Origin of the sequence: Pseudomonas sp. N40(2020) (assembly GCF_014472415.1) — a bacterium.
Classification (GTDB): Bacteria; Pseudomonadota; Gammaproteobacteria; order Pseudomonadales; family Pseudomonadaceae; genus Aquipseudomonas.
This window is the reverse complement of sequence record NZ_JACSZV010000016.1, coordinates 56409-114079: the sequence shown is the minus strand read 5'-3', so window position 1 is coordinate 114079 and position 57671 is coordinate 56409. Positions and strand designations below refer to the sequence as shown.

At 59.7% G+C, this 57671-nt stretch carries 52 protein-coding genes (2 of these 52 cut by a window edge); 26 read left to right on the top strand and 26 right to left on the bottom strand.

Features of this window, described 5'->3' with window-relative positions; translation table 11 throughout:
* Positions 1–2166, bottom strand: partial view of a hybrid sensor histidine kinase/response regulator gene (locus tag IAI51_RS12925; protein WP_187678837.1) — the 5' portion only. Its footprint begins 189 nt before the window's first position; the window shows 2166 of its 2355 coding nt (coding positions 1–2166); the start codon lies at positions 2164–2166; its stop codon lies off the left edge, out of view.
* A gap of 305 nt (positions 2167–2471) precedes the next feature.
* On the opposite strand from IAI51_RS12925, the gene IAI51_RS12920 reads away from it, so the two are divergent.
* The 4 genes from IAI51_RS12920 to IAI51_RS12905 all read left to right on the top strand — a co-directional run bounded on the left by IAI51_RS12920 (position 2472) and on the right by IAI51_RS12905 (position 5990).
* Positions 2472–3269, top strand: coding sequence for a hydroxymethylpyrimidine/phosphomethylpyrimidine kinase (locus IAI51_RS12920; protein ID WP_047303578.1), 798 nt, complete (start codon positions 2472–2474; stop codon positions 3267–3269).
* Positions 3270–3287: 18 nt separating this feature from the next.
* A complete protein-coding gene (gene thiE, locus IAI51_RS12915) occupies positions 3288–3911 on the top strand; it encodes a thiamine phosphate synthase (protein WP_187678836.1) in 624 nt (207 codons plus the stop codon).
* Positions 3912–3926: 15 nt separating this feature from the next.
* A complete protein-coding gene (hemL, locus tag IAI51_RS12910; protein ID WP_187678835.1) occupies positions 3927–5210 on the top strand; it encodes a glutamate-1-semialdehyde 2,1-aminomutase in 1284 nt (427 codons plus the stop codon).
* Positions 5211–5435: 225 nt separating this feature from the next.
* Positions 5436–5990, top strand: coding sequence for a tetratricopeptide repeat protein (locus IAI51_RS12905; protein ID WP_042561233.1), 555 nt, complete (start codon positions 5436–5438; stop codon positions 5988–5990).
* A gap of 54 nt (positions 5991–6044) precedes the next feature.
* Here the strand turns inward: IAI51_RS12905 and IAI51_RS12900 are convergent, their stop codons facing one another.
* Positions 6045–6374: a DUF1820 family protein gene (locus IAI51_RS12900; protein WP_003185742.1), complete on the bottom strand. Its 330-nt coding sequence runs from the start codon at positions 6372–6374 to the stop codon at positions 6045–6047.
* Between the two features lie 133 nt (positions 6375–6507).
* Here IAI51_RS12900 and miaB point away from each other — a divergent pair, with 133 nt between their 5' ends.
* The 5 genes from miaB (at position 6508) to lnt (ending at position 11861) form a co-directional block, all read left to right on the top strand.
* A complete protein-coding gene (miaB, locus tag IAI51_RS12895; protein WP_095190302.1) occupies positions 6508–7836 on the top strand; it encodes a tRNA (N6-isopentenyl adenosine(37)-C2)-methylthiotransferase MiaB in 1329 nt (442 codons plus the stop codon).
* Positions 7837–7991: 155 nt separating this feature from the next.
* Positions 7992–8990 (top strand): PhoH family protein, encoded by a 999-nt coding sequence (locus IAI51_RS12890; protein WP_187678834.1) that lies wholly within the window; start codon positions 7992–7994, stop codon positions 8988–8990.
* Positions 8983–9477, top strand: a complete 495-nt coding sequence (gene ybeY / locus IAI51_RS12885) for an rRNA maturation RNase YbeY (RefSeq protein WP_187678833.1) — start codon at positions 8983–8985, stop codon at positions 9475–9477. The genes IAI51_RS12890 and ybeY overlap by 8 nt, the downstream gene beginning before the upstream one ends.
* A gap of 5 nt (positions 9478–9482) precedes the next feature.
* On the top strand, positions 9483–10322 hold the full coding sequence (locus IAI51_RS12880) for an HlyC/CorC family transporter (RefSeq protein WP_187678832.1): 840 nt from the start codon (positions 9483–9485) through the stop codon (positions 10320–10322).
* 15 nt (positions 10323–10337) lie between these two features.
* A complete protein-coding gene (gene lnt, locus IAI51_RS12875; RefSeq protein WP_187678831.1) occupies positions 10338–11861 on the top strand; it encodes an apolipoprotein N-acyltransferase in 1524 nt (507 codons plus the stop codon).
* An 86-nt stretch (positions 11862–11947) separates the two neighbouring features.
* Here the strand turns inward: lnt and IAI51_RS12870 are convergent, their stop codons facing one another.
* The gene (locus tag IAI51_RS12870) at positions 11948–12709 is read right to left on the bottom strand and encodes a YdcF family protein (protein ID WP_187678830.1); all 762 of its coding nucleotides are present in this window, start codon (positions 12707–12709) and stop codon (positions 11948–11950) included.
* Between the two features lie 105 nt (positions 12710–12814).
* The gene (locus tag IAI51_RS12865; RefSeq protein ID WP_187678829.1) at positions 12815–13138 is read right to left on the bottom strand and encodes a hypothetical protein; all 324 of its coding nucleotides are present in this window, start codon (positions 13136–13138) and stop codon (positions 12815–12817) included.
* 253 nt (positions 13139–13391) lie between these two features.
* Between IAI51_RS12865 and leuS the strand changes: the two genes are divergently transcribed.
* The 5 genes from leuS to IAI51_RS12840 all read left to right on the top strand — a co-directional run bounded on the left by leuS (position 13392) and on the right by IAI51_RS12840 (position 19472).
* Complete coding sequence (leuS, locus tag IAI51_RS12860) at positions 13392–15998, top strand: leucine--tRNA ligase (protein WP_187678828.1); 2607 nt, start codon at positions 13392–13394, stop codon at positions 15996–15998.
* An 87-nt stretch (positions 15999–16085) separates the two neighbouring features.
* Complete coding sequence (gene lptE / locus IAI51_RS12855) at positions 16086–16691, top strand: LPS assembly lipoprotein LptE (RefSeq protein ID WP_187678827.1); 606 nt, start codon at positions 16086–16088, stop codon at positions 16689–16691.
* A 39-nt stretch (positions 16692–16730) separates the two neighbouring features.
* Positions 16731–17768: a DNA polymerase III subunit delta gene (gene holA / locus IAI51_RS12850; protein WP_187678826.1), complete on the top strand. Its 1038-nt coding sequence runs from the start codon at positions 16731–16733 to the stop codon at positions 17766–17768.
* Positions 17769–17923: 155 nt separating this feature from the next.
* Complete coding sequence (arfA, locus tag IAI51_RS12845) at positions 17924–18088, top strand: alternative ribosome rescue factor ArfA (RefSeq protein WP_047602548.1); 165 nt, start codon at positions 17924–17926, stop codon at positions 18086–18088.
* Positions 18089–18149: 61 nt separating this feature from the next.
* Positions 18150–19472, top strand: coding sequence for a lytic murein transglycosylase (locus IAI51_RS12840; RefSeq protein WP_187678825.1), 1323 nt, complete (start codon positions 18150–18152; stop codon positions 19470–19472).
* A gap of 91 nt (positions 19473–19563) precedes the next feature.
* On the opposite strand, the gene IAI51_RS12835 is transcribed toward IAI51_RS12840, so the two are convergent.
* The 13 genes from IAI51_RS12835 to IAI51_RS12775 form a co-directional block, all read right to left on the bottom strand.
* The gene (locus IAI51_RS12835; protein ID WP_187678824.1) at positions 19564–20514 is read right to left on the bottom strand and encodes an LD-carboxypeptidase; all 951 of its coding nucleotides are present in this window, start codon (positions 20512–20514) and stop codon (positions 19564–19566) included.
* A 176-nt stretch (positions 20515–20690) separates the two neighbouring features.
* The gene (gene lipA, locus IAI51_RS12830) at positions 20691–21689 is read right to left on the bottom strand and encodes a lipoyl synthase (RefSeq protein WP_161986515.1); all 999 of its coding nucleotides are present in this window, start codon (positions 21687–21689) and stop codon (positions 20691–20693) included.
* Positions 21690–21714: 25 nt separating this feature from the next.
* Entirely contained in the window at positions 21715–22362 is a 648-nt protein-coding gene (gene lipB, locus IAI51_RS12825) for a lipoyl(octanoyl) transferase LipB (RefSeq protein ID WP_008087909.1), read from the bottom strand.
* Complete coding sequence (locus IAI51_RS12820; RefSeq protein WP_077574665.1) at positions 22362–22637, bottom strand: DUF493 domain-containing protein; 276 nt, start codon at positions 22635–22637, stop codon at positions 22362–22364. The genes lipB and IAI51_RS12820 overlap by 1 nt, the downstream gene beginning before the upstream one ends.
* 79 nt (positions 22638–22716) lie before the next feature.
* Positions 22717–23874 carry a D-alanyl-D-alanine carboxypeptidase family protein gene (locus IAI51_RS12815; RefSeq protein ID WP_187678823.1) on the bottom strand — a complete coding sequence of 386 codons (1158 nt, stop codon included), beginning with the start codon at positions 23872–23874 and terminating at the stop codon, positions 22717–22719.
* 188 nt (positions 23875–24062) lie between these two features.
* Positions 24063–25073, bottom strand: coding sequence for a septal ring lytic transglycosylase RlpA family protein (locus IAI51_RS12810; protein WP_187678822.1), 1011 nt, complete (start codon positions 25071–25073; stop codon positions 24063–24065).
* Entirely contained in the window at positions 25073–26083 is a 1011-nt protein-coding gene (gene mltB, locus IAI51_RS12805) for a lytic murein transglycosylase B (RefSeq protein ID WP_187678821.1), read from the bottom strand. The genes IAI51_RS12810 and mltB overlap by 1 nt, the downstream gene beginning before the upstream one ends.
* A gap of 17 nt (positions 26084–26100) precedes the next feature.
* Entirely contained in the window at positions 26101–27204 is a 1104-nt protein-coding gene (gene rodA, locus IAI51_RS12800) for a rod shape-determining protein RodA (RefSeq protein ID WP_187678843.1), read from the bottom strand.
* A 31-nt stretch (positions 27205–27235) separates the two neighbouring features.
* Positions 27236–29131, bottom strand: coding sequence for a penicillin-binding protein 2 (gene mrdA, locus IAI51_RS12795; protein ID WP_187678820.1), 1896 nt, complete (start codon positions 29129–29131; stop codon positions 27236–27238).
* 10 nt (positions 29132–29141) lie between these two features.
* A complete protein-coding gene (gene rlmH / locus IAI51_RS12790) occupies positions 29142–29609 on the bottom strand; it encodes a 23S rRNA (pseudouridine(1915)-N(3))-methyltransferase RlmH (RefSeq protein ID WP_003185785.1) in 468 nt (155 codons plus the stop codon).
* A gap of 9 nt (positions 29610–29618) precedes the next feature.
* Positions 29619–30113 carry a ribosome silencing factor gene (rsfS, locus tag IAI51_RS12785; protein ID WP_187678819.1) on the bottom strand — a complete coding sequence of 165 codons (495 nt, stop codon included), beginning with the start codon at positions 30111–30113 and terminating at the stop codon, positions 29619–29621.
* Between the two features lie 72 nt (positions 30114–30185).
* Positions 30186–30908, bottom strand: a complete 723-nt coding sequence (gene nadD / locus IAI51_RS12780) for a nicotinate-nucleotide adenylyltransferase (RefSeq protein ID WP_262410337.1) — start codon at positions 30906–30908, stop codon at positions 30186–30188.
* Complete coding sequence (locus tag IAI51_RS12775; protein ID WP_187678818.1) at positions 30877–32148, bottom strand: glutamate-5-semialdehyde dehydrogenase; 1272 nt, start codon at positions 32146–32148, stop codon at positions 30877–30879. The genes nadD and IAI51_RS12775 overlap by 32 nt, the downstream gene beginning before the upstream one ends.
* 178 nt (positions 32149–32326) lie before the next feature.
* Between IAI51_RS12775 and IAI51_RS12770 the strand changes: the two genes are divergently transcribed.
* The 6 genes from IAI51_RS12770 (at position 32327) to IAI51_RS27955 (ending at position 42501) form a co-directional block, all read left to right on the top strand.
* Positions 32327–33022 (top strand): DNA-3-methyladenine glycosylase, encoded by a 696-nt coding sequence (locus IAI51_RS12770; RefSeq protein WP_187678817.1) that lies wholly within the window; start codon positions 32327–32329, stop codon positions 33020–33022.
* 41 nt (positions 33023–33063) lie between these two features.
* Positions 33064–34380 (top strand): bifunctional DedA family/phosphatase PAP2 family protein, encoded by a 1317-nt coding sequence (locus IAI51_RS12765; protein ID WP_187678816.1) that lies wholly within the window; start codon positions 33064–33066, stop codon positions 34378–34380.
* A 541-nt stretch (positions 34381–34921) separates the two neighbouring features.
* Entirely contained in the window at positions 34922–36787 is a 1866-nt protein-coding gene (locus IAI51_RS12760) for a hypothetical protein (protein WP_316249770.1), read from the top strand.
* A gap of 118 nt (positions 36788–36905) precedes the next feature.
* Positions 36906–40406 (top strand): calcium-binding protein, encoded by a 3501-nt coding sequence (locus IAI51_RS12755; RefSeq protein ID WP_316249769.1) that lies wholly within the window; start codon positions 36906–36908, stop codon positions 40404–40406.
* 113 nt (positions 40407–40519) lie between these two features.
* A complete protein-coding gene (locus tag IAI51_RS12750; RefSeq protein WP_262410335.1) occupies positions 40520–42163 on the top strand; it encodes a hypothetical protein in 1644 nt (547 codons plus the stop codon).
* A complete protein-coding gene (locus tag IAI51_RS27955) occupies positions 42154–42501 on the top strand; it encodes a hypothetical protein (protein ID WP_262410334.1) in 348 nt (115 codons plus the stop codon). Before IAI51_RS12750 ends, IAI51_RS27955 begins: the two co-directional genes overlap by 10 nt.
* Before the next feature lie 64 nt (positions 42502–42565).
* Here IAI51_RS27955 and IAI51_RS12745 read toward each other — a convergent pair whose 3' ends face one another.
* The 5 genes from IAI51_RS12745 to IAI51_RS12725 form a co-directional block, all read right to left on the bottom strand.
* Positions 42566–43144 carry a hypothetical protein gene (locus IAI51_RS12745; protein ID WP_187678815.1) on the bottom strand — a complete coding sequence of 193 codons (579 nt, stop codon included), beginning with the start codon at positions 43142–43144 and terminating at the stop codon, positions 42566–42568.
* 87 nt (positions 43145–43231) lie between these two features.
* The gene (locus tag IAI51_RS12740; protein WP_187678814.1) at positions 43232–43447 is read right to left on the bottom strand and encodes a hypothetical protein; all 216 of its coding nucleotides are present in this window, start codon (positions 43445–43447) and stop codon (positions 43232–43234) included.
* 112 nt (positions 43448–43559) lie between these two features.
* On the bottom strand, positions 43560–44150 hold the full coding sequence (locus IAI51_RS12735) for an LON peptidase substrate-binding domain-containing protein (protein ID WP_187678813.1): 591 nt from the start codon (positions 44148–44150) through the stop codon (positions 43560–43562).
* Between the two features lie 10 nt (positions 44151–44160).
* The gene (locus IAI51_RS12730; protein ID WP_187678812.1) at positions 44161–44877 is read right to left on the bottom strand and encodes an LrgB family protein; all 717 of its coding nucleotides are present in this window, start codon (positions 44875–44877) and stop codon (positions 44161–44163) included.
* Positions 44877–45239 carry a CidA/LrgA family protein gene (locus IAI51_RS12725; RefSeq protein WP_187678811.1) on the bottom strand — a complete coding sequence of 121 codons (363 nt, stop codon included), beginning with the start codon at positions 45237–45239 and terminating at the stop codon, positions 44877–44879. The genes IAI51_RS12730 and IAI51_RS12725 overlap by 1 nt, the downstream gene beginning before the upstream one ends.
* 193 nt (positions 45240–45432) lie before the next feature.
* Here IAI51_RS12725 and IAI51_RS12720 point away from each other — a divergent pair, with 193 nt between their 5' ends.
* The 3 genes from IAI51_RS12720 to IAI51_RS12710 all read left to right on the top strand — a co-directional run bounded on the left by IAI51_RS12720 (position 45433) and on the right by IAI51_RS12710 (position 48396).
* On the top strand, positions 45433–45888 hold the full coding sequence (locus IAI51_RS12720; RefSeq protein ID WP_134828222.1) for a MaoC family dehydratase: 456 nt from the start codon (positions 45433–45435) through the stop codon (positions 45886–45888).
* A 111-nt stretch (positions 45889–45999) separates the two neighbouring features.
* A complete protein-coding gene (locus IAI51_RS12715) occupies positions 46000–47727 on the top strand; it encodes a C13 family peptidase (RefSeq protein ID WP_187678810.1) in 1728 nt (575 codons plus the stop codon).
* Between the two features lie 27 nt (positions 47728–47754).
* Positions 47755–48396, top strand: a complete 642-nt coding sequence (locus IAI51_RS12710) for an oxidoreductase (protein WP_187678809.1) — start codon at positions 47755–47757, stop codon at positions 48394–48396.
* A gap of 61 nt (positions 48397–48457) precedes the next feature.
* Here the strand turns inward: IAI51_RS12710 and IAI51_RS12705 are convergent, their stop codons facing one another.
* The 4 genes from IAI51_RS12705 to IAI51_RS12690 all read right to left on the bottom strand — a co-directional run bounded on the left by IAI51_RS12705 (position 48458) and on the right by IAI51_RS12690 (position 52897).
* Positions 48458–48742 (bottom strand): YceK/YidQ family lipoprotein, encoded by a 285-nt coding sequence (locus tag IAI51_RS12705; protein WP_187678808.1) that lies wholly within the window; start codon positions 48740–48742, stop codon positions 48458–48460.
* Positions 48735–49382: a flavin prenyltransferase UbiX gene (gene ubiX / locus IAI51_RS12700; RefSeq protein WP_187678807.1), complete on the bottom strand. Its 648-nt coding sequence runs from the start codon at positions 49380–49382 to the stop codon at positions 48735–48737. Before ubiX ends, IAI51_RS12705 begins: the two co-directional genes overlap by 8 nt.
* Positions 49379–50728, bottom strand: coding sequence for a UDP-N-acetylmuramate:L-alanyl-gamma-D-glutamyl-meso-diaminopimelate ligase (gene mpl / locus IAI51_RS12695; RefSeq protein WP_187678806.1), 1350 nt, complete (start codon positions 50726–50728; stop codon positions 49379–49381). The genes ubiX and mpl overlap by 4 nt, the downstream gene beginning before the upstream one ends.
* 255 nt (positions 50729–50983) lie before the next feature.
* The gene (locus IAI51_RS12690) at positions 50984–52897 is read right to left on the bottom strand and encodes a sigma-54-dependent Fis family transcriptional regulator (RefSeq protein WP_187678805.1); all 1914 of its coding nucleotides are present in this window, start codon (positions 52895–52897) and stop codon (positions 50984–50986) included.
* Between the two features lie 299 nt (positions 52898–53196).
* Here IAI51_RS12690 and IAI51_RS12685 point away from each other — a divergent pair, with 299 nt between their 5' ends.
* The 3 genes from IAI51_RS12685 to IAI51_RS12675 all read left to right on the top strand — a co-directional run.
* The gene (locus tag IAI51_RS12685; RefSeq protein ID WP_187678804.1) at positions 53197–54717 is read left to right on the top strand and encodes an aldehyde dehydrogenase family protein; all 1521 of its coding nucleotides are present in this window, start codon (positions 53197–53199) and stop codon (positions 54715–54717) included.
* 211 nt (positions 54718–54928) lie between these two features.
* Entirely contained in the window at positions 54929–56380 is a 1452-nt protein-coding gene (gene eat, locus IAI51_RS12680) for an ethanolamine permease (protein WP_187678803.1), read from the top strand.
* A 52-nt stretch (positions 56381–56432) separates the two neighbouring features.
* Positions 56433–57671 carry the 5' portion of an ethanolamine ammonia-lyase subunit EutB gene (locus IAI51_RS12675; RefSeq protein ID WP_064392162.1) on the top strand. It continues 156 nt past the right edge of the window, so only the first 1239 of its 1395 coding nucleotides appear in the window; the start codon lies at positions 56433–56435; the stop codon falls past the right edge of the window.

The window sequence follows — 57671 nt, the reverse complement described above, 5'->3', positions numbered from 1 at the left end:
GGCGGGCAACTGGCAATCGATCAAGACCGCATCAACAATTTCGCGCTGCAGGCAATCGAGCGCTGCTGCGCCGTTTTCAGCGGTACGCACGCGGAAGCCGAGTTTGAGCAGCATGCCGCGCATGACCAGTTGATTGACGGTGTTGTTGTCGACCAATAGCACCGTGCAGTCCTGCGGGGCACGGACGCAATCGCGCACATTCGCAGGGGTCGGCGCCGGCTCGACCACCGGCAATTCGAACTCCACGTCCAGCTGAAAGCGACTGCCACTTCCGGGTTCAGAGCGATGGGTGAGCTTGCCGCCAAGCAGTTCGACCAGTTGTCGGCAGATCGCCAGCCCTACTCCCAATCCACCGTACTCACGGGTCATCGAACCGTCGAGCTGGAAGAAGCGCTGGTACATCGTCGCCTCGCCCAGATCGGTAAAACCGATGCCGGTGTCGATCACAGCAAATGACAGCGCCAATCGATTGTCCGTCGACGGCTTGCCGGTGACCCGCAGCGCCAGCCCACCGACACGGGTGAACTTGATCGCGTTATCCAGCAGGCATTCCAGGCATTGCGCCAGTTTCGCGCTGTCGCCGTGCAGGCGATCCGGCAGGATCGGCAACACGTCAACCTTGAAGTCCAGCGACTTGCTTGCCGCGTTGCCTTCGAACTGAGCGCGCAACCCTTCAACCACACCCCGCAGGCTGAAACTGCCCGACGTCGCCTTGAGCCTGCCGGCCTGCAATTCGGTGAGGGTGAGGATGCCGTTGACCATGCGCATCATGTCCCGGGCGGAGCCGGCGGCGGTCTGGTGATATTGCTCAAGCTCGGGATCCAGATCGACGGTCTGCATCAGTTCCAGCGAACCGATCACACCGTTCATCGGCGTGCGCAGTTCGTGGGTCAGGGTCGCGAGAAATTCGTCCTTGAGCTTGTTGCTGTGGGCCAGTTGCTGGTTGAGCACTTCAAGTTTCTGCCCGGCATCAAACAGCGTCTGCGCCTGCTGCTCGCGCATCGCGTTGATGCGGTCAGCCAAGGCCAGCGACAACAAAGCCACTTCGATCGCCGAACCGATCTGGCTGGCGTACATCGTCAGGAACACGTTTGGCAGCAGGCCCAACACCATCAGCGTATTGATGACGCCGCCGAGCAGGAACGCCGACCATGCAATGATGAAATAGCGCGCCACGCGCAAGCCACGCCACCAGGCGAGAATCCCCGCCGCAAAAATCACCACCGTGAAGGTCAGCGCCAGCGTCGTCGCCAGGCGCAGGGCCAGGGCGTAACTGGTCATCAGCGACAAACCGACTACCAACGCACCGAATGCAATCAGGGCGATCAGCAAACGGTCGAGCCAGCGGCTGTGGGTCTTGGTCTGCAAGAAGCTGCGGGCGAACTGGCTACCGAACAGGCCCGCGCAACCGATAAAGAACGGCGTTGCCGCGTTGGCCCACCACGGATTGTCCGGCCAGAAATACTCGACCGCCGCGCCGTTCACCGACAGTTGATAGAGGCCGAACGAGCCAATGTAGAAGATGTAATAGAGGTAGCTGGTGTCGCGCACGCTGAGGAAGATGAACAGGTTGTAAACCAGCATTCCCAGCAGCACGCCATAAATGATGCCCAGCACATACAGGCGCACTGGCTGATCTTCGAGATACGCAGTGCTCGACCACAACGTCACCGGCGCCTGGATCGAGCCTTCACTGGCCAGTCGCAAGTAAAGGGTTTGTTGTTGATCCGGTTTGACGGCCAGGTTGAACAGGTAATTGTTCTGGCGGATCTCGCGACTGGCGAACGGCAAGGCGTCGCCGGTTTGCCGGATCAGGCGATAGTCGCCATTGGCATCGGCCATATAAAGGTCGAGATGATCGAGCGGTGGATAAGCCAGTTCCAGCAGCCAGGAGCGCTGTGCAGCGGGATTGCTCGGGCGGTAATGCAGATCGATCTTCAGCCAGAACGCCGAACGCGAGTACCCGGCATTGAGCGTGGCTTTATCGTGGGCTTTGAAATTGCCGGCGACGGCCTGCGCGCGGACGTCGGCAATGTTCGCCTGACCGCTCGGGTCTTCGAACACTTGCAGCGACCGGCCCAGAGGGAGGCTCTGGGTGAATTCGTCAAATTCGACGGCGCTCGCCATGAGGGGCAAGCAGAACAACAACATCAGCAAATAGCGCATTGAAGCCCCAGCGTGGCTCGTCCGGTTGTGTCAGGAAGCCCCCCCATTCCCTTTGAGTAGACGTAAAACCGGTATTACCTGTTATTGGTTTGGATCCAGACTAGCATAGCCGTTGATGGCCATTGAACACCATCGAAATTTTTCCTACAAAGGCTCTAGAACGGGCGTTTCAGAGCAAAGCACCGAGCTAGAGCTGTTGAGTTGGTCAGGTTGTGACAAACCGGTCAGCATTCTCTGACCGGGTTATCCGCCAGGCACAACGGCACTGAACCGAAAAATCAGGTTTGGTGGTAAGCTCGCGCACCATGAATATCTACAGCTCCCGCCCCGTTGTCCTCTGTCTCTCCGGCCACGACCCCAGTGGTGGCGCCGGCTTGCAGGCAGATATAGAAGCCTTGCTCGCGCAGGGTTGCCATGCGGCTCCGGCCGTCACCGCACTGACCGTGCAAGACACCGTCAACGTCACTGATTTCCGCGTCCTCGACCGTGAGTGGGTATTGGCTCAGGCCAATGCCGTGCTCAACGACTCCGAAGTCGCAGCGGTCAAACTGGGCATGCTCGGTTCGCTGGAAATGGTCGACACCGTTGTCGAACTGCTTTCGGCGCACCCGCATTTGCCGGTGGTCTGCGACCCGGTGCTGCGCGCCGGCGGCGGCGGACGCCTGGGCAAGGACGAAGTCGGCTATGCGATGCGTGAGCGTCTGCTGCCGCTATCAATCATTGCCACCCCCAACCTTCCCGAAGCCCGCATCCTCGCCGAACTGCCCGAAGGCACAGCGGACGAGTGCGCTGAAAAACTTTTGCCGTTCGTCAAAAACCTGCTGATCACCGGCGGTCATGGCGACGAAACTGAAATCCACAACCGCCTGTACAGCCGCGACGGCCTGCGTGAAACCTTCTATTGCCAGCGTTTGCCGGGCAGTTATCACGGCTCCGGTTGCACCTTGGCCAGCGCTTTGGCTGGCCGACTGGCCCAAGGCGAGAATCTCGCCAGCGCGGTACGCAGTGCATTGGATTACACCTGGCGCACCCTGCGCGATGCCGAACAACTGGGCAAAGGCCAGTTTGTACCGCGTCGCCTGCCGCTGGATTTCTGCTCGTAACGTCGTGAGGTCTGCCTGATGAAACTACGTGGCCTGTACGCCATCACCGACAGCCAGTTGCTGGCCGGCAAATTCCTGTCGTACGTGGAGGCGGCGCTGGAAGGCGGCGTCACCCTGCTGCAATACCGCGACAAGAGCAGCGACGAGGCCCGGCGTCTGCGCGAGGCCGAAGCGCTGCGCGATTTGTGTGCGCGCTACAAGACGCAGTTGATCATCAACGATGACGCCGAACTGGCTGCACGCCTGAACGTCGGCGTGCATCTGGGCCAGACCGACGGCCCGCTGTCGCCGACCCGCGCCCTGCTCGGCTCGAAAGCGATCATAGGCTCGACCTGCCACGCGCAGATCGAACTGGCCGAACAAGCTGCCAAAGAAGGTGCGAGCTACGTCGCCTTCGGTCGCTTCTTCAACTCCAACACCAAACCCGGCGCGCCGACCTGCAGCCTCGACCTGCTCGACGAAGCCCGCCGCAAACTGCATTTGCCGATCTGCGCGATCGGCGGCATCACCCTCGACAACGCCGCGCCGTTGGTGGCCCATGGTGTCGACCTGCTGGCCGTCGTCCACGGCCTGTTCGGCGCTGAAACCACCGCCGAAGTGACCCGCCGCGCCCGCGCCTTCAACGAATTACTGAAAGTCTGATTTGAGAGCCCGATCATGTCTCGTTCCGAAACCCTGTTTGCCAATGCCCAGAAACACATCCCCGGTGGCGTGAACTCGCCGGTTCGCGCGTTCAAGAGCGTTGGCGGCACGCCGCTGTTCTTCAAACACGCCGAAGGCGCCTACGTCACCGACGAAGACGACAAGCGTTATGTCGATTACGTGGGTTCGTGGGGGCCGATGATCCTTGGCCACAGCCACCCGGACGTTCTGGACGCAGTGCGCAATCAACTGCAACACGGCTTGTCTTACGGCGCGCCGACCGCGATGGAAACCGAGATGGCCGATCTGGTCTGCTCGCTGGTGCCATCGATGGACATGGTGCGCATGGTCAGCTCCGGCACCGAAGCGACCATGAGCGCGATCCGTCTGGCCCGCGGTTACACCGGTCGTGACAGCATCATCAAGTTCGAAGGCTGCTACCACGGCCACTCCGACAGCCTGCTGGTCAAGGCCGGTTCCGGCGCACTGACCCAAGGCGTACCGAGTTCGGCTGGCGTGCCAGCGGCGTTTGCCAAACACACCCTGACCCTGCCGTTCAACGACATCGACGCGGTGGAAACAATGCTCGCAGAAGTCGGTCGGGACGTCGCCTGCATCATCGTCGAGCCAGTGGCCGGCAACATGAACTGCGTACCGCCGGCACCGGGTTTCCTTGAGGGCCTGCGCACACTCTGCGACAAGCACGGCGTGGTGCTGATTTTCGACGAAGTGATGACCGGTTTCCGCGTCGCCCTCGGCGGCGCTCAGGCCTACTACGGCGTGACCCCGGACCTGACCACGTTCGGCAAAATCATTGGCGGCGGCATGCCGGTCGGCTGCTTCGGTGGCAAGCGTGAAATCATGGAGCGCATCGCGCCGCTGGGCCCGGTGTATCAGGCGGGCACCTTGTCGGGTAACCCGTTGGCCATGGCCGCCGGCCTGACCACTCTGCGCCTGATCAGCCGTCCGGGTTTCCACGACGAACTAACCGACTACACCACACGCCTGCTCGACGGTCTGCAACAGCGCGCCGATGCCGCGGGGATTCCCTTCGTGACCACGCAGGCAGGCGGCATGTTCGGCCTGTACTTCAGCGGCGCTGACGACATCGTCACTTTTGAAGACGTGATGGCCAGCGACGCAGCGCTGTTCGGTCGCTTCTTCCACCTGATGCTGGAAGGTGGCGTGTACCTGGCGCCGAGCGCATTCGAAGCCGGTTTCACCTCGATCGCGCATGGCGAAGCCGAGTTGAAACTGACCCTGGACGCTGCCGAACGCGCCTTCGCTGCACTGAAGTAATCGCCGCACCGCTGACGTTGGCTATCGCCGACGTCAGCTTTCACCTACATCCACCCGGTTTTTCCGACGCACCTGCCAGAATTCACCCGTAAAGTGGGCGATATATTCCCCGCGCAGCAGAAAAACGAGTAAAGACTTTGTAAGGTTGGCCCTGCTTATTTCATAATGCGCGCTTATTGGATCCCTCGATGGGTCCGCGTGCCCTTCAGAGGTAAGTCGATTCCCATGAACCGCACCGGCCGCACCCTTGCCTTGGGCTGCCTGTTGCTCCTTCAGCCCCTGCTCGCGCATGCACAAGCAGGCGGCAACTCGTTGTTGATCCCGGCGATGGGTCGTTGCACCCTCAATACTCAGCCGCAAGACGTCACGCAGGCACTGGCCGCCTGCCAGAAAGCGGCGGACGAAGGGGATGCGCAAGCGCAATACGAGTTGGGTGAGTTCTACTACGACGGCAAGAATGCGCCGCGCGACCTCAATCAAGCCCTGAGCTATTTCGAAAAAGCCTCGTTGCAAGGCCACGCTCAGGCGCAATTCAAGCTCGGCACCATGTTCTTCCACGGTGAAGGCGTACAGGCCAACAATATTCAGGCGTACATCGTGCTGAAGATGGCGGCGGTCAACGGCGCCGAAGAGGCACTGGACACGGCCGACGAAGTCTCCGAAAAAATGTCCCGCGAAGATCTCGAAACCGCTACGCAGGTGCTCGGGCAAATTTTCCGTAAATACCTGATGGAACTGCAGAGCGCCGATGGGCGCACGCCGTTCTCACCACTGCCCTGATCAGCGATAGTTCCCACGCAGAGCGTGGGAACGATCAGCATCCAGAATTAGCTGTTACTTCTCAGGCATCGGCATCGGAAACGGCATCACATTGCCGACCGCGCCGCGGGCTTCGCTGATTTTCGGCGTGCCCAGACGCTCGACTTCGTCGATACGCACGATCGAATGCATCGGCACAAAGCTGCGCACCACGCCTTCAAACTGCGCCTTGAGCTTTTCTTCGCTCGGATCGACGACCACTTGCGTGCGCTCGCCAAAGACGAACTCTTCCACTTCCAGAAAGCCCCACAGATCACTTTGATAGATCTGCTTGGCGTACATTTCGAACACCTGGCCCTGGTTGAGGAAAATCACCTTGTAGATTGGAGCTTCGCGTTTGGTCATGGCGGGCGGACAACATCGGGGATAAAAATGAGGGCGCGAACTATAGCATAGCCACTGGACGCACAGCGGTAGGAACCTGAGGGCATGTTCCCTATAATGCGCGGTTCTTTGAATCACGTGACGACCAAAATCCATGGCCAAGAAGCTTTACATCGAAACCCACGGTTGCCAGATGAACGAGTACGACAGCTCGCGCATGGTCGATCTGCTGGGCGAACATCAGGCCCTGGAAGTCACCGCTCGCGCGGAAGACGCCGACGTGATTCTGCTCAACACCTGCTCAATCCGCGAGCGCGCCCAGGATCGGGTGTACTCGCAGCTCGGCCGTTGGCGCGAACTGAAGCTGGCCAACCCGGAGATGGTGATCGCCGTCGGCGGTTGCGTAGCCAGCCAGGAAGGCGCGGCGATCCGCGATCGCGCCCCGTATGTCGACGTCGTTTTCGGCCCGCAAACGCTGCACCGCCTGCCGGAGATGATCGACGCCGCACGCAGCACCAAGCTGCCGCAAGTCGACGTCTCGTTCCCGGAAATCGAAAAATTCGACCACTTGCCCGAGCCGCGTATCGACGGCCCGAGCGCTTACGTGTCGGTGATGGAAGGCTGCAGCAAGTACTGCACGTTCTGCGTGGTGCCCTACACCCGTGGCGAAGAAGTCAGCCGGCCGTTCGACGACGTGATCGCCGAGATCATCCACCTTGCCGAAAACGGCGTGCGTGAAGTGACCTTGCTGGGGCAGAACGTCAACGGCTATCGCGGCACCACCCATGATGGTCGCCTGGCTGATCTCGCCGAGCTGATCCGTGTGGTCGCCGCCGTCGATGGCATCGACCGCATTCGCTACACCACCTCACACCCGCTGGAGTTCTCCGACAGCCTGATCCAGGCCCACGCCGACGTGCCGGAACTGGTCAAACACCTGCACTTGCCGGTGCAATCGGGTTCGGACCGGATTCTGGCGGCGATGAAGCGTAACCACACGGCGCTGGAGTACAAATCCAAGCTGCGCAAACTGCGTGCGGCGGTACCGGGGATCTGCATCAGCTCGGATTTCATCGTCGGTTTCCCCGGTGAAACCGAGAAAGATTTCGAACAGACCATGAAGCTGATTGCCGACGTTGGTTTCGACTTTTCCTACTCATTCGTCTACAGCCAGCGCCCGGGCACACCGGCCGCTGATCTGGCGGATGACACCCCGGAAGAGCTGAAAAAGGAACGTCTGAACGCGCTGCAACACCGCTTGAATCAGCAAGGTTTCGAGATCAGCCGACAAATGGTCGGTTCGATCCAGCGGATTCTGGTGACCGATTATTCGAAGAAGGACCCGGGCGAGCTGCAAGGGCGCACCGAGAATAATCGTATCGTCAACTTCCGCTGCGACAATCCAACCTTGATCGGCCAGTTCGCCGACGTGCATATCGACGCGGCGCAACCGCATTCGTTGCGTGGCTCGCTGATTCAGTAACACTGCATTTCCCCTGTAGGAGCGAGCCTGCTCGCTCCTACAGGGACAGCGCCAGACCCGGGAATCGCGTTGCGATATTTAAGAGCTTTCGCACCCACGCCTCTGGCGTTATCCTTGATTTCATCTTAATTGCCCCAGGGCGGCTAAATACGACCTTGAACGCACCCATAGAACCACATCGTTTTATTCTCGAGCCCTTTGAGGCTGGCCGCTTCGCCAATCTGTGCGGGCAATTCGACGAGCATTTGCGCTTGATCGAACAGCGCCTGACCATCGAGATCCGCAATCGCGGAAACCAGTTCGAACTGATCGGCGACCCCAAGCACACCACTTCTGCGGAAAACCTGCTGCGCCGCTTGTACCGGGAAACCAAGGGTACCGAGCTGTCGCCTGACATGGTGCACCTGTTCCTCCAGGAATCGGCCGTCGTAGAACTGGACAACCACGCCCCCGCCGAAGCGTCCGTCGCCCTGCGCACCAAGAAAGGCATGATTCGCCCTCGCGGCTTGAATCAACTGCGCTATGTGAAGGAAATCCTCGGCAACGACATCAACTTCGGCATCGGCCCGGCCGGTACCGGCAAGACCTACCTGGCCGTGGCCTGCGCGGTTGATGCACTGGAGCGCGAGCAAATCCGCCGCATCCTGCTGGTGCGTCCGGCAGTTGAGGCGGGCGAAAAACTCGGCTTCCTGCCCGGCGACCTGTCGCAGAAGATCGACCCGTACCTGCGCCCGCTCTACGACGCGCTCTACGAGATGCTCGGCTTCGAATACGTGGCCAAGCTGATCGAGCGTCAGGTGATCGAAGTCGCGCCGCTGGCTTACATGCGTGGCCGTACACTGAACAACAGCTTCATCATCCTCGACGAAAGCCAGAACACCACCGTCGAACAGATGAAGATGTTCCTGACCCGGATCGGCTTCGGCTCAACTGCGGTCATCACCGGCGACATTACTCAGGTCGACTTGCCGAAAGGCACCAAGTCCGGTCTGCACCATGTGATCGAGGTGCTGAAAGACGTGCCGGGCATCAGCTTCACTCACTTCCAGCCTAAAGACGTCGTGCGCCATCCTTTGGTACAGCGGATCGTCGAAGCCTACGAGCGCTTCGAAAACCGTGACGAAGCACCCAAGGAAACCTCGCGAAATGCTTGAGCTAGACCTGCAAATCGCGACTGACGCGAGCGCGCCGAGTGAGGTCGACTTCCGCCTGTGGTGCGAACTGGCCCTGCGCCAGCGCACCGCTGACTCGGAAATGACCATTCGTCTGGTCGACGAGGAAGAAGGCCGCGAACTCAATCACACCTGGCGCCAAAAGGACTACGCGACCAACGTCCTGTCGTTCCCCGCCGAAGTGCCCGACGAGTTTCTCGATATCCCGCTGCTGGGCGATCTGGTGATCTGCGTGGCCGTGGTCGAGCGCGAAGCTGCTGAACAAGGCAAGGAACTAAAGGCCCACTGGGCACATCTGGTCATTCACGGCTGCTTGCATCTGCTCGGTTACGACCATATAGATGACGAAGAAGCCGAAGAAATGGAAGCACTGGAACGCGAGTTGCTTGCTGAACTGGGCTATCCCGATCCGTACGCGGACGACGAAACCGAACCATCCCCTATCGTTACAACAAAGGATTCAGAGTAATCGCTATGAGCGAAGATCGATCGAGCAACGGGCAGAAGTCTTGGCTGGGTAAACTGACCCAGGCTTTTGCCCACGAGCCGAAGAACCGTCAGGAGCTGCTTGAGCTGCTGCGCGATGCACATCAAAACAAGCTGCTGGACAGCGAAGCGCTGGCCATCGTCGAAGGCGCCATTCAGGTAGCTGACCTGCAAGTACGCGACATCATGGTGCCGCGCTCGCAGATGATCAGCATCAAGGCGACCCAGACACCCCGTGAATTCCTCCCCGCCGTGGTCGACTCGGCCCACTCGCGCTACCCGGTCATCGGCGAAAGCCATGACGACGTGATGGGCGTGCTGCTGGCCAAGGATCTGCTGCCGCTGATCCTCAAGGAGAACGGCGACAGCTTCAACATCAAGGACCTGCTGCGCCCGGCCACGTTCGTGCCGGAGTCCAAGCGTCTGAACGTGTTGCTGCGTGAATTCCGCGCCAACCACAACCACATGGCCATCGTCATTGACGAATACGGCGGCGTGGCCGGTCTGGTGACCATCGAAGACGTGCTGGAACAAATCGTCGGCGACATCGAAGACGAGCACGACGTCGAAGAAGACAGCTACATCAAGCCGCTGCCCAGCGGTGACTTCCTGATCAAGGCCCTGACGCCGATCGAGAACTTCAACGAGTTCTTCGACAGCGAGTTCTCCGATGATGAATTCGACACCGTCGGCGGCCTGGTGATGAGCGCGTTCGGGCACTTGCCAAAACGTAACGAAATCACTGAAATCGGCGCCTATCGTTTCCGCATTCTGAACGCCGACAGCCGTCGGATTCACTTGCTGCGACTCTCGCCAATCGCTCGGTAATCATTAAGGATAGAAATGCGCTGGACAACCCGCCCCGGCTGGCCCGGTAACCTGCTGGCCGTGGCGGCCGGTGCAATCACCACCCTCGCTCTGGCACCGTTCGATATCTGGCCGCTGGCCTTGCTGGCGGTCGGCCTGTTCTATGCCGGGTTGCGCGAGCTGAGCCCGCGTCAGGCGGTGGGCCGTGGCTGGTGCTTCGGTTTCGGCCTGTTCGGCGCTGGCACCAGTTGGATTTACTACAGCATCCACCACTTCGGCGGCGCTTCGGTGTTGCTGGCCGGTTTCCTGATGCTGCTGTTTACCGCAGCGATTGCGTTCTTCTTCGCCCTGCCCGCCTGGATTTGGGCGCGCTGGTTGCGTCGCAACGAAGCGCCGCTGGCCGATGCGCTGGCATTCGCTGCGTTGTGGGTGGGTCAGGAGGCGTTTCGCGGCTGGTTCCTTACCGGTTTTCCGTGGCTGTATTCCGGATACAGTCAGCTCGATGGGCCGCTGTCCGGCCTGGCGCCGGTCGGTGGCATGTGGCTGGTGTCGTTCGTTCTGGCGCTGACTGGCGCGCTGATCTACAACGCGCCGCGCCTGCTGCAAACCGGTCGCAAGGCTTTTGTTGCCGTTGGCCTGCTGTTGCTGGTCGGGCCGTGGGTGGCGGGCATTGCGCTCAAGGGTCACGCCTGGACCAGTCCGTCCGGCGCGCCGCTGACCGTCGCAGCGATTCAGGGCAACGTCGCACAAAGCATGAAATGGGATCCGGCAGAACTTAACGCACAGCTGGCGTTGTACCGCGATCTGAGTTTGCGCTCCAAACCAGTGGATCTGCTGATCTGGCCGGAAACCGCCGTGCCGGTGCTCAAGGAATCCGCCGAGGGTTACCTGAGCATGATGGGGACCTTCGCCGCCGAGCGTAAATCGGCCTTGATTACCGGTGTACCCATTCGCCAAACGGTGCATCACGAGAGACGCTTCTACAACGGTATTACCGTGGTTGGCGAAGGTGATGGCACTTACTTGAAGCAAAAACTCGTGCCGTTCGGTGAATACGTGCCATTGCAGGACATCCTGCGTGGACTGATCGCGTTCTTCGACCTGCCGATGTCCGACTTTGCCCGTGGCCCCGCGGACCAACCTCTGTTGCAAGCCAAGGGGTATCAGATCGCACCGTTCATTTGCTACGAAGTGGTCTATCCGGAGTTCGCCGCCAGTCTGTCGGCGCGTAGTGATCTGCTACTGACAATCAGTAACGACACTTGGTTCGGCACCTCGATCGGCCCACTGCAACACTTGCAGATGGCGCAAATGCGCGCCCTTGAGGCGGGTCGCTGGATGATCCGCGCGACCAACAATGGCGTGACCGGTTTGATCAACCCGTTCGGGCAGATCACCGAGCAGATTCCGCAGTTCGAGCAAGGCATTTTGTACGGCGAAGTGGTACCGATGCATAACCTGACGCCGTATCTGCAATGGCGTTCGTGGCCGTTGATCATCCTGTGCGTATTGCTGTTTGGCTGGGCGCTGATGGCCAGCCGGATGTCCAAAACCCTCTAAAGCAAAAGATCGCAGCCTGCGGCAGCTCCTACACGGTATATGTGTTCACCGTGTAGGAGCTGCCGCAGGCTGCGATCCTTTGATCTTCAGCGATAGAAAAACGAATACCCCACCTGCCCCACCGCTTCATTGAGCAACTGCCCGCTCTGCCAGATCGACTTGAACTCCGGCAGCCAGCCACCAAATGGCCTGGCGTTATCGGTGCCGAGAAACCCGACTGGCGCCGGCACCACTTCAAATCCCGCCTTCTCGAAACTCCAGACCGAGCGCGGCATATGCCAGGCCTGTGTCACCACGACCACGCGCTTGATCCCCTGCGGCAACAACATATCAGCACTGAATTTGGCGTTTTCCCATGTGGTACGGCTCTCACCCTCTTGCCAGCGCACAGTCACGCCGAAGTCATCCAGTAACGAGTCAGCCATCAATTTCGCCTCGGTCGGCGGCGTGCCGTAATGCAAGCCGCCACTGGTCAGAATCGGCAATCCCGACGCCTTGGCCAGCCGTGCCGCATAGCGCTGACGCTCCAGCCCCACGCCGGTCGGCTGATCCTCGCCCCAGGCCAGATCACCGCGCTCACGCCCGGAACCCAGCACTACAATCGCATCGGCCCGTTGCGCGAGCGTCGCCCACTCTTCGCGAGCCAGCGGCGGCTCGCGCTCAAGGGCCTTGGCGCCCCACTGCACGACCACCGGCAGACTCATCAGCCAGAGCCCTCCAAAACCAATGGCAAAACACAATCCAGCGAGGCGCGGCCGTGAGCGTCGCAGCCACCAGGCAGCCAGCAACAGCAGTAAAAGAATGCCGGGCGGCAGCAAAAGTTGTTTGATGAAGTAACGAAAAGGCATCGGGCATCTCCAAAGATGCCCGAAGCCTAAGTGGGTTAAACCAACGCGACAACCGATAGGGTGGGATCCTGTTGAAAAAGATCCGTTTCTTGACCTGCCATGCGCTTACTTGGCCTGCAAAGCACGCACCTTGACGGTGTCTTTGCGGGGCGCCTTGTCCTTGAGCCAGATGACCTTGGCCGAATGTGCTGCATCGAGCTGCTTCACTGCTTGCGACAAGCATCCGTGCGTTTCACGTTCACTGCGATCCAGATAGGCCTTGACCAGTTTGAACTCGGCGGGGCTCAAGCCACGCAATTCCAGTTCCAAGGGGCGCTCATCGCGCAGCCGATCAGCGGTTTTTGCAGCATCCAGGGCCATCCCCAGACGATCCATCAACCGTTCGTACAACTCAGGTTTCGTGACGCTTCTTTGCTGTTGCTCCACCATCCCTCACCTCATTGAAGATAAGACTCACTCCCCAGTTAGAGCTTAGCTTCGCTGCACAAACCGGCTACACGCCGCGACCAACGGCCCTCGCCAAGGATTTACCGGTCCAAACAGCTGTAATCAGGGTTTCCCTAGGCCAAGCGCGGTCATGTATGCTACGGCGCTTCCTGTCATTCCACTTCCAGCTCGTCCGGGCCATCCCGATGCCGCGTTGAAGAGGATTAGGCCACCCATATCCAGTACAAAAGTAGCCATGCACGAACAATATCAGCCCCGTGAAATCGAAGCCGCCGCCCAGTCGTTCTGGGACGAGCAAAAGTCCTTTGAAGTCAGTGAACAGCCAGGCAAGGAGACTTTCTACTGCCTGTCGATGTTCCCTTACCCCAGCGGCAAGCTACACATGGGGCACGTGCGCAACTACACCATCGGCGACGTGATCTCCCGCTATCAGCGCATGCAAGGCAAGAACGTTCTGCAACCGATGGGTTGGGACGCCTTCGGCATGCCGGCAGAAAACGCCGCGATGAAAAACAACGTCGCGCCGGCCAAGTGGACCTACGAAAACATCGCCTACATGAAAACCCAGCTGCGCAGCCTGGGCCTGGCGGTGGACTGGTCGCGCGAAGTCACCACCTGCAAGCCGGATTACTACCGTTGGGAACAATGGCTGTTCACTCGCCTGTTCGAAAAAGGCGTGATCTACCGTAAAAACGGCACCGTGAACTGGGACCCGATCGATCAGACCGTTCTGGCCAACGAACAGGTGATCGACGGTCGCGGCTGGCGTTCCGGCGCGCTGATCGAAAAGCGCGAAATCCCGATGTACTACTTCAAGATCACCGCTTACGCGGATGAGCTGCTGGAGAGCCTCGATGAACTGACTGGCTGGCCTGAACAGGTCAAGACCATGCAGCGCAACTGGATCGGCAAATCCCGCGGCATGGAAGTGCAGTTCCCGTACAACGTCGACTCCATCGGCGAAGCCGGCACCCTGAAAGTCTTCACTACCCGTCCGGACACCCTGATGGGCGCGACCTACGTCGCCGTGGCCGCCGAACACCCGCTGGCCACCCAGGCTGCGCAGAACAACCCTGAGCTGCAAGCGTTCATCGCTGAATGCAAGGGCGGCAGCGTTGCCGAAGCCGACGTGGCCACTCAAGAGAAAAAAGGCCTGCCGACCGGCCTGTTCGTCGAGCACCCGCTGACCGGTGAAAAACTCCCGGTATGGGTCGCCAACTATGTATTGATGCATTACGGCGATGGCGCAGTAATGGCTGTGCCGGCTCACGACGAGCGCGACTTCGAATTCGCCCACAAGTACAACCTGCCGGTGAAATCGGTGGTGCGTACCAGCTCCGGCGACACCAACCCGGCCCCGTGGCAAGACGCCTACGGCGAGCACGGCACGCTGATCAACTCCGCTGAGTTCGACGGTCTGGACTTCGCCGGCGCGTTCGACGCCATCGAAGTCGCACTGATCAAGAAAGAACTGGGCGCTTCGCGCACTCAGTTCCGTCTGCGCGACTGGGGCATCAGCCGTCAGCGCTACTGGGGCTGCCCGATTCCGATCATCCACTGCGATGCGTGCGGTGACGTGCCGGTGCCGGAAGACCAATTGCCAGTCGTACTGCCGGAAGACGTGGTGCCGGACGGCGCCGGTTCGCCGCTGGCACGCATGCCCGAGTTTTACGAGTGCAGCTGCCCGAAATGCGGCCAGCCTGCCAAGCGTGAAACCGACACCATGGACACCTTCGTCGAGTCCTCGTGGTACTACGCCCGCTACGCCTCGCCGCACTTTGAAGGTGGCCTGGTGGAAAAATCCGCGGCCGACCACTGGCTGCCGGTTGATCAGTACATTGGCGGTATCGAACACGCGATCCTGCACCTGCTCTACGCGCGCTTCTTCCACAAGCTGATGCGTGACGAAGGTCTGGTGAGCTCCAACGAGCCGTTCAAGAATCTGCTGACCCAGGGCATGGTGATCGCCGAGACTTACTATCGTCGCGAAGCCAACGGTGCCTACACCTGGTTCAACCCGGCGGACGTCGAACTGGAACGTGACAGCAAGGCCAAAGTCATCAGCGCCAAGCTGATTGCCGACGGTCTGCCGGTGGAAATCGGCGGCACCGAGAAGATGGCCAAGTCGAAGAACAACGGCGTTGACCCACAGTCGATGATCGACCAGTTCGGTGCCGACACCTGCCGCCTGTTCATGATGTTCGCCTCGCCACCTGACATGAGCGCGGAATGGTCCGACTCCGGCGTCGAGGGTTCGCACCGTTTCCTCAAGCGTGTCTGGCGTCTGGCGCAGGCCCACGTATCTCAGGGCCTGCCGGGCAAACTGGATGTTGCGGGCCTGAACGACGAGCAGAAAGCCGTTCGCCGTGCGATCCACCTGGCCATCAAGCAGGCCAGCCACGACGTCGGCCAGAACCACAAATTCAACACCGCCATCGCTCAGGTGATGACGCTGATGAACGTGCTGGAAAAAGCCGCGCAAGGCACCGAACAGGATCGCGCACTGGTGCAGGAAGGTCTGGAAGCCGTGACGTTGCTGCTGGCGCCGATCACACCGCACATCAGCCATGAGCTGTGGAGCCGACTGGGCCACGCCGATCCGGTGATCGACGCTGGCTGGCCAGCAGTGGACGAGACTGCGCTGGTGCAGGACAGCCTGACCCTGGTCATCCAGGTCAACGGCAAGCTGCGCGGTCAGATCGAAATGCCGGCCAGCGCGACTCGCGAAGAAGTCGAAGCCGCTGCTCGTGCCAACGACAACGTGCTGCGGTTCGTCGATGGCCTGACTATTCGTAAAGTGATCGTAGTGCCCGGGAAACTGGTCAATATCGTCGCCAGCTAATTGGATCGGGCGTCAGGTGTGCCTGGCGCCCAGTAAAACCTTTCGGGCCGCATGAACGGCCCACATGGTTTCAAGGGGAGCAACACAATGATCAAACGCAATCTGCTGGTGATGGGCCTCGCCGTCCTGTTGAGCGCCTGCGGTTTCCAGCTGCGCGGCACTGGCACCACCGAACTGACCATCAAGGAACTCGACCTGAGTGCGCGTAACGCCTACGGCGAGACCGTCACCCAACTGCGTCAGGTACTGGAATCCAGCGGCGTCAAGATTTACAGCGGCGCGCCTTACAAGCTGTACCTGGCTGACGAACAGGAAAGCCAGCGCATCCTCAGCTATGCCGGTGCCGGTCGTACGGGCGAGTATCAGGTCAACACCGTCCTGAGCTACGACATCCGTGGCAACAAAAACCTTTCGCTGCTGAGCGACAAGCTTGAAGTGCAGAAAGTGTTTATCCACGACGGCAACAACCTCGTCGGCTCCGATCAGGAAGCCAACGACGCCCGTCGCGATATTCGTCGCGAGCTGGTTCAGCGCATGATGCTGCGTCTGCAACAGCTGACCCCGGGTCAACTGGAGCAACTGCAACAGGCTGCCAATAACCGCGCCAAGGCAGAAGCCGACGCGCTGGAAGCGGCGCAAAAGGCTGAAGCGGAAACCCCGCGTCAGTCGCCGCTCGAAGTTCCGCAGCAGTAAGACGTTCGGGGCGCTCAGGCGCCCCGTTCGATTGCTCTTATGAAGCTCGCTCCCGCTCAACTCGGCAAACACCTGCAAGGCGCCCTTGCGCCGGTCTACATCATCAGCGGCGATGACCCGCTGCTATGTCAGGAAGCCGCCGATGCCATCCGCCTTGCTGCCCGCCAGCAAGGTTTCGACGAACGCCAAGTCTTCGCCGCCGACGCCAGTTTCGATTGGGGCACGTTGTTGCAGGCCGGCGCGAGCATGTCGTTGTTTGCTGAAAAGCGCTTGCTGGAACTGCGTCTTCCGTCGGGAAAACCCGGTGACAAGGGCGCTGCCGCCTTCATCGAATACTGCTCGCGTCCTGCCGAAGACACCGTCCTGCTGATCAGCCTGCCCAAGCTCGACGGCAGCGCGCAGAAGACCAAGTGGGGCAAGGCACTGGTTGAAGGCCAGCAAACCCAGTTCATCCAGATCTGGCCGGTGGATGCCAATCAACTGCCAAGCTGGATTCGTCAGCGCTTGTCTCAGGCCGGGTTGTCGGCCAGCCAGGACGCCGTGGAACTGATTGCTGCGCGTGTCGAGGGCAACCTGCTCGCCGCTGCGCAAGAAATCGAAAAGCTCAAGCTGATGGCCGAAGGCGGCCAGATCACCGTCGAAACCGTGCAGGCCGCTGTGGCGGACAGTGCGCGCTTCGATGTGTTTGGCCTGACCGATGCCGTACTCAACGGCGAACCGGCTCACGCCCTGCGCATGCTCGAAGGGCTGCGCGGTGAAGGTGTCGAACCGCCGGTGATTCTCTGGGCGCTGGCGCGGGAGTTGCGCCTGCTGGCCAATATCTCGCTGCAGTACAGCCAGGGCACGCCGCTGGACAAGGCCTTCAGCCAGTCCAAACCGCCGATCTGGGACAAGCGCAAACCGTTGATGAGCAAAGCCCTGCAACGCTACTCGGCGCAACGCTGGGCGCAGTTGTTGCTGGAGGCCCAGCGCATCGACGCACAGATCAAGGGCCAGGCGGCCGGGTCACCGTGGATGAGTCTGAGTCGGTTGGCACTGTTGATGGCTGGCCAACGTTTGTCATTGCCTGCCGAATAAAAATCAGACGATCGCAGCCTTCTGTAGGAGCTACGGCACGCTTCGATCTTTTGATCTTGTTTTCCTACAAAACGACCTGCATTTGCCCTATAGACAGACGCCCGACATCGGCAGATTATTTCCCCCGCAAAACCTACTCACCCAAGAGAACCCTCATGAGCAAAAAGCCATCGAAACATGGCCCGAACAAGGCCAAATCCATCATCGCCCAACCCCTGTTCCGCAGTCGCCAGGAACGACCAACCAAGGGTAAAGGCAGCTACCGCCGCGAAGCCTTCCAGTCTGACAACTGGGAGGCTTCTTACTTTCTGGCTGCCTGAAGCACAGTACCCCCCGGTCATGTTAAGGTCTGCACCTGATTCGTATCCTCTGGACCTGTGCATGCCCTTTTGTCTTTCCCATCGTTGGCCTGTTCGCCAATTGGTTGCTGCCACAAGTTTCATCCTGCTTGTTGCCTGTGCGGAAAAACCTACCGCCGCCGACGCGCAACCTCTTCAAGCGGCCCCTGTCGCCACGGCCCCAGCGATCATTCCGCCGGTAGTGCCGTCCGCCGACCCTCTCGACCTTCAACCGACCCAGTCCTTTGCCGAATGGCAGGCGGGTTTTCGCAAGGATGCGCTCGCCGCCGGGATCCGCGCCGATCTGTTCGATCGTGCGTTTGCCAGTGTCAGCTTCGACGCCAGCGTGATTCGCGCCGATCGCAGCCAGCCAGAGTTCTCCCGCCCGGTCTGGGAATACCTCGATGGCGCGCTATCGCCGCTGCGAGTACGCAAAGGCCAGGCGCTGATCAACCAGTACGCCGACATTCTGCAAAGCATCGAACAGCGTTATGGCGTTGATCGTCAGGCACTGGTGTCGGTGTGGGGCATGGAAAGTAACTTCGGTCAATTCCAGGGCAGCAAATCGGTGATCAACTCGCTGGCCACCCTCGCCTACGAAGGCCGCCGTCCGGGCTTTGCACACGCGCAATTGATCGCCGCGCTACAAATTCTGCAACAAGGCGATATCACACCCGAGAAGATGCTCGGTTCCTGGGCCGGCGCCATGGGCCAGACCCAGTTCATTCCGACCACCTACAACACCCACGCTGTGGATTTCGACGGTGACGGTCGCCGCGACATCTGGGGCAGCCCGGCCGACGCCCTGGCCTCGACTGCGCACTACCTGCAAAGCTCTGGCTGGCAGCGCGGCCAGCCTTGGGGTTTCGAGGTGCAACTGCCGAGCAGCTTCAACTACACGCTGGCGGACGGTGCGATTCGTAAAAGCGTCGCCGAATGGCGTCAGTTGGGTGTGACCCTGCCCAATGGCGGTCAGGTACCCGCAGGTTCCGAACAGCTGTCCGCCGCCCTGTTGCTGCCGGCCGGTTATCGTGGCCCGGCCTTCCTGATCCTTGACAACTTCCGGGCGATCCTCAAATACAACAACTCTTCGTCGTACGCCTTGGCCGTGAGTTTGTTGTCCGAGCGCTTCGATGGCGGTGGTCTGATCAATGGCACCTGGCCGAAAGATGATTTGCCGCTGAGCCGCACCGAGCGGATCGAATTGCAAACCTTGCTGAGTGCCCGCAACTACGATGCCGGCGCGGCGGACGGGATTATCGGCGCGAATACGCGCAAGGCGATCCGCAGTGCCCAGCAGTCGTTTGGCTGGCCAGCGGACGGGTATCCGACGCACAAGCTGCTCGAGAGCCTGCGTACGCAGTAAAGCAGAATCAAAAGATCGCAGCCTGCGGCAGCTCCTACACCGATTTCTGTAGAAGCTACCGCAGGCTGCGATCTTTTTTGCATCACCCGGACTACCGTCGAACCACTACATCCTGCTCCAGCATCAACTCTTTCTTCCCCGCATCCAGCCGCACCAGCGCACCCAGTGGCAACGTCAGGTTCGGGTCACAATGCCCACTGCGCCATCCTGACAGCACCGGAATCCGCAACGGTTCAAAGGTCTGCTTGAGCAAGCGATTCAACGCCTCGACATCAACTCCCGCGATATCCCCGACCAACACCCCGCGCAACTTGGCCAACTTGCCGGCCAGACGCATCTGGGTCAGCAAGCGGTCGATGCGATACAACGGCTCGTTGATATCCTCGATGAACAGAATCACCCCCTCGACGTCGATTTCGTAAGGTGTACCCAACGTCGCTGCGATCATCGCCAGATTGCCGCCGAGCAAGCGCCCGTGGGCAATACCTGGCTCGACCGTGGTCAACGGATAGGCCACGGGATGGCTGAGCAAACTGCCCGCTTTCAGTTGACCGCGCAGCATGGCAAAGAATGAAGTGACAGTCGGCGGCTCCTTGTCACCCAACAGGTCGGCATTGAGCAACGGCCCGTGAAAGGTGACGAAACCCGCGTAACGACTGATGGCCAGATGCAACGCGGTGATGTCGCTGTAGCCGACAAACGGCTTGGCATTGCGACTCAACAGATCGAAGTCGATCCGATCCAGCAGTCGCGGTGTACCGTAGCCACCGCGCAAGCAGATGATCGCGTCGACCTCGGGATCGGCGAACGCGGCATGCAGATCGTTAAGCCGCACGTCATCACTGCCAGCCAGATAGCCGTCTTTTTCATAGACTCCGGGAAACACACGCAGTCCATAACCCCGGGCGCGCATCCACTGCACAGCCTTGTCGGTGTCGAGGACGCCGGGGCCGGCGGGTGCGATAAGGCCAATCAGTCCCTCGGACGGCAGCGCTGGCACGGCACGATAAGGACAAAGTGTGTGGGTCGGTCGAACAGTCATCCATGAGTCTCCGCGTATAAAGTCATGGGCACACAGTAGTCAGGAACCGCGATAAACAGAAGAGGCTTTGCTCCTCCACGACTCGCAGGAAAAGTGGCTGCGTGTTGTAGGACAGGCAAAAAAATGCCCGCCGGGCGTTGAGGCCTCGGCGGGCATTTTTCAGTTCAGCGCAGAAATCAGGAACCCAGCAGCTCAGCCTTGACCAGCTTCGCCTGCTCGTCGGCGTGGTACGAAGAACGCACCAACGGACCGGACGCAACGTTCTTGAAGCCCATCTTGTAACCTTCCTCGGCGAACCAGGCGAAGGTGTCCGGGTGCACGAAACGCTGCACCGGCAAGTGGCTGCGCGACGGTTGCAGGTACTGCCCCAGCGTCAGCATGTCGATGTCGTGTTCGCGCATGCGCTTCATGACTTCGATGACTTCTTCGTCGGTCTCGCCCAGACCCAGCATCAGGCCGGACTTGGTCGGAATGTGCGGCATCATCTGCTTGAAGCGTTGCAGCAGGGTCAGCGACCACTGGTAGTCCGAACCCGGACGCGCAGCCTTATACAGGCGCGGCACGGTTTCGAGGTTGTGGTTGAACACATCCGGCGGCTCGGCCGCGGTGATTTCCAGGGCGACGTCCATGCGGCCACGGTAGTCCGGGACCAGGGTTTCCAATTGCACATTCGGCGACAGTTTGCGGATTTCGCGAATGCAGTCGGCAAAGTGCTGGGCACCGCCGTCACGCAGGTCGTCGCGGTCAACCGAGGTGATCACCACGTACTTGAGCTTGAGGTCGGCGATGGCGATGGCCAGGCTTTCCGGCTCGTTGACGTCCAGTGGTTTCGGACGACCGTGGCCAACGTCACAGAACGGGCAGCGACGGGTGCAGATGTCACCCATGATCATGAAGGTCGCGGTGCCACCGGAGAAGCACTCGCCCAGGTTCGGGCAGGAGGCTTCTTCGCAGACGCTGTGCAGTTTGTGTTTGCGCAGCAGGCTCTTGATACGGTCGACTTCCGGCGAAACTGGGATGCGTACGCGAATCCAGTCAGGCTTCTTCGGCAGCTCGGTGGTCGGAATGATCTTTACCGGGATGCGTGCAACCTTCTCGGCGCCGCGCAGCTTGACGCCGGCTTCGACCTTGGGACGCGGGGCCGGGCGCTCAGTCACGTCGAGCGTCGGGATCATGGTTTGCACTGCATCAGTAGTCATATCAGTCGATTCCGCCCGTCAGGGTCGTCTGCTCAGCATAGTCGAGGTGTTTGACGAGCTGCGCGCGCAGCCGGGCACTTACCTCGGCAAATTCAATCGATCCTGCGTGGTCGCTCAGCTGGGTCATCGCCAGCCCGGCGTAGCCGCAGGGATTAATCCGTCGAAACGGTTCCAGGTTCATATCCACGTTCAGGGCCAGGCCATGAAAGGAACAACCGTGGCGAATCCGCAAACCCAGAGAAGCGATTTTCGCTCCATCGACGTACACGCCGGGAGCATCTGGCTTGGCCGCGGCGGTCACGCCGTAGCTGGCCAGCAGTTCGATCAGGCAAAGCTCCATGCGGCTGACCAGATCACGCACGCCGAAACCCAGCTTGCGTACATCCAGCAACAAATAAGCCACCAGTTGGCCGGGGCCATGGTAGGTCACCTGGCCGCCGCGATCGACCTGCACCACCGGGATATCTCCCGGCAGCAACAAGTGTTCGGCCTTGCCGGCCTGGCCCTGAGTGAACACCGGCGGGTGTTCGACGAGCCAGATTTCGTCGGCGGCATCGCTGCCGCGTTCGTTGGTAAAGCGTTGCATGGCATGCCAGACCGGCTCGTAAGCCATCTGGCCGAGCTCACGAAAGCCCAGCGTGCCCGGCATCACAACACCATGTGCACGAAGCCGGTCGCCCGCAGTTCGCTGTTGATGTTGTACAGCTGATCTTGATCGGTTGCGACGATGTGCAACTGAATGGTGGTGTATTTGCCGTTGGTGCTTTGACGCTCGTCGATGCGCTCATCATTGATGGTCGCGTGTTTCAGAACGATCTCGATGATCTTGTCCTTGTTGCCAACACCCGTATCGCTGATCACCTTAATCGGATAATCAGTCTGGGGAAATTCGATCTTTGGCGCCTTTACTTCGGTATCGGTCATGGCGTAACGGCCTCTTAAGCCGTGGTAACGCGCATGGCCCCGCACCGGATCGGGGCGGGGCCATGCAGGTCAACACAAATCAGTTGAACAAGCCGTAGAAGAATAGACGGATGCTATCCCACATGCGGCGGAAGATACCACCCTCCTCGACGCCATCCAGAGCGATCAGGTCGGCGCTGTGCACCACCTTGTCTTCCAGTTTGACTTCGACTTTACCGATCACGTCGCCCTTGGCGATTGGCGCGGTCAGTTGCGGGTTCATGGTCATGCTGGCAGCGAGCTTCTTCAGCTGGCCTTTCGGCAGAGTCATGGTCAAGTCTTGAGCCAGGCCGGCCTTGACTTGATTGGTGGTGCCTTTCCACACCGGGGCCTGAGCCAGTTCGGTGCCCTTCTGATAGAAGGTCTGGGTTTCGAAGAAGCGGAAACCGTAGGTCAGCAGCTTCTGGGTTTCAGCGGCACGAGCCACTTCGCTGTTGGTACCGAACACGACGGCGATCAGACGCTGACCATCACGTACAGCCGAGGACACCATGCAGTAGCCGGCTTCGTCGGTGTGACCGGTTTTCAGACCGTCGACGGTCTTGTCGCGCCACAGCAGCAGGTTGCGGTTAGGCTGTTTGATGCCGTTCCAGAAGAACTCTTTCTGCGAGTAGATCGCGTAGTGAGCCGGGTCTTCGTGGATGATCGCGCGAGCCAGGATCGCCATGTCGTGTGCCGATGAATAGTGTTCAGGGTTCGGCAGACCGGTCGGGTTCATGAAGTGGGAGTTGGTCATGCCCAGATCGGTGACAGTCTTGTTCATCAGGTCGGCGAACGCATCTTCGCTGCCGGCGATGTGCTCGGACAGCGCCACGCTGGCGTCGTTGCCGGACTGGATGATGATGCCGTGCAGCAGGTCGCTGACAGTCACCTGCGAGCCGACTTTGATGAACATCCGCGAACCGCCGGTACGCCAGGCGTTTTCGCTGACAGTCACCGGATCGTTTTCACCGATCTGGCCACGACGGATTTCCAGCGTAGCGATGTACGCGGTCATCAGTTTGGTCAGGCTGGCCGGCGGCAGACGCTGGTCACCGTTGTTCTCGACCAGCACGTTGCCGCTGCTGGCGTCCATGAGCACGTAAGCCTTGGCGGCCAGTTGTGGTGGCGATGGCATCATCTCGGCCGCGAAGGCGGCTGGCGAGAGGAGCAGCGGGACTAGCAGACACAGGCGTTTGGCAAAGGTGGTGATGTTCATCCGTCTCTCGAAATCGCTAATGGAAACTTGCCCAAGGGCAAAAACTAATCAAATAACCTTCTAACGGGTTATCGCGTGTTCAGTTGCTCACTCCAGTCACCCTTGCCGGGCTTTTGTTCTTCGACGAGCCAACAACCTGATTCACCCCCCAATCGCTGGTGAATCGTCAATCAAGTCCTACGTATTACTTACTCGGTCACCACACTTGGCGAACCAAGGTTGGCCAGGCGCACGCTGTTCTGGACCTGGGCAATTTCACCCGGCGAGCCGATCGGCCCCAGGCGTACCCGGTGCAGGGTCTGCTGATTGCGCACGATCGAGCTGATGAACACCGGAGCGCTCACCATCCCGCTGAGCTTCGACCTCAGGAGTTCTGCAGCGTCCGGGTTGGCGAACGCGCCCACCTGCAGATACTGGCCAGACGCTGTTGCAGAAGCGTTTTTTTTTGCGTCGAGCTGAACTGGCACAACAGCCGCGGCGTGTTGCTGCGGCGGCGGAGTCCATTGCTCGACGGTGCCGGCCGAAGCCGTGATCACCGGGGCGCTATTCTGCGCGACTTGCGGCTCGTTGAGCATCAAAGGCGCCGGACGGCCCTTGGCGGCCCACCATAGCTGTGGATCAATGCCTTCGACCTTGACTCGCGCGGTGCCGGTTTCGGCGTAACCGAGTTTCTTCGCGGCGGCATAGGACAAGTCAATGATGCGATCAGAGTAGAACGGCCCACGGTCGTTAACACGCAGGATCACCGTACGGTTATTGTCCAGGTTGGTCACCCGAACGTAACTTGGCAGTGGCAATGTCTTGTGGGCGGCACTCATGCCGTACAAGTCATAGACCTCGCCGTTGGCGGTGTTCTGCCCGTGGAACTTGGTGCCGTACCAGGACGCGGTGCCGGAAGCGACGTACGTCTTGGATTCCTGCAACGGGAAGTAGGTCTTGCCCAGCACCGTGTAAGGGTTGGCCTTGTACGCGCCGGTATGCAGGGTCGGCGTGGCATCAGGAATGCGCGAGACATCGACGTCCCACCACGGCGCGCCATCTTTGTGGGCGCGGTTGATGTCCAGCCCCGGCTGTGCGCGCACAGCGGTAGACGGTGCTTTTTGAGTCGGGGTACGGCTGGTCGAACAACTGGCGACCAGCACCGCCAACGCAGTGAATGCCACCAGCTTCAGGGGTTTATTGATAGGCAATGCCCGCATTACTTGACGCCCCGTGCTTGTACCAGCTGTTCAGACAGTTGATGTACGGCCATGGCGTACATCACGCTGCGGTTATAACGCGTGATCGCGTAGAAATTCTTCAGGCCCATCCAGTATTCAGGGCCGTTGTCGCCTTCGAGGCGAAATGCAGTGACCGGCATGTCATCGCGCAGCGCATCATGACTCGACCAGCCCAGCGCTCGCAACTCCCCGACGGTCTTTGTCGGTTCGATGCCGGTGGTCAGGCCTTCATCGACCTGCTCGCCGCGCACATCGGCGCGGCTGACCACAGGCTCGCCAGCGACCCAGCCGTGGCGCTTGAAATAACTCGCGACGCTGCCGATCGCATCATCCGGGTTGTTCCAGATATTGATGTGGCCGTCACCGTCGAAATCCACCGCATAGGCGCGAAAGCTGCTCGGCATGAATTGCGGCAAGCCCATGGCACCCGCGTAGGAGCCTTTGAGGGTCAACGGATCGACCTGCTCTTCGCGCGCCAGCAGCAGGAACTCACGCAGTTCCTTGCGGAAAAATTCGGCACGGGGAGGATAGTCGAAACCGAGGGTGGACAAGGCATCGATCACCCGGTAATTACCGGTATTACGCCCGAAAAAGGTCTCAACGCCGATGATCGACACGATGACTTGTGCCGGTACGCCGTATTCCTGCTCGGCACGGGCCAGCGTCGCCTCGTGCTGGCGCCAGAAGTCCACACCACGGGCGATACGCGCATCGGTGATGAACATCGGGCGGTATTCTTTCCACTGCTTGACCCGTTCGGCGGGCCTGGAGATGGCGTCGAGAATCGCCTGTTTGCGCGCTGCCTCGCGGAACACACCCATCAGTTGCTCACCGGCGAAACCGTAGTCGCGGGTCATTTCACCGACGAATTCGGCAACCTGAGGCGAGCCTTCGTATTCGCCGGCCAGCGCTTCCTGCACGCTGCCCAGGAGGCCTACCAGGCCAACCCATGGCGCGCATCGAGTCGCCCAGCCACGCATTACTTGCATTGAACTCTTCACCTTATTCAAACCTGTGCGATCCACTTGCGATGGGTATGGATCGACATCAAAACCCCAAACGCTGACAGCAGCGTCACCAGCGAAGTTCCTCCGTAGCTAATGAACGGCAACGGCACCCCTACGACCGGCAACAGGCCACTGACCATACCGATGTTGACGAAAACGTAAACAAAAAACGTCATGGTCAACGCCCCGGCGAGCAATTTGCCGAACAGCGTTTGCGCCTGAGCGGTAATCACCAGCCCCCGGCCAATCAACAGCAGATAGATCAGAAGCAGCGCGCAGATGCCGACCAGCCCGAACTCTTCACCCAATACCGCAATGATGAAGTCGGTGTGGCTTTCCGGCAGGAAGTCCAGATGCGACTGGGTGCCGAGCAGCCAGCCCTTGCCGAAGACGCCGCCAGAACCGATCGCGGCTTTCGACTGAATAATGTTCCAGCCTGTACCGAGCGGATCGCTTTCCGGGTCGAGGAACGTCAGGATCCGTTGCTTCTGGTAGTCGTGCATGATGAAAAACCACATCGCCACCGACACCGGGATCGCAGCGGCCAGCACGCTGAGGATCCAGCGCCAGCGCAGCCCGCCCATGAACAGTACGAACGCCCCGCCGGCCAGAATCAGCAGCGAGGTGCCGAGGTCCGGCTGGCGCACGATCAGAACGAACGGCACACCGATCAGCATCAGGCTGATGCCAACGTGCTTGAGCTGTGGCGGCAAAGTGCGTTTGGACAGATACCAGGCAATGGTCGCCGGCATCAGAATCTTCATGAATTCGGAAGGCTGGAAGCGGATCACCCCGGGAATGTTGATCCAGCGTGTGGCGCCCATGGCGTTGTGGCCCATGATGTCCACCACCAGCAGCAACACCACGCCGATCACGTAACCGAGTGGCACCCAACGGGCCATGAAGCGCGGTTCAAACTGGGCGATGACGATCATCGACACCAGACCGATGCCGAACGAAGTGGCCTGTTTGGCGAGCAAATCCCAGCTCTTGCCGCTGGCCGAATACAGCACGAACAGGCTGCCGGCGGCGAGGATCAGCAGCAGGATCAGCAACGGGCCATCGATATGCAGTCTTTGCAGCAGCGTCGCACGGCGACGCATCACATCCTCGCTGGAGAGCATGCGATCAAAATTATTCATCACGGGCCGTAGCCTCCGCACTGATTGGGCTGGCGTATTCGGCCTTCAAACGTCCGTCCTGATCGAGCAGCCAGGCGTCCATCACCTGACGAACTACCGGGGCGGCGACGCCGGAACCGGACTCACCGTTCTCGACCATCACAGACACGACAATGCGCGGATCATCGGCCGGGGCAAAACCGACGAACAAGGCGTGGTCGCGATGGCGCTCCTGAACCTTGGAACGGTCGTACTTCTCGCCCTGTTTGATCGCCACCACCTGGGCAGTACCCGACTTGCCGGCGATCCGGTATTGCGCGCCGATGGCCGCTTTTCGCGCGGTACCCCGGGCGCCATGCATTACCTGTTGCATGCCGTGGTTGACCTTGGTCCAGTCCGACGGATCACGCAGAATGATGTTCGGCATCGGGTTTTCGTCCACCGGCTTCACCCCTTCCAGCGATTTGGCCAGGTGCGGTCGGTTCCACACGCCTTTGTTCGCCACCAGCGCCGTGGCCTGAGCCAGCTGCAGCGGGGTCGACTGCATGTAGCCCTGGCCGATCCCGAGGATGAGGGTTTCGCCCGGGAACCAGGCCTGCTTGCGGGTCGCTCGTTTCCATTCACGGGACGGCATCAGGCCCGGGGATTCTTCGAACATGTCCAGCGAGACCTTCTGGCCGATGCCGAACTTGTTCATGTAAGCCGACAACCGATCAATGCCGAGCTTGTGCGCCAGATCATAGAAGTAGGTGTCGTTGGAACGCATGATCGCCGTGTCGAGGTCGACGAAGCCGTCACCGGTGCGGTTCCAGTTGCGGTATTTGTGGTCGTAGTTGGGCAGCATGTAGTAGCCCGGGTCGAACACCCGGCTGGACGCCGTCACCACGCCCGAATCGAGACCGGCAATCGCCACCGCCGGTTTGATCGTCGAACCCGGTGGGTACAGACCGCGCAACACGCGGTTAAACAGTGGCCGGTCAATGGAGTCACGCAACTCGGCGTAGGCCTTGAAGCTGATCCCGGTGACGAAAAGGTTCGGATCGAAGCTCGGCTGACTGACCATCGCCAGCACTTCGCCGGTCTTTGGATCAAGCGCCACCACCGCGCCACGACGCCCGCCCAGCGCGGCTTCGGCAGCTTCCTGCAACTTGATGTCCAGACTCAGGACGATGTCCTTGCCGGGAATCGGATCGGTTCGCTTGAGCACGCGCAAGACGCGGCCACGGGCATTGGTCTCGACTTCTTCGTAACCCACCTGCCCGTGCAGTTCCGGTTCGTAGAAACGTTCAATACCGGTTTTGCCGATGTGGTGGGTGCCGCTGTAGTTGACCGGATCGAGGGTTTTCAGCTCTTTCTCGTTGATTCGCCCCATATAACCCACCGAATGCGCAAAATGCGCGCCCTGCGGATAATGGCGAACCAGTTGCGCGACCACCTCAACGCCCGGCAGACGGAACTGGTTCACCGCGATACGAGCGATCTGCTCTTCGGTCAGCTCGAACAGGATCGGCACCGGCTCGAACGGCCGGCGCCCCTGACGCATGCGCTTCTCGAAGATCACCCGGTCTTCGGGCGTCAGCTCCAGCACTTCGACGATGACGTCGAGCACTTGCTGCCAGTCGCCGGAACGCTCGCGGGTCATGCTCAGGCTGAAGCTGGGACGGTTGTCCGCCACCACTACGCCGTTGCGGTCGAAAATCAGCCCGCGCGTCGGCGGAATCGGCTGCACATGTACGCGGTTGTTTTCCGACAGGGTCGAGTGATACTCGTACTGGATCACCTGCAGGAAATAAAGCCGCGCGATCAGCACGCCAATCAGCATCACGATCACAATGGCCCCGAACACGACGCGGCTACGCACCAGGCGTGCGTCCTTTTCGTGGTCCTTGATGCGGATCGGCTGAGACATGTGGGCAGGCTTACTTGTGGTAAGGGTGACCGGACAGCACGGTCCAGGCACGGTACAACTGTTCGCCGATCAGAATCCGCACCAGCGGGTGCGGCAGCGTCAACGGTGACAACGACCAACGCTGATCAGCGCGGGCACAGACTTCCGGCGCCAGCCCTTCCGGGCCACCGACCATGAAATTGACCGTGCGTGAATCCAGGCGCCAGCGGTCGAGTTCGACCGCCAGTTGCTCGGTGCTCCAGGGTTTGCCGTGGACTTCCAGCGTGACGATCCGCTCGTTCGGCCCGACCTTGGCCAGCATGGCTTCGCCTTCCTGGCGGATGAAACGGGCCACGTCGGCATTCTTGCCACGGGTATTGAGCGGTATTTCCACCAGTTCCAGCGCCAGCTCGGACGGAAGACGCTTGGCATATTCATGCCAGCCTTCTTCCACCCATTTGGGCATGCGTGAACCGACGGCGATCAGTCGCAGTCGCACAGCAATCCCTTACAGCTGGTCTTTGTTGAGCTTGGTGAAATGCTCGTGGGTGTTTTCCGGGCTGTGGTGCTTGGCGTCTGCCGCACGGCTTTGCTCGGCACCGGCCCACAGGCGTTCCAGATCGTAGAACTGACGAGCCGAGGCAGTCATCATGTGCACGATTACCAGGTCCAGATCGAGCAGCACCCAGTCGCTGTCGCCCTTGCCTTCTTCGCCCAGCGGCTTGGCGCCCTGCTTTTTGACTTCTTCGCGAACCTTGTCGAGCATCGCGTTGATCTGGCGATTGGATGTACCGGTGGCGATGATCATGTAGTCAGTGATGCTTTGCTTGTCGCGAACATCGATGATCTGGATGTCTTGCGCCTTGACGTCTTCCAGGGCAGCCACGGCCAGTTTGACCAGGTCGTCGCCTTTCAGCGGCTCATTGGTGTTGACCGGCTCTGGCAGCGGGGCGCTCTTGAATGTGCCTTTGCGCTTTACTTTGGTTTGGTCTTTGTCAGTCATATAAAACTCGTTTTGCTCATATATTCGGCGGCTTGGCGACACGTGGATTCGTATCAGTGAAGCACGCCTTGTTCAGTTCGACGCACGGTACAGACCGTGCGCATCGATGTAGGCCAGGACCGCGTCGGGCACCAGGAAGCGTACCGACTTACCGCTGGCCAGCAGTTGACGGATCTGGGTGGCGGAGACCGCAAGCGGTGTCTGCCAGACGAATGCAATCTGTCCGCTCGGCCCTTTCAGGGCCAGCGGGTCGCTCACCGAACGCGCTGCCAGCAGGTTGCGCAAGGCATCCGGCGGTTCGCTGTCGGCGTCCGGGCGCTGTAGCACCAGGATGTGGCAATGCTGGAGCAACTCTTCCCAGCGGTGCCAAGTGGGCAGGCCGCAAAATGCGTCCCAGCCCAAAAGCAGAAAAACCTGGGTCTCGGCGGCCATTTCGGCACGCATCAACTCCAGGGTATCAATAGTGTAAGACGGTTTGTCCCGCTGCAATTCGCGGGCGTCTACCACCAGCGGCGGCACTCCGGCCACCGCGCACTCAACCATCGCCAACCGATCCTGCGCCGACACCTGCGGCGTATCGCGGTGTGGCGGTCGCGCGCTGGGCGTCAGGCGCAGTTCATCCAGTGCCAGCGCTTCGGCCACTTCCAGGCCTCCGCGCAAATGGCCGATGTGCACCGGGTCGAACGTTCCGCCCAGGATGCCGATGCGTCGTGGGCGGGACTCGCTGCCGGGCTGCGGCGCTGTCAGGTCGAGGTCGGTCAAGTCAGACCGTCGCCTGGCCGCGCAACTGGCCATCACCGACCACGATGTACTTCTCGCAGGTCAGTCCTTCGAGGCCCACCGGGCCGCGGGCGTGCAGCTTATCAGTAGAAATGCCGATCTCGGCACCCAATCCGTATTCAAATCCATCGGCGAAGCAGGTCGGGGTGTTGATCATCACCGACGCCGAGTCGACTTCCGCTACGAACCGGCGGGTGTCGGCGAGGTTTTCGCTGACGATCGAGTCGGTGTGGTGGGAGCCGTAATGGTTGATGTGCTCAATAGCCTGATCCAGACCGTCGACCACGCGGATCGACAGTATCGGCGCCAGATACTCGGTGTTCCAGTCGTCTTCGCTGGCCGCGACGGCTTCGATGATTGCCCGGGTGCGCTCGCAACCACGCAGCTCGACGCCTTTTTCGCGGAACTGGGCTGCCATCGACGGCAGGAAATCCTTCGCAACCGTCTGATCGACCAGCAAGGTCTCCATCGCACCGCAGATGCCATAACGGTAAGTCTTGGCATTGAAGGCGATACGCTGGGCCTTCGGGAGGTCGGCGTGCTCGCTGACATAAACGTGGCAGATGCCGTCCAGATGCTTGATCACCGGCACGCAGGCATCACGGCTGATACGTTCGATCAGGCCACGGCCACCGCGCGGCACGATCACATCGACGTACTCGGGCATGGTGATCATCGCGCCAACGGCGGCGCGGTCGGTGGTTTCGACTACTTGCACCACGGCTGCTGGCAACTCGGCCTCGGCCAGACCGCGCTGAATGCATGCGGCAATCGCCCGGTTGGAATGAATCGCCTCGGAACCGCCGCGCAGGATGGTCGCGTTGCCGGATTTCAGGCAAAGGCTGGCGGCGTCGATGGTCACGTTGGGCCGGGATTCATAAATGATCCCGATCACGCCCAGCGGCACGCGCATCTTACCGACCTGAATCCCCGACGGGCGGAAGCTCATGTCACGGATGGAGCCGACCGGATCCGGCAGCGCCGCGACCTGGCGCAGGCCGACGATCATGCCGTCGATACGCGCCGGAGTCAGTTCCAGACGTTCAAGCAACGCAGGCTCCAGGCCATTGGCGCGACCGACAGCCAGATCCCGCTCGTTGGCTACCGCCAGCTCCGTGCGAGCGGCGTCCAAGGCATTGGCAGCAGCCTGCAAGGCGCGGTTTTTCTGCGCGGTGCTGGCACGGCCAATGACCCGGGAAGCTTCGCGGGCGGCGCGACCCAATCGGGTCATGTAGTCAAGAACGGACTCAGTCATGGTCTGCTGGGGTCTTGGCAAAGAGGAAAGCGGCAGATTATAGCTGTCGCGTCCCGGGACTAACAGCGGTGACGGGCGGATGGTCGAAATGGACTACAAATTGCCGATGTTCAGCCGGGATTAAGCCTCAAATTGTTATCATCTCGACCTCATTCAGCCTGGATAAACCTTGCCTGCCATGTCCAACCTCACCGTTCGCACCCGTGATGAGCGCCTGCCACTGGGACTTCCGGACGCTTTTTTCGACCGTGACGCCCAAGTGTTAGCGCAGGATCTGCTGGGCAAAGTCATCCGCCACCGGGTCGGCGATTTATGGCTCAGCGCCCGAATCATAGAAACCGAAGCCTATTACTGCGCGGAAAAAGGCAGCCACGCGTCCCTTGGCTACACAGAAAAGCGTAAGGCTTTGTTTCTGGATGGCGGCCACATCTATATGTATTACGCCCGTGGCGGTGATTCGCTGAACTTCAGCGCGCAAGGGCCGGGCAATGCGGTGTTGATCAAATCCGCCTATCCGTGGGTTGATGAGATCAGCGGCCCGGACAGTCTGGCGCAAATGCTGCTGAACAACCCTGATGCTCAAGGTCGCCCGCGCCCGTCGCAGAAGCTATGCGCCGGCCAGACCTTGCTCTGCAAGGCGCTGGGACTGAAAGTGCCGGTGTGGGACGCCAAGCGCTTCGATCATGACCTTTTGCTGGTGGAAGATGCCGGACCTGCGCCCTCGCACATCATTCAAACCACCCGCCTGGGCATCCCCCACGGCCGGGACGAACACCTGATGTACCGCTTCGTCGACGCCGCTTATGCGCAATGGTGTACGCGGAACCCGCTGCGCCGGGGTCAGGTCGAAGGTCGCGATTATTTTCTGCTGTGAACACACCCTTACGGGGTGATCAATGAAATGGAGTGGTTTGTATGGGCCCATGGCTCGATAGCGTTACCGGCTGGCTGGCGGCCAACCCTCAGTGGCTGGCCGTGGCGGTGTTCATTGTTGCCCTTGTCGAATGCCTGGCGATTGCGGGACTGATCGTCCCCGGCACCGTGTTGCTGTTTGCCGTGGCGGTGCTGGCCGGCAGCGGCGCGCTGTCGTTGAGTGAAACCCTGTTGCTGGGTTTTCTCGGCGGCATCCTCGGCGATTTGATCTCGTACTTCCTCGGTCGCCACTTTCACCAGAACATCCGAAGACTGCCAGGCCTGCGCCATCACCCGGAATGGATGGCCGGCGCCGAAAGCTATTTCCAGCGCTACGGCATTGCCAGTCTGTTGGTCGGACGCTTCATCGGCCCGCTACGCCCGATGCTGCCGATGGTTGCCGGCATGTGCGACATGCCCTTCCCGCGCTTTGCCGCCGTCAGCCTGCTCGCCGCCGCTGGTTGGAGCCTGGCCTATCTGTTGCCGGGCTGGGCCACGGGTGCCGCCTTCCGCCTACCGTTGCCGGAAGGTTTCTGGCTGGAGGCGGGGATCGTCGCTGGCAGCATCGCGGTAATGGTCGGCCTGAGTGTGAACAGCAGCATGCGCCGCCACCGCCGCGCGACTATCTGGATCAGCAGCATGAGCTTGCTGATTCTGATTGGTCTGTTTATCGGCTACCCGTACCTGACGGCACTCGACCAAGGCGTGATGACGCTGGTGCAAGAACATCGCCAACCCGTGCTGGATGAAGTCGCGGTCACGCTGACCCTGATCGGCGAGTTCCGCAACATGCTGCTGTTCAGCATCCTCCTGACCGGCCTGCTGTTGCTGTGCCGGCAGTGGCGTCACGCGGTTTTCGCCGGCGGCACCCTCCTTGTCACCGCGCTGGCGAACACGGGGAGCAAACTGTTTTTCGCCCGGGTCCGCCCGGAAGTACTGACCGATCCGATCACCAGCTACAGCATGCCCAGCGGCCATGCCTCGGGTTCGTTCGCGCTGTTTCTGACTCTGGCTGTACTTGCCGGACGCGGGCAACCGCCACGCATGCGCCTGACGTGGCTGCTGGTCGGCTGTATTCCGGCCCTGTCCATTGCCCTGTCGCGGGTTTATCTGGGGGCGCACTGGCCGACCGATGTGCTGGCCGGCGCGATGCTGGCATCGGGCGTATGCGCTGCGGCCCTGTGGCTGAGTCAGCGCCAGACACCGCTCAATGCCATGCCCTTCAAAGTCTGGTGGCTGATCCTGCCGGCGCTGGTGGTGCTGTTCAGCTTCTTCGTCTTTCGCCACCTGCCTCACACGCTGCTGCGTTACGCCTACTAGATTCGGCTGCCCTTCCCTTCCTACGCCACTCTTTGAGGACTATTCCGACAAGAGTGGCGCTCCCGCCCTACGTCTGTTTTTTACCTCGCGGTAATTATTCCTAATTTAAAAACACCAACAACTTACATAACATCCAAATAATTAACTTAAGTTACATATTTAATTGCACCACCACAAACTCTCCCCTATCACTGCTCGAAAAATCATTTACATTCAACCCGCCCCATCCTCACCAACATTCAAATCATCAAGTTGAACACAGGCGCCAATACTCAGCGTCATTGAATAAATATGCCCGATACAAAATCACGACATTCAAATACCCATAAATACTATCGACCCCGAGTAATCCATGAGTCCAAAAATACCGCGCAAACCGCCCACGTCGACAACACAAACAACTGAACCTAATACTTCTTTTCCGCGACAAACCGACGCCACATCGACACGAATACCCGGGGCTGTCGACAACCCGTTTTCGATCACCCCGAGTCAACCACCCGCTCCCCACCCAGCAACCGATCACACCCGGCACCCTGCGGTGCAGATCACCGAAATGCCGACGCGCACTCCTGTGGACCGCGCGAGCGAAACCTCTATCGATAAATACTGGTTCCCCGACAGTTTTCTGCGGGGCATGCAGGAAGCGGACGCTGACGGCTGGCGCTTTATCGTCGGGCGCAGATTTGTCGACGTCGAATATGAGGGCGTCCTGTGTACCGCTCACGCCGACTACGATGCAAACCTCAACGTCTATCGGTTGAAGATGCTGAAAGACCGACATGCGCTCGGCCCGATCATCTATAAAAACGATGGCCGGCCAACCTGGCGCCTGACCCTCAACGAAAGCCAAAGGCCCGCTGTCAGCCCTGCACCACAGAACGTCAGCGACGCCGCACCCAAGCGGCCCAATACCTCCGTGGGCGAACAAGCTGATCAACCCCCCGCCGCTAAAAAGCCTCGCCCGGCCGAAGAGCCGACGTTCATCGACCCCAACCGTTACAGTCCTTCGCACCGCTCTCCCGACACCCAGGGTTATTACGAACTCAAGCCAAGGCCTGGGATGAAGGAAACGGACACATTGTTTGCCTTCAAGGATCAATACGCTCGATGGATTCAGGTCGACCCGCCCAGCGCAGGCTTCGGTTCGCATCCCACACATTTGAAGCAATGGACCGATCAGGAGATTTGGGAGGCCTTCGCGATTCAAGGCCAGGACATAGAGCGCTTTCGTCTTCAGGCTCAAGCGTCCGGTAAACCACCGCAATGGGCCACCCCCCGGGAAACAGGAAATCCGCTCGACATATTAATGCGTGATTCCCTGCGCTGGCTGCATCCGTCCATGACCGCGAAGGATCGTGAGACGTTCTTGCAAACTTACAACCTGTTACCGAGCCAATTGACCCGCCTGCAACAACACATGAAGACAGCGCTGACGATGCCGGAGTGGGCAACGGTGCATAAACGCCTGATGGAAGAGGTCGACAACCCGCACCGGCTCGACCAATACAGCCTGGATGCTATCCAGGAATTGAATCTCAAACGTGAGGCCCGGCATGACTGGTACGACCCGGAAAGCAGCCTGACCGTTGAATTGCGCGAAGCCCTGCTGGCCAAAATGGGTTATCGGCGCAACGCGCAAAATTGCCTTTATCGAACCGATATTCCGGCGCTGTTCAGGGGAGATGAACGCACCCCGTTCGAGCTGGCGAAAGACGACGCCATGCTGCCCCGTTATGCCCACAGACGCGGTGCTACCACGCACAAACCGATGAGCGCCACGTTCAGCCTCAAGGAGGGGCAAATGTACGCCAGCGCGCCAGACCCCGAGTACCTGCGCTTCAACAGCCAAACCAACAAATACCCCGGCAGGGCCGCTGACGATACCCCCCCGAACAGCGATGCCAGCGACGGCAGCGATAGCGACAGCAGCACCTCCTCTGCGTGGTCCGACCCTGGGAGCCCCGTCGCGATGGATCGCGAACGCAACTACGAACGGATTCGAGAACGCCAGACGGAGATGTTTCTGTATGTCCTGGACACCCGCCAACTGGAAGTGGTCCCACATGAACAAAACCATATGTTCAATTCATCCGCCCGGGACAACCCAGACACCTGGTTTCCCTCCGATGACCATGAAGGCCTGATTTCCGTGACTCAAAAGGGTCTGGACGCTGACCGGATCTGGTTGCTGGATTCCACGCTGACAAAAGCGGCAAAAGTGCACGACATCCACGACCAGGCCGGCGCAGACGCTGACCGTATTGAAGCGGTGACTCACGCAGGGCGCTCCAACCGATATGAATACGATCGGTTGATCGATGCCGCGGAAGCAGCGGGCAAACCCATACTTAAACTTTCCGGTAATAAGAACGAGTTCGGGGATGACATAACCTGGCCTGAATAAAGACTCTTAAGTGCATTTGGTTACACCCAGTTTTATTGTTCAGACAACACAACTCGGCAATCAGCAAACCGGTACGGAAACCGGCGCGCAATCACGCTTATTTTCAAAGGATTGAATCGTGTCAAAACTTATTGAACCGGCCATTACAAATTCAACCGACAAAATCATTCAAGTAACGCAGATCAGCACTTCGGCCAACATCCACGCGCCGCAGCCAGGAAGAGTCGAAGTAGCATCCGATACATCGACTTCGACAGCGGACGCCGCGCCCGCGGTTGACACTTCCCGACATACGCTTAAATCCCTCGACAAACATTTCGGGCCTTTGCGCATTGGCGAAATCTGGGTCACTCGCGTGGAACTCAACGCGTTGGGCGCCACCGTCAACGGTCAGGCCTTAAGCCCGTCGAGCGCCAATATGAAAACACCGGATCAGGCCTTTCTGGACGCGCTGAACTTTGATTCGGCGACCGTCGACGCCCGCCTGAAACACGCAGACATCTCCGACAGCGGTGTCGTGGCCACCCTCTTCTTTGAAATTGCCTGCAAGCGCTCGGTCGATGCGCCCCCCTTGTTCGTCAGCGCCAAACCGTTGCCCCCCGGCAGCGGGATGGATCGTCTCAACCAACTGAGCAACGCCGCGCAAAAACTGGACATTCATCGGGTCGACTCCCTTGATGACGCACCGGGCTGGATAAGCAGATCCAAAAGTTACCTGATGAGCGGTGCCGGCGTAGGGCTGCAAGCGTTCGGCATCTACAGCGGTTACAGGGGGATGATGGACGCGATAAAGCAAGGCGACTCGCTGGAAGCGGCATATCAGGGCGGATCGATCGCCGCCGAAGTCGGCTCGCTGATTATCGAGCGAGGCCTGACCAAAACCGGCGAAGCGATGCTCAGAAACGGCTCGCAGGCCTTTGGCCGATTCCCGCTGACGTCGGCAGGCAAAGTCCTGAGTCGGGGCGCCGGCCTGTTTGCCAGTGCGATCACCCTGCCGTTCGACATCAATGATGCCGTCAAGTCTTTCAATGCTGCCGCAGCGACCAGCGGCAAGGAGGCTCAGGATCACTACGTCAGCGGTGGCCTGAGCGTAGCGGGCGCCGGCATCAGTCTGGCGCTGGGCGTGGCGGCACTGGCCGGTTTCGGAAGTGTCGCCGGCCCACTGGGACTTGCGGCGGCGGCCATTCTTATCCTCGGCTCGATGATCTACCAGGCCGCCCGCGTCGTGGACGATATTGACGACTACATCGAACTGAGCACTCACGAACGCATACGCTCCGGCTGGTTCGCCTTCACCGGGAAGGAACTGGATAAAGAAGTGCTGGATCGTTTCAAAATTTCCAAAGCCTTCAGCGATCACACCAAGCAACTGGAGAGTTCCGCAAAAACCTTGCTGGAGGGTGCGTACAAAAATTTTGTGGAATATGTGGTGAACGGCAGTTTCAGCGTTGAACTCAAGCCTTTGAAAGTCTGGCGTCATGAGTGGAACGAGCATGCCGGGGAGTCAGCGTTCAAGCTCGACAGTGAACCTGTCATCGTCGGCGGCGATGACATCATTGATGCACGCGACGGCATACCGCCAAGCCTCAAGGGCAGCGTCAAAGGCGCGTCCGGCGATGACAAAGGGGTGCTTTGGCGACTCGATGACGGTAACGATCAAGTCGTTGGCGTCAAGGACAAGCCCAATCTCTTCAGTTATCGGGAGGGGGCAAAAAACCTGACGGGCGGCGATAAGGCCGATGAGTTTTACTTTGAGAGCACCGAGAACGTACTCAACCAGGTGACGGCCCCCACGCTTGCCAGCACGCTTGATGGCGGCGAAGGTTCCGACACACTGGCCTTCGAAGGCCGCCGCCCTTTCACGGATACCCGCCACATCGGTTACGACATCAATCTGCACAGCGGAAAGTTGGCGTTGCGCAGCCACACATCCGCCACGGAAGCGGTCGAGCTGGCGCAGATCCAGGCCATCGAAAACATCTCGACATTGCCCAACGGCGTCAGCCGGGTCACCGGGGACGATCATGCCAACCGAGTTTCGGCCAATGGAAACGACCACATAGCGACCGGTGCCGGCGATGACACCATCGCCATCCGCGGCGCGGATTGCCGTGTCGATGGAGGCCCCGGCCAGGATCGCTACTACATCGCCGATACCTCGGCTTTGGTCACGCTTATCGAGGATGGCGAACAATCGAGCACCATCGAGTTCGGTTGGCCCATCGAAAGGATTCAACGCTGGCAAATCGTCGGCACCTCGTTGATCGTCAACTCTTTGCGCGGCAAGGACGGCGAAGATCCCGAGCATGTCCTGACCCTCGAAAATGTCTACCAGTGGGTCGAGGGTCAGCGTCACCTGAAAAATGACCAACTGCTGTTCAAAACCCAGGACGGCTACGAGCTCGTGCTTCTCCTGCCCCCACAGATAAATGGATCTGACGATCCAGATGTTGAAGTCGTGATCAGTGTCATGGGCAAACCGTCCGTCAGCCCCGAGATCATCAACGGCGGCACTGTTCTGCTCGCCGCGCAGGGATCGAAACGGCACTTTGTGGCACGGACCAACCGTCGGGTGGAGTTTGTTGCCCGCAGCGATCTGGCCGAAACATCCCGTGTCATCTTCCTTGACTTCAAGGACGCTGAAATTGCCGACGTCATCGTCAACTACCAGGTCGAAAAGCGCGATGGCGTATCGGGTAACGCCCACTTGATCTACCGCAACATCGACATTTCGTTGCTGCTTGCCTCGAAGATCGTGACGTTCAAAGGCGTCATCCAGATCGCCCCACAAGCCAACGGCTACAGCGGTCGAAACAGCCTGAAGGTCACGACTCCGCGCCTGGCCCAAGACATTGTTCTGATCATGCAGGACGGAATCTCGTATCGACTGCAAATGCCCGACATGCAGTATTTGTCAGACGCCAATGAACCCGGCGACAAGATCCGCAGCGCACGAAGCTGCCTGAAGTTTCGTAACGGCAACTATCTGTTTTCCAGACCCAAAGTCGCGCGCAACATTGCGCTCCCCGCCAAGCCCAGCCGGGTTGATATCGAGGCGACGTCGCACAACGGTATCTATGTACTGAAGGGCGAAAGCTCGACTTACGATATCTACCTTGCGAGCAACACAATCGTTCACCTGACGACCCCAGGTGCCACGGCAAAAATTGCCGACGCCTCAACCTGGAGCCTCTACACCGGGCAAATGACTGAAGTGATCACCCGCAACGATATTCAACTGGAAGGCCAACGCCTGAATGTTGGCAGCGCATTGATCGAACTGCCGAGCATAGAAGATGACGCACCGGTCGAGTCTGTCAGCGTGGTGACCCGCTCCGGCAACATTTATGAGGTGGCATTCCTGTTTGAGTTGCTGCAGCTGTACCTGATCAACGCGCAGAGCTACTCCAGCGTCAATGCCCTGCTGGCCGACATGCGCCTGCACCAGCAGCGCAATGAGCTGGCTGCTCGAGTCATTGTCCAGAACATTGGCGTGGTACCGAAAATGGACGGCACGGTGTATTACAACTCGACAAAAAATTACTGGGGAATCGACCAGCAACCGACGTACCGGATCAAACCCGAAGACCTGGTTATCGCATCGGCCAACATTTCTTGATCCTGACTGAACCCGCTTAACGTCAGGCGCCCGGTGTGATGTTCATCGTCACACCGGTGCCAGTCTCAATCAGCCGACGGATCGGCTGAGTTACCCACATGGAGTCACCCTTAATGCGCAACAAAACCAAAGCCCCTCGACAATCGACCACGAGCGATACATCCGGCCTCTCGACGCCACGCTCAACCACGCCGGACAACGGGTCGGACGATCTGAGTTTCAACCTGCCCGGTCGAATCAGGACGGACGGCTCAAGCGAGGCCACGTCAGGCGTGAGAGTCGAAACAACAACGGAAGGAACGCTGCACCCGGAGCCTGCCGTCACGGTTTCGCCGATAGCGGATATCGCCACGACGCAGCGCACCACCCCAACCTCTCCACTGGAACCCTATGTACAACATCCCGGGAGCGAGTTATCCGCACCCGATGCGAGTGGACTGAGGTCGTACAAAAACAGAAAGTTCGTCGACGTTGCGAACGATAAAACAGAAAGCGACATTCAAACCGTGATGGTGGCGTTCGATGAGGCAATGAAAGCCTACCGGGCAAAGTTGCCTGCTGAACGCAAGCCCTCCGGGCCACCGCTTTATCAAAGCGCCGACGGCAATACATGGGTTTTGCAAAAGCCGCTCGAGTACTACGAACCGCTGCGGTACACCTCGCCTCATACTCCCGATTCGCGCGGTTACTTTGCAGTGCACGAGCAAATTGCTCATGAGCGCACCAATCAATTCGGTATGTTTTACAAATTCGAAATGGTTGCCAGAGACATCGGTTTCGCCTTCAAGGAGGACAGTGGCAAGTTGATCCGAGTCGACCCAAGCGCGGCTCGGGGAGATGCGTCGGTGCCTTTGAAACTTGCACATTGGAGCGATGGTGAAATCTGGAGCGTGTACCGCTTGCGGGAGTCAGAAGTATTGGTCTTTCGCAGCGAGGCCGAAGCTCAAGGGCGAGCACCTGACTGGGCTACACGCGTCGAGGAACCGGACATCCACAAATACCTGACCGACTCTTTGCGATGGTCTCATCCACAGAAATCCCTGGCCGAGCGCACAGAGATCTTGCGAACCTACAATTTGAGCTTGGCCCAACAGAATCGCCTGCGAACAGACATGCAGCACGGTGTGTTCCCCGAATGGGCCGAACAGCACAAGCAATTGACCAAGAGCAACGACGATCAGCGATTCAAGCAGATCGCCGAAGAGCTGGATCCGTACATCCTCATATTGAGAAATGAAGGTGAGAATCCCAGCGACTCTCTACCCAAGGTTGAACATCGCTATGACAGCGAATTTCTGGAGAGCTATCTGGAGCATGCAGGTTACAAGCGCAACGTGCACGACATGCTGTACCGAACCGATATCCCGGCCATGTTCCGGGCCGATCTGCGCACGCCTTTTGAACTGGCTCGAGACAAACGCCTGGTGAAATTGCGAGGCAACCCCTCCGACTCCACGACAAAACGGGCTTTCAGCGCCACATTTGGTCTGGCCGATGCCTTGAACTACATGGGATTTAATTACTACTCCAACCTCGGCATTACAACAGCCAGGCCAACCGCTATCCAGGGCATTTCAGTGACAGCGATTCGTCGAGCGGACACCGACATAGCACGGATGGGGAGTCTGATACCTCGTTTGAAATGGACAACTCGCGTGACTATCCATTGCGCCGGCGCGAACAAAGGCTTGGCTTTCTTTATGTCATCGACACCCGCGGCATCGAAGTGGTCCCCCGAGTGGAAAACATGTATCTGAACGACACGGATTTTGACGGGGATACTCTGGAAGGCCGGATATCAATGCCTACCCGGGGTATCAGCGCCGAGAGGATCTGGCTGGTGAACTCAGACCTGAGTCGGGCTGCCCGGGTTGAAGATATCTTTCGCCAAGCGGGCGAAGGCGCCGAGGAAATCGAGAACGCAACGTGGGCAGGCGCCGACGGCGACGCCAAGTGGCGCCTTGGCTACACGCCTTACGACAAACTGATCGATCGAGTTGCCAATACCGGCGGCGTGGTACTGAATTTTCCAAAAGGCGACGACACATTTGCCAATGACGTTGTGTGGCCAGTGCCCGAACATTACAGACCCTGATCCAACGCAATCCCTTTAACACTTGAAGCACGCCATTCATTTCACAAATGAATGGCGTCTAACATCAAGCGCCGACGGGCAGTTTATCAATGACCTTGATCACGAATATTGCAGGCTTGTTATTGAAGGCCACATGCCCCGTCAGGTTCGGGTCTACATTCTTGAAAATGCTCATTCGACCTGTCGTGTCACGGTACAGAGGTTTTTTACTCGACTCACTGATCAAATTGATAAAGACCGGTCCGGCATCAAGATCATCGAGCGATAATTTCGTCCCCTCTACTCTGGTAATCGAGAAGAACTCAGCAGGCTGCTCCTGACTTACCAGCAAATTATGATTGCCATTCTCTATATACAAGCGTGCACCGTCGTAACCACCCCGCAACACAATTTTGATCGTATAAGTTTCACCGTGAGGCGAGAACTCCAACAGCAACGGTTTATCGTCCTCGTGTTCGGCGAGCGTGATGAATCCCGGCTCGCGCTTGTCAGCCAGACATACTTCGGCGTCCAGTTTGTCGCTGCGCGTGATCCGCGGCTCGCGTAATCGCTGCCGCAAGCGTTGCTGGTTGAGCACGACTGGAAAACCATTGAAGTACAGATTTGCTGTAAAGGCGTTGTTGTTATTTTTACGCAAAGACATAAAGCCACCCACATAGAGACGTCACGCTGTTTGCGAAAACAAAACAGCAGGCAACGTTTTAAAAAAGATTGCGAATCAAACGGCTCTTTAGGCCAGCGACTGTGCAGTCATTGGAATACGAGGGATTTCGCCAGCCGGTAGTTTGGCGGCTTTACGCCGGCGTCGCTCAACCACCAGAGCATCGGCATAGACCCCCGCAGCTTTGATGACGTGAGAGACGTTATGATCGCTGCCTGCGTGTTTGAATATATATTTAGCGGCGATATCATCCCAAAACGCCCATTCATCTTCATAAACAGTCATGATTTTCCTTATCATTATTCAAGTTACCCGCGTCCTGCGGACAACTTGAAGTTATGCCAAAGAAAAAACCAAAACAATGCTGGCAAGCACCCCGAGTTAATTCAAAGTAAAACTAGGCGAACAGTTCGCCCTGCAATTCGTCGAGCAATGCCTGAATGGCATCGAGACGCTGCTGCGGGTCATCGAGCTGCAAAAGGTCGATCTTGTCTTCTTCAGCGAATGGCAGCAGATAAGCCAACTGATTCGCCAACGATTGCTGGCCGAGCGCATCAGTGCCCATGTTCAGCGCCTCGACCATCGGATGCTCGGCGAGCGCCTTGAGCAGCGCCACCAGGTCGGCGTCCTCGTCCTGCAACGGCTGCTCGGGCTCATCGTCCAGCCAGTCGACGTCGGCCAGCATCAACTGGTCGCGCTGCACTTGCGTGCGCAGCACATTGAAGCGCCGGCCGCCCTGCACGCGAATACCGAGCAGTCCGTTGTCCTGTTGCTGGAAATCGGTGATACGCGCTTCGCAGCCGACCAGGGCAAAACCCTCAGGAGCGACGCCGACTTCATGACCGTCGAGGATGCACACCACGCCAAAGCCGCCGCCCTGTTTCATGCAGCGGCCGATCATGTCCAGGTAGCGCGCTTCGAAGATCTGCAAGTCGAGGTTGCAGCCGGGAAACAGCACCGTGTTCAGCGGGAAAAGCGGCAGACTCATAGTCATTTCCTTACACCACCATCGACACCGCCAACGGCAGGAACACCGCCGTGGCTACGCCCATCAGACTCATCGCCAGCGCCGCGAAGGCGCCGCACTCCTCACTTTCCTGCATCGCCACCGCCGTGCCGACCGCGTGAGCGGTCATGCCCAGCGCCATGCCGCGCGCTTCGGGACTGTGCACGCCGAGACGGGTCAACAGCGTCGGGCCGAAGATCGCACCAATCACCCCGGTGATCAGCACGAAAACCGCCGCCAGCGCCGCAACGCCACCGATCTGTTCGGCCACCAGCATGGCGATCGGCGAAGTCACCGACTTCGGCGCCATGGTCATCAAGATCATGTGATCGGCACCGAACCACCAGCCCAGCGCCACGCCCATGCCTGTGGCGACCACTCCGCCTATCACCAGCGTAGTAAAAATCGGCCAAAACAATTGGCGAATACGCCGCAAGTTCAAATATAGCGGCACCGCCAGGGCGACGGTCGCCGGGCCGAGCAGGATGCTGAGGATCTCGGTGCTCTTGCGGTACTCGGTGTATGTCAGGCCGCAGCCGACCAGCACGCCAATCACCAACAGCATGGAGACCAGCACCGGTTGCAGAAAGATCCAGCGGGTTTTCTCGAACGCGGCCAGCACCAACTGATAAGCGCCGAGGGTGATGCCGATGCCGAACAGCGGATGGTGAATCACCGACGTCCAGGCGCCGTGCCAATCGAAGAGCATCAGGATTCCTCCGACGGTGGCGCGTGACGCTTGACCAGGCGCTGCATCAGCACGCCGGCGAAGGCCATCGACAGAATCAGCGACACCACGAGGGCGCCGACAATCGCCCAGAAATCGGCGGCAATAGCCGTGGCATAAACCATCACGCCCACCGCCGGTGGCACCAGCAGCAACGGCAGATAACGCAGCAGGCTACTGGCCGCCTGGTTCAACGGCTCGCCGACTTCGCCGCGAATGATCAGGAACACCAGCAACAACAGCAGGCCGATGATCGGTCCCGGCAGCACTGGCAATAGCAAATGATTGAGCGCCGTGCCGAACAATTGAAACAGCACCAGCATGGTCAGGCCGCGTAGCAACATCCGACATCTCCGTCTTACTTTTCACCCTGCAAGTGGACGGCATTATAAGCACGCCTGCGCTATGGATCGGCATTCGCCAAAAGCATGGTCGGTTGACCGGAGCAATTCGCCATGATGATCTACAGTGGTTCGCAGGGCGGTCATATCCCCCACCTGAAAAACTATAAAACCGATGAACCCAAGGAGAGTCTCAATGCCCTATGTTCCAGTTGCAGAGCTCAAAGATTATGTCGGCAAGGAACTCGGACGTTCCGAATGGCTCACCATCGATCAGGAACGCATCAACCTGTTCGCCGAAGCCACCGGTGATTATCAGTTCATTCATGTCGACCCGGTCAAAGCCGCGCAAACGCCATTTGGCAGCACCATTGCCCACGGTTTCCTGTCGTTGTCGCTGATCCCCAAATTGATGGAAGACATCCTGATCCTGCCGCAAGGCGTGAAGATGGTGGTCAACTACGGCCTCGACAGCGTGCGTTTCATCCAGCCGGTGAAGGTCAATTCCAGAGTGCGCCTGAAGGTCGATTTGGGCGAAGTGACCGAGAAAAAACCGGGCCAATGGCTGCTCAAAGCCACCGCAACACTTGAGATAGAAGGCTCGGATAAACCGGCCTATATCGCCGAGCCACTGTCGCTCTGCTTCGTTTAAGCACCGGGATGCGAAGCAGCGCACGCTGTTTCGCGTCCGCTCCCGTTCCAGCGGCTGTATAAGGTCACATAGCTGCGGCATACTCGGTCGCCTAATTGCCCGGATCCCGCTATGCGCTCACTCGCCTGTCTTGCACCCCTTGCCTTGACCCTGATGCTTGCCGCTTGCGGCGACGGCGAATCGCTGCTGCCTCCCGATGCGCGACTGCCGGATGGCGGACGCTATCGCGGCGAACTGGTCGATGGCTTGCTGCAAGGTCAGGGACGGGTCGACTATCCCAATGGCAGTTGGTACGCCGGGCAGTTCGACAAGGGGCAGTGGCATGGTCAGGGCGAATGGCATGGCAGTAATGGCGAGATCTATCGGGGCCAGTTCCAGCAAGGGCTGTTCGAGGGTCAGGGCAGCCTGACTACCAATGCCAGCAGTTACACCGGCAGCTTCAAGCAGGGCCGACGCGATGGCGAAGGCACCCTGAAAGAAAACGCCATGACTTACCGTGGCGAATTCAAGGCTGATCAATATTCCGGGCTCGGCCGTCTCGAAATGGATGACGGCAGCTCCTATCAAGGCCAGTTCGCCCACGGCAAACCGAATGGCGAAGGCCAGCGCGGTGACTCTAGCGGCAATTCGTTCACCGGCCATTTCGTCAACGGCCAACTGGAAGGCAACGGCACCTTCAACAGCGCGGACGGCGACATCTATGTCGGCGGTTTCAAGAACAATCAGTTGCACGGCAAGGGCCGCTACGAAAACGCTGACGGCGACGTCTGGCTCGGCCAGTTCAAGGAAGGCGCGCTGACCGGCAAGGGCGAACTGATCGGCGCCGACGGCAGCCACTACGTCGGCACCTTCAGCGACTGGCGTTTCAGCGGTCAGGGCCGTTTGAATTTGTCCGATGGCAGCTTCTATGTCGGTGGATTCGACAGCGACAGTTATTCGGGACGCGGCACACTGGTGCTCACCGATGGCAGCGTGATGAGCGGCACCTGGATCAACGGCCAGCGCGTGCGCGATGCCGACGGCAAGTTGCTGCCCGACACTCTGGAACTCGGTTTGCTCGCTCAGGGTCGTCTACTCGACGACGCACTGGCCGCGATCCCGGCTTCGACCCCGGCCGTTGAGCTGTACACCCTGACCCTCGGCGGCGACGGCAAGCAGAGCGTGTTCCTGCGCGAGTCGGACTACGTCGCCAACATGCTCAACACCCGCTTCGGCGCCTATGGCCAGATCCGTCTGGTCAACCACCGCGACCACCTCGGCGACCGGCCGATGGCCACCCGCGAGAACCTGCGCCGCGCCGCGCAAACCCTGGCTGAACGCAGCGGCCCGGAAGACTTGTTGTTCATCTATCTGACCAGCCACGGCACCGCCGAACACGAACTGGTGCTCGACCAGCCGCGCATGGAGCTGGCCGACCTGCCCGCCGACGAACTCGCCGCGGTGCTGGCGCCGTTGAAAAACCGCGACAAGATCATCGTGATTTCGTCGTGCTACTCCGGCGGCTTCATCCCGGCGCTCAAAGACGAACGCACGCTGATCATGACCGCGTCGCGCGCCGACCGGGTGTCCTTCGGCTGCTCGGAAGAGGCCAACTTCACCTACTTTGGCGACGCTCTATTCGCCCAGGCGCTGAACCAGACCGACGATCTCGAACAAGCTTTCAAACTGGCCAAGGCCACCGTTGCCGAGCGCGAACTGGCGGACAATTTCGAAGCCTCGGAGCCGCAGATCTGGGCGCCGAAAACCGTGCTGTCGCACTGGCAACTGCTGCGTAAACAGCAAGCGAGAAAAGCTTTGCAAAGTGCTGCGTTGAACGACGGAGCGACAAAGAGCAACTAAGCTGAACAGTATCAAGGGAGAGACACTATGTACTTGACGCCTCAGCACGTATTGCTTGCCGGAGCCACCGGTTTGACCGGTGAACATCTACTCGACCGTTTGCTCAACGAGCCAACGATTACCCGCGTGCTCGCCCCTTCCCGCCGGCCATTGGCCGAGCATCCACATCTGGAAAACCCGGTTGGTGACCCACAGGCGTTTCTGCCGCAACTCAGCGGTCGCGTCGACATCGCCTATTGCTGCCTCGGCACGACGATCAAACAGGCCGGCTCCGAAGCTGCGTTTCGCGCGGTGGATCTGGACATGGTCGTGGCGTTCGCCAAACGTGCGCGGGAAATGGGCGCGCGACATCTGATCGTGATCAGTGCAATCGGGGCCGATCCGAAATCTTCGGTTTTTTACAACCGGGTCAAAGGGGAAATGGAACAGGCATTGCGCGCGCAGGACTGGCCGCAACTGACCATTTGCCGGCCGTCGCTGTTGCTTGGGGAACGTACCGAGCCGCGTCTGGGCGAGCAGCTTGCCGCGCCGTTTTCAAAATTGATTCCCGGTAAGTATCGCGGGATCGAGGCCTGCCAATTGGCCCGGGCGATGTGGCGGCTGGCGCTGGAAGAACAGGATGGGGTCCGGGTGATCGAGTCGGATGATTTGAGGAAACTCGGTAAATAATACAGCGGTGTCTGGAATTGATCGTTCCCACGCTCCGCGTGGGAACGATCAGAACACCCGACTACAATCCGCCAGTCGCCTGAAACCCCACACCAATCACCGTCAGCAAAGACAACGGTAAAAGCAGCGTATCGAGCAAAGCACTCGCCGGCAGATCCACCCCCGGATAGCTCGGCGCTTCAGCGCCAAACCGATCCATCGCACAACATCCGCCATTCAGCGCATACAAATCCAGCCGCGTCCCCGAATACACCACTGGCGCCCCAGGCTTCGCCGCATCGAGCGTGCGCGCAGTGGCACACCCCGTCAGTTGCAGCGCGAGCAAAACCACCAGCAGCTTATTCATCGCTGCTCAGATGATGCTCGCCCCAACGCGGCAGCATGTCCTGAGGAATGCCCAGCAGATTGAGAATCCGCGCCACGACGAAATCGATCAGATCATCGATGGTCTGCGGCTGGTGATAGAAACCCGGCGACGCAGGAAGGATGGTCACGCCCATGTTCGACAGCTTGAGCATGTGCTCCAGATGAATGCTCGAATACGGCGCCTCGCGTGGCACCAGAATCAACTGGCGACGCTCCTTCAACGTCACGTCGGCGGCGCGTTCGATCAGGTTATTGCAGGCGCCGGTGGCAATCGCCGACAGCGTGCCAGTGGAGCACGGCACCACGACCATTGCCGCTGGGGCGCCGGAGCCGGAAGCCACCGGCGACATCCAGTCTTCCTTGCCGTACACGCGGATCTGCCCGGCGGCAGCCCCGGTGTATTCGGTCAGGAACGCCTGCATCATCTGCGGCTTGGGCGGCAGCGTGACATCGGTCTCGGTGGCCATCACCAGTTGCGCAGCCTTGGAGATCAGGAAGTGCACCTCGCGATCTTCACGCACCAGACAATCGAGGAGGCGCAAACCGTACTGCGCGCCTGAAGCGCCGGTCATCGCCAGCGTGATGCGTTCGGGGCCATTGCTCTCCAAACGAGTGTTCATTGCAGCGCCTCGGCGAGTTTTCCGTGCAGGCCGCCGAAGCCGCCGTTGCTCATGATTACCACGTGAGTGCCGGGCTGAGCCTGGCTCTTCACGCGTTCGATGATGCCTTCCAGCGAATCGCTGACAATCGACGGCACGGTGCACAGCGCAGCGGTCGCGCCCAGATCCCAGCCGAGGTTGGCCGGGGCGTACCAGATCACCTGATCGGCATCGACCACGCTGGCTGGCAAACCGTCGCGGTGCGCGCCGAGCTTCATCGAGTTGGAACGCGGTTCGATGATCGCAATCAGCGGTGCATCGCCGATGCGTTTGCGTAGACCATCGAGGGTGGTGGCAATCGCCGTCGGGTGATGGGCGAAGTCGTCGTAAATGGTGATACCGCGAACCTCAGCGACTTTCTCCATGCGACGTTTGACGTTCTTGAACGCACTCAACCCGGCAATGCCCATCGACGGCACCACGCCGACATGACGCGCTGCCGCCAGCGCGGCCAAGGCGTTGGCGACGTTGTGCTGACCGGTCAGCTCCCACTCGACCGTGCCTTGGGATACGCCTTCGAACATCACTTCAAATGCCGAACCGTCTTCGCTAAGCAATTTGACCTGCCACTGACCGCCCGCCCCGGTGGTCTGCACCGGAGTCCAGCAGCCCATTTCGATCACTCGCTGCAACGCAGGCTCGGTTGTCGGGTGGATCACCAAGCCTTCACTCGGAATCGTGCGCACCAAATGGTGGAATTGCCGCTCGATCGCCGGCAGGTCCGGGAAGATGTCCGCGTGATCGAACTCAAGATTGTTGAGGATCGCGGTGCGTGGGCGGTAGTGAACGAATTTCGAGCGTTTGTCGAAAAACGCGCTGTCGTACTCGTCAGCTTCGATCACAAAGAACGGCGTGCCGCCCAGACGCGCCGACACCGAGAAATTCTGCGGCACGCCGCCAATCAGGAAGCCTGGGCTCATGCCGGCGTGTTCCAGCACCCAGGCGAGCATGCTGCTGGTGGTGGTTTTGCCGTGGGTGCCGGCGACGGCCAGCACCCAGCGACCTTGCAGCACGTGATCGGCCAGCCACTGCGGGCCGGAAACGTACGGCAGGCCTTTGTTCAGCACATATTCCACCGCCGGATTGCCGCGGGACATGGCGTTGCCGATCACCACCAGATCCGGCGCCGGATCGAGCTGAGCCGGGTCGTAACCCTGCGTCAGCTGAATGCCCTGGGCTTCAAGCTGCGTGCTCATCGGCGGATAGACGTTGGCGTCGGAACCGGTCACGTGGTGGCCCAGCTCTTTGGCCAGAACCGCCATCGAGCCCATGAAAGTCCCGCAGATACCCAGAATATGAATGTGCATAGTCGACCTCGTAAAACATGGCCGCAGGTTAGCGTAGGGAGGGGGAATTCGCACTCTTTAGGTGATGGGGCGGGAATGGCATTTGTGTTCGGCTGTGGATTGTCGCCCCTCACCCCAGCCCTCTCCCGAGGGAGAGGGAGCCGATCTCGGTTGCTTTCAAATGCTGAGTTCACGTCGATGATTCAGGTCGGCGTAAATCGCCAGAACACCTCGGTCAGTCCCCTCTCCCTCTGGGAGAGGGCTAGGGTGAGGGCTCTAACTGACCCGCCGCTCAATGCCATGTTTACGCAGCTTCCTGTAAAGCGTATTACGACTAACCCCCAACTGCTCAGCCGTATGCGTCATATGCCACCGCGTCTGTTCCAGCGTTTTAAGCAGCGCAACCCGCTCAGCATCTTCCAATGGATGCTCAGATACATCAGGTTGCAAAACCGCCACCCGCACCTGCCGAATCATCGCCGGCAAATCCTCCAGCCCGATCCGCCCTTCATCACACAACGCCGCCAACGTGCGCAGCACATTGCGCAACTGCCGCACATTGCCCGGCCAGTTGAACGCCAGCAGCGCCTCACGCGCAGGTTGTTCAATCAATATCGTCTCGCCGCCAGCCTCCTCGGCCAGCAGGAAGTCCAACAGTTGCGATTTATCACTGCGCTCGCGCAACGCCGGCAACGCCACTTCCAGCCCATTGAGCCGGTAATACAGATCTTCACGGAAGCTGCCGTCCGCAACCCGCTCAAGCAGATTGCGGTGGGTCGCGCTGATGATCCGCACATTGACCGCTTCCGGTTCCCCGCCAATCGGCACCACTTGCCGATCTTCCAGCACCCGCAGCAAGCGGGTCTGCAAGGCCAGCGGCATGTCGCCGATTTCATCGAGGAACAGCGTGCCTCCATCGGCCTGCTGCAACTTGCCGCGCATGCCGTCCTTGCGAGCACCAGTGAAGCTACCGCCGCGATAGCCGAACAGCTCGCTTTCGATCAGGCTCTCGGGGATTGCTGCACAGTTGAGTGCGACGAACGCCTTGCTCGACCGCTGACTGGCTTGATGCACCGCTTTGGCGAAGGCTTCTTTGCCGGAGCCCGTTTCGCCATTGATCAACAGCGGCACATCACGCTCGAAAACGCGCAGGGCTTTGCGGAAGTTCGCTTGCAGCGTCGCATCACCAAGGCAGATGCCCGACAAGCGTGGTGCCTCGGTGACAACTGGTGAGCGCATGATCGGCGGCGGCTTGCGCGATTCGCCACGCAACACGGCAAACAGCTGCCGGCCATCGCGGGTGCGCAACGGCCAACTGGCGCTGGCATTGGCGCTCGCCCGGCCAAGCAATTCATCGAGCGAACAATCGAAAAACGCCTCCACCGGTTTGCCGAGCAAGCCACCGCGAATATGTCCGAGCAGGTTCAGCGCACTCTGGTTGACCGCACTGATCCGCCCTTCCCCGTCAAACGCCAGCAGCCCTTCGCTGAACAACCCTACGGATTCGGCCTGGAGATGGAAACGCAGCAGCCATTGGTTATCGAAACAACGCAGGAAGTAGCAACTCTCGATCATCTTCGCCGACAGATTGACCAGCGCCATGGTGTGGAACTGGCTCTGGCGCGAGACGTCGTGGCGCGCCGAGGACACATCGAGCACGGCCAGCAACTCGCCGTGCGGATCGAACACCGGACTCGCCGAACAAGTCAGGCCCGTATGGCGCCCTCGAAAGTGTTCGTCCTGGTGAATAGTCAGCGCCTGACGCTCGACCAGACAGGTGCCGATGCCGTTGGTGCCTTCACAGGCTTCGCTCCAGTCGGCACCGAGCCAGAGGCCGGCGCGTTCGAAAATCTTGCGTTCGGTGGGCGCGGTGACGCAATTGAGGATCACCCCGCGCGCGTCGGTCAGCAGCACCGCGTGGCCGGCGCCGGAGAGTTGTTGATGCAGGCTGCTCATTTCATTGCCGGCAATCTTCAAGACCTGCTGCAGACGTTCGCGGCTTTCGAGGACGCGCCCGTGTTCGAGCACGGTGGGCGCCATGCTCAGCGCGGGGTCGAGATGATAATCCTCAAGACAGCGCAGCCATGAGCGGGCGATTGACGGATCAGCTCCGGGCCCGTGCAGGTGAGGTTTGCCCTGGGTGGCGGTGAGAACCTGTTGGGCATGGCGACTCAAATGGTTGTCGTGCATTTCTTATTGTTCTCCCCGAGGCTCGGTGGCCCAATGCTTGAGGTGACGCCCAGCATCCTCCAGCCACCGGCGCATTGCAATGCTGGCAAGACTGCCCGGTCACTGACTGTGCCAAAAGCGGTACAAACTGTCACCGCATCTGTACCGAAACCGTCACAGCCTTCATCCACCCGTCCGACAGAAACCGCGCAAGGCCTTGATTTACCTGACCTGCACGGCGGTGGCCCGACCTTTGCTCTACGCTTATAGCAAGCGCACTTGCGCGTTTCTCTAATAAGTACAAAGCCAAGGAGAACATCATGCGTTACGCTCACCCCGGTACTGAAGGCGCCAAAGTCTCGTTCAAGAGCAAGTACGGTAACTACATCGGCGGCGAGTTCGTCGCGCCTGTCAAAGGTCAGTACTTCACCAATACTTCGCCGGTCAACGGCCAGCCAATTGCCGAATTCCCCCGCTCCACTGCCGAAGACATCGATAAGGCACTGGACGCCGCCCACGCTGCCGCCGATGCGTGGGGCGCGACCTCCGTGCAGGCGCGCTCGCTGATCCTGTTGAAAATCGCCGACCGCATCGAAGCCAACCTCGAACTGCTGGCGATCACCGAAACCTGGGACAACGGCAAAGCCATCCGCGAAACCCTCAACGCCGACATCCCGCTCGCCGCCGACCACTTCCGCTACTACGCCGGTTGCATCCGCGCCCAGGAAGGCAGCGCTGCCGAAATCGACGGCAACACCGTGGCTTATCACATTCATGAACCGCTGGGCGTGGTCGGCCAGATCATCCCGTGGAACTTCCCGATCCTGATGGCCGCGTGGAAACTTGCGCCAGCCCTGGCCGCCGGTAACTGCGTGGTGCTCAAACCTGCCGAGCAAACTCCGCTGGGTATTTCCGTGCTGGTCGAACTGATCGGCGACCTGCTGCTGCCGGGCGTGCTGAACGTTGTTCAGGGCTACGGCAAAGAAGCCGGCGAAGCGCTGGCGACCAGCAAACGCATCGCCAAGATTGCCTTCACCGGGTCAACCCCGGTCGGCTCGCACATCATGAAATGCGCTGCCGAAAACATCATCCCGTCCACCGTGGAACTGGGCGGAAAATCGCCGAACATCTTCTTCGAAGACATCATGCAGGCCGAGCCGACTTTCATCGAGAAAGCTGCCGAAGGTCTGGTGCTGGCGTTCTTCAACCAGGGCGAAGTCTGCACCTGCCCGTCCCGCGCACTGGTTCAGGAATCGATCTACGACGAATTCATGGCCGTGGTCATGAAGAAAGTCCTGCAAATCAAACGTGGCGATCCGCTGGACACCGACACCATGGTTGGCGCTCAGGCGTCCGAGCAGCAATTCGACAAGATCCTGTCCTACCTGGAAATCGCCAAGGGCGAAGGCGCAGAGCTGCTGACCGGCGGCAAGGTGGAAAAACTCGAGGGCAATCTGTCGACCGGCTATTACATCCAGCCGACCCTGCTCAAGGGCACCAACAAGATGCGCGTGTTCCAGGAAGAAATCTTTGGCCCGGTGGTGAGCATCACCACGTTCAAGGACGAAGCCGAAGCCCTGGCCATCGCCAACGACACCGAGTTCGGCCTTGGCGCCGGCCTGTGGACCCGCGACATCAACCGCGCCTACCGCATGGGCCGCGCAATCAAGGCCGGTCGCGTGTGGACCAACTGCTACCACCTGTACCCGGCGCATGCCGCGTTCGGTGGGTACAAGAAGTCCGGCGTCGGCCGTGAAACCCACAAGATGATGCTCGACGACTATCAGCAGACCAAAAACCTGCTGGTGAGCTACGACATCAATCCGTTGGGCTTCTTCTAAAGCATAGGGGCGAGGCAGATATTTCTGCCTCGCCCTTTCGACCGCTTTCGCGAGCAGGCTCGCTCCCACAGGGACTGCGTGCCCCCGCAATGCTCGACTCGACACACATCCAATGTGGGAGCGAGCCTGCTCGCGAAAGCGATGTGCGATTCAACCCAATGGTCCCCGGCCCCGCAACTGGGCCAATAAAACAATAAGAATGGTGAACCCTATGCCTAGCGAATCCCCTGCTGGCGCTCCGGCGACTGGCTCTTCCGTCGACTTCGAAAAAGTCGGTTCGGACTACTTCCAACAACGCGAACTGAAAAAAGGCGCCGCCGGCTGGGTGCTGCTGGTGGGGCTTGGGGTCGCTTATGTGATCTCCGGCGATTATGCCGGCTGGAACTTCGGCCTGGCTCAGGGCGGGTGGGGCGGCATGTTCCTCGCGACACTGCTGATGGCCACCATGTATTTGTGCATGTGCTTTTCCCTGGCCGAACTGTCCTCAATGATTCCTACTGCCGGTGGCGGTTACGGATTTGCCCGCAGCGCGTTCGGCCCTTGGGGCGGCTTCCTGACTGGAACCGCGATCCTTATCGAATACGCCATCGCCCCTGCCGCGATTGCCGTGTTCATCGGCGCTTATTGCGAATCGTTGTTTGGCATCGGCGGCTGGATGATTTATCTGGCGTTCTACATCATTTTTATCGCCATCCACATTTTCGGGGTGGGCGAAGCGTTGAAGCTGATGTTCGTCATCACGGCCATTGCTGCTCTGGCGCTCGGCGTATTTCTGGTGGCCATGGTGCCGCACTTTGACGTCGCCAATTTGCTCGACATCCCAGTGAGCAACGCTACCGGCGCCAGCAGTTTCCTGCCGTTCGGCTATGTCGGCGTGTGGGCGGCGATTCCTTACGCGATCTGGTTTTTCCTCGCGGTGGAAGGTGTGCCGCTGGCCGCCGAAGAAACCAAAAACCCCAAGCGCGACCTGCCACGCGGGCTCATCGGCGCCATGCTGGTGCTGCTGGCGTTTGCCCTGCTGATTTTGATCGTCGGGCCGGGCGGCGCAGGTGCCAACTCGCTGCTGACGTCGGGCAACCCGCTGGTTGAAGCGTTGAGCAAAGCCTACGGCGGCTCGACCTGGATGGGCGGTTTCGTCAATCTCGTGGGCCTGGCCGGGTTGATCGCCAGTTTCTTCTCGATCATCTACGCCTATTCGCGGCAGATTTTCGCCTTGTCCCGCGCAGGCTACCTGCCGCGCAAATTGTCCGAGACCAACAAAAGCAAGGCACCGGTGCTGGCGCTGGTGATTCCGGGGATCATCGGTTTCGGGTTGTCGCTGACCGGCCAGGGCGACTTGCTGATTCTGGTGGCGGTGTTCGGCGCGACCATTTCCTATGTGCTGATGATGGCCGCGCACATCACCCTGCGCATCCGCCGCCCCAAAATGGATCGTCCGTACCGTACGCCCGGCGGCATCTTCACCTCGGGTGTTGCGCTGGTGCTGGCCTGCATCGCCGTGATTGCGGGTTTCCTGGTCGATCCGCGGGTCGTGATCGGCGCCGCTATCATCTATGGAGTGTTAATTGCTTACTTTGCTTTCTACAGTCGACATCACTTGGTAGCAGGTACGCCGGAGGAAGAATTCGCGGCGATTCAGAACGCTGAAAAAGCCCTGCACTGACGGTCGAAAACCACGGCGCAGGGCTGACCTGCGCCGTCACGGAGAATTCTGTATGGCGAGTTTCGCTCACACGGTCGGCGCCCAGACCTACCGCTTCGACAGCCTCAAGGACGTCATGGCCAAGGCCAGCCCTGCGCGTTCGGGGGATTTTCTCGCCGGGGTTGCCGCGCTCAATGACGGCGAGCGCGTGGCTGCGCAAATGGCGCTGGCCGACATCCCGCTCACGCATTTCCTGCAAGAAGCGCTGATCCCTTATGAGTCCGATGAAGTCACCCGCCTGATCATCGACACCCACGACAAACAAGCCTTCGCCGTAGTCAGCCACCTCACCGTCGGCGGTTTCCGCGACTGGCTGCTCAGCGACGCCGCCGATGAAACCAGCCTGCGCGCCCTCGCCCCCGGCCTGACCCCGGAAATGGTCGCTGCTGTATCGAAGATCATGCGCGTGCAGGATCTGGTGCTGGTCGCGCAGAAAATCCGCGTCGTCACAAAATTTCGCGGCACCCTTGGGCTGCGTGGACGCCTGTCGACCCGACTGCAACCGAACCACCCGACCGACGAGCCGTCCGGCATCGCCGCGAGCATTCTCGACGGCCTGCTGTACGGCAACGGCGACGCAATGATCGGCATCAACCCGGCCACCGACAGCATCGCCTCGATCTGCGCCATGCTGGAAATGCTCGACGCAATCATCCAGCGTTACGACATTCCGACCCAGGCCTGCGTGCTGACCCACGTCACCACCTCCATCGAAGCGATCAACCGTGGGGTGCCGCTGGATCTGGTGTTCCAGTCGATTGCTGGCACCGAAGCGGCCAACGCCAGTTTCGGCATCAACCTGAATGTTTTGCAGGAAGGCTATGACGCCGGGTTGAGCCTGAATCGCGGCACCCTCGGGCAGAACCTGATGTATTTCGAAACCGGCCAGGGCAGCGCGCTGTCGGCCAACGCTCACCACGGCGTCGATCAGCAGACCTGCGAGACGCGGGCTTACGCCGTGGCGCGACATTTCAAGCCGTTCCTGGTGAACACCGTCGTAGGATTTATCGGCCCGGAATACCTCTACAACGGCAAACAGATCATTCGCGCCGGCCTCGAAGACCACTTCTGCGGCAAGTTGCTCGGCGTGCCGATGGGCTGCGACATCTGCTACACCAACCACGCCGAAGCCGATCAGGACGACATGGATACCCTGCTGACCCTATTAGGTGTGGCCGGGATCAACTTCATCATGGGCATCCCCGGTTCCGACGACATCATGCTCAACTACCAGACCACCTCGTTCCACGAC

What these genes read in the sequence shown, in the direction of transcription:
- IAI51_RS12765 (WP_187678816.1), top strand. Translation starts at nt 33,064, where the DNA reads ATGGGCCCATGGCTCGATAGCGTTACCGGCTGGCTGGCGGCCAACCCT.
- IAI51_RS12705 (WP_187678808.1), bottom strand. Translation starts at nt 48,742, where the DNA reads ATGAATAAGCTGCTGGTGGTTTTGCTCGCGCTGCAACTGACGGGGTGT.
- IAI51_RS12870 (WP_187678830.1), bottom strand. Translation starts at nt 12,709, where the DNA reads ATGCCTTTTCGTTACTTCATCAAACAACTTTTGCTGCCGCCCGGCATT.
- rsfS (WP_187678819.1), bottom strand. Translation starts at nt 30,113, where the DNA reads ATGACTGACAAAGACCAAACCAAAGTAAAGCGCAAAGGCACATTCAAG.
- IAI51_RS12750 (WP_262410335.1), top strand. Translation starts at nt 40,520, where the DNA reads ATGCGCAACAAAACCAAAGCCCCTCGACAATCGACCACGAGCGATACA.
- IAI51_RS12690 (WP_187678805.1), bottom strand. Translation starts at nt 52,897, where the DNA reads ATGCACGACAACCATTTGAGTCGCCATGCCCAACAGGTTCTCACCGCC.
- IAI51_RS12685 (WP_187678804.1), top strand. Translation starts at nt 53,197, where the DNA reads ATGCGTTACGCTCACCCCGGTACTGAAGGCGCCAAAGTCTCGTTCAAG.
- leuS (WP_187678828.1), top strand. Translation starts at nt 13,392, where the DNA reads ATGCACGAACAATATCAGCCCCGTGAAATCGAAGCCGCCGCCCAGTCG.
- thiE (WP_187678836.1), top strand. Translation starts at nt 3,288, where the DNA reads ATGAAACTACGTGGCCTGTACGCCATCACCGACAGCCAGTTGCTGGCC.
- mrdA (WP_187678820.1), bottom strand. Translation starts at nt 29,131, where the DNA reads ATGTCTCAGCCGATCCGCATCAAGGACCACGAAAAGGACGCACGCCTG.
- mltB (WP_187678821.1), bottom strand. Translation starts at nt 26,083, where the DNA reads ATGCAAGTAATGCGTGGCTGGGCGACTCGATGCGCGCCATGGGTTGGC.
- IAI51_RS12770 (WP_187678817.1), top strand. Translation starts at nt 32,327, where the DNA reads ATGTCCAACCTCACCGTTCGCACCCGTGATGAGCGCCTGCCACTGGGA.
- IAI51_RS12840 (WP_187678825.1), top strand. Translation starts at nt 18,150, where the DNA reads ATGCCCTTTTGTCTTTCCCATCGTTGGCCTGTTCGCCAATTGGTTGCT.
- IAI51_RS12865 (WP_187678829.1), bottom strand. Translation starts at nt 13,138, where the DNA reads ATGGTGGAGCAACAGCAAAGAAGCGTCACGAAACCTGAGTTGTACGAA.
- nadD (WP_262410337.1), bottom strand. Translation starts at nt 30,908, where the DNA reads ATGGCCAGTTGCGCGGCCAGGCGACGGTCTGACTTGACCGACCTCGAC.
- IAI51_RS27955 (WP_262410334.1), top strand. Translation starts at nt 42,154, where the DNA reads ATGTATCTGAACGACACGGATTTTGACGGGGATACTCTGGAAGGCCGG.
- IAI51_RS12920 (WP_047303578.1), top strand. Translation starts at nt 2,472, where the DNA reads ATGAATATCTACAGCTCCCGCCCCGTTGTCCTCTGTCTCTCCGGCCAC.
- ybeY (WP_187678833.1), top strand. Translation starts at nt 8,983, where the DNA reads ATGCTTGAGCTAGACCTGCAAATCGCGACTGACGCGAGCGCGCCGAGT.
- IAI51_RS12815 (WP_187678823.1), bottom strand. Translation starts at nt 23,874, where the DNA reads ATGAACATCACCACCTTTGCCAAACGCCTGTGTCTGCTAGTCCCGCTG.
- mpl (WP_187678806.1), bottom strand. Translation starts at nt 50,728, where the DNA reads ATGCACATTCATATTCTGGGTATCTGCGGGACTTTCATGGGCTCGATG.
- eat (WP_187678803.1), top strand. Translation starts at nt 54,929, where the DNA reads ATGCCTAGCGAATCCCCTGCTGGCGCTCCGGCGACTGGCTCTTCCGTC.
- lipA (WP_161986515.1), bottom strand. Translation starts at nt 21,689, where the DNA reads ATGATCCCGACGCTCGACGTGACTGAGCGCCCGGCCCCGCGTCCCAAG.
- miaB (WP_095190302.1), top strand. Translation starts at nt 6,508, where the DNA reads ATGGCCAAGAAGCTTTACATCGAAACCCACGGTTGCCAGATGAACGAG.
- IAI51_RS12900 (WP_003185742.1), bottom strand. Translation starts at nt 6,374, where the DNA reads ATGACCAAACGCGAAGCTCCAATCTACAAGGTGATTTTCCTCAACCAG.
- IAI51_RS12820 (WP_077574665.1), bottom strand. Translation starts at nt 22,637, where the DNA reads ATGACCGATACCGAAGTAAAGGCGCCAAAGATCGAATTTCCCCAGACT.
- IAI51_RS12775 (WP_187678818.1), bottom strand. Translation starts at nt 32,148, where the DNA reads ATGACTGAGTCCGTTCTTGACTACATGACCCGATTGGGTCGCGCCGCC.
- IAI51_RS12725 (WP_187678811.1), bottom strand. Translation starts at nt 45,239, where the DNA reads ATGTTGCTACGCGGCCTGACCATGCTGGTGCTGTTTCAATTGTTCGGC.
- lnt (WP_187678831.1), top strand. Translation starts at nt 10,338, where the DNA reads ATGCGCTGGACAACCCGCCCCGGCTGGCCCGGTAACCTGCTGGCCGTG.
- IAI51_RS12730 (WP_187678812.1), bottom strand. Translation starts at nt 44,877, where the DNA reads ATGCTCTTCGATTGGCACGGCGCCTGGACGTCGGTGATTCACCATCCG.
- IAI51_RS12810 (WP_187678822.1), bottom strand. Translation starts at nt 25,073, where the DNA reads ATGCGGGCATTGCCTATCAATAAACCCCTGAAGCTGGTGGCATTCACT.
- IAI51_RS12745 (WP_187678815.1), bottom strand. Translation starts at nt 43,144, where the DNA reads ATGTCTTTGCGTAAAAATAACAACAACGCCTTTACAGCAAATCTGTAC.
- lipB (WP_008087909.1), bottom strand. Translation starts at nt 22,362, where the DNA reads ATGCCGGGCACGCTGGGCTTTCGTGAGCTCGGCCAGATGGCTTACGAG.
- rodA (WP_187678843.1), bottom strand. Translation starts at nt 27,204, where the DNA reads ATGCGTCGCCGTGCGACGCTGCTGCAAAGACTGCATATCGATGGCCCG.
- IAI51_RS12740 (WP_187678814.1), bottom strand. Translation starts at nt 43,447, where the DNA reads ATGACTGTTTATGAAGATGAATGGGCGTTTTGGGATGATATCGCCGCT.
- IAI51_RS12720 (WP_134828222.1), top strand. Translation starts at nt 45,433, where the DNA reads ATGCCCTATGTTCCAGTTGCAGAGCTCAAAGATTATGTCGGCAAGGAA.
- hemL (WP_187678835.1), top strand. Translation starts at nt 3,927, where the DNA reads ATGTCTCGTTCCGAAACCCTGTTTGCCAATGCCCAGAAACACATCCCC.
- IAI51_RS12710 (WP_187678809.1), top strand. Translation starts at nt 47,755, where the DNA reads ATGTACTTGACGCCTCAGCACGTATTGCTTGCCGGAGCCACCGGTTTG.
- arfA (WP_047602548.1), top strand. Translation starts at nt 17,924, where the DNA reads ATGAGCAAAAAGCCATCGAAACATGGCCCGAACAAGGCCAAATCCATC.
- lptE (WP_187678827.1), top strand. Translation starts at nt 16,086, where the DNA reads ATGATCAAACGCAATCTGCTGGTGATGGGCCTCGCCGTCCTGTTGAGC.
- IAI51_RS12735 (WP_187678813.1), bottom strand. Translation starts at nt 44,150, where the DNA reads ATGAGTCTGCCGCTTTTCCCGCTGAACACGGTGCTGTTTCCCGGCTGC.
- holA (WP_187678826.1), top strand. Translation starts at nt 16,731, where the DNA reads ATGAAGCTCGCTCCCGCTCAACTCGGCAAACACCTGCAAGGCGCCCTT.
- ubiX (WP_187678807.1), bottom strand. Translation starts at nt 49,382, where the DNA reads ATGAACACTCGTTTGGAGAGCAATGGCCCCGAACGCATCACGCTGGCG.
- IAI51_RS12905 (WP_042561233.1), top strand. Translation starts at nt 5,436, where the DNA reads ATGAACCGCACCGGCCGCACCCTTGCCTTGGGCTGCCTGTTGCTCCTT.
- IAI51_RS12835 (WP_187678824.1), bottom strand. Translation starts at nt 20,514, where the DNA reads ATGACTGTTCGACCGACCCACACACTTTGTCCTTATCGTGCCGTGCCA.
- IAI51_RS12880 (WP_187678832.1), top strand. Translation starts at nt 9,483, where the DNA reads ATGAGCGAAGATCGATCGAGCAACGGGCAGAAGTCTTGGCTGGGTAAA.
- IAI51_RS12715 (WP_187678810.1), top strand. Translation starts at nt 46,000, where the DNA reads ATGCGCTCACTCGCCTGTCTTGCACCCCTTGCCTTGACCCTGATGCTT.